The organism is Agrobacterium sp. 719_389, assembly GCF_900188475.1.
GTDB classification, from domain to species: domain Bacteria; phylum Pseudomonadota; class Alphaproteobacteria; order Rhizobiales; family Rhizobiaceae; genus Agrobacterium; species Agrobacterium radiobacter.
Genome location: NZ_FYEM01000010.1, coordinates 171,738 through 221,980 on the forward strand (window position 1 = coordinate 171,738; position 50,243 = coordinate 221,980).

General features: G+C 60.0%; 48 protein-coding genes, 1 tRNA gene and 1 pseudogene (1 of these 50 only partly in view). 29 read left to right on the forward strand and 21 right to left on the reverse strand.

Annotation, left to right across the window (positions count from 1 at the left end):
• Positions 1 to 852, reverse strand: the beginning of a protein-coding gene (locus CFB10_RS18925; RefSeq protein ID WP_020010070.1) for a TonB-dependent siderophore receptor. The gene continues 1,311 nt to the left of window position 1, outside the view; 852 of the gene's 2,163 nt are visible here — the first part of the coding sequence; it begins with the start codon at positions 850 to 852; its stop codon lies beyond the left edge, outside the window.
• 156 nt (positions 853 to 1,008) lie between these two features.
• On the opposite strand from CFB10_RS18925, the gene CFB10_RS18930 reads away from it, so the two are divergent.
• The 5 genes from CFB10_RS18930 to CFB10_RS18950 all read left to right on the forward strand — a co-directional run bounded on the left by CFB10_RS18930 (position 1,009) and on the right by CFB10_RS18950 (position 6,355).
• Positions 1,009 to 1,923, forward strand: coding sequence for a LysR family transcriptional regulator (locus CFB10_RS18930; RefSeq protein WP_004431656.1), 915 nt, complete (start codon positions 1,009 to 1,011; stop codon positions 1,921 to 1,923).
• Positions 1,924 to 2,149: 226 nt separating this feature from the next.
• Entirely contained in the window at positions 2,150 to 2,413 is a 264-nt protein-coding gene (locus CFB10_RS18935; protein WP_020010071.1) for a hypothetical protein, read from the forward strand.
• Positions 2,414 to 2,611: 198 nt separating this feature from the next.
• Positions 2,612 to 4,279, forward strand: a complete 1,668-nt coding sequence (locus tag CFB10_RS18940) for a phosphoethanolamine transferase (protein ID WP_020010072.1) — start codon at positions 2,612 to 2,614, stop codon at positions 4,277 to 4,279.
• Between the two features lie 65 nt (positions 4,280 to 4,344).
• Complete coding sequence (locus CFB10_RS18945; RefSeq protein ID WP_020010073.1) at positions 4,345 to 4,998, forward strand: response regulator transcription factor; 654 nt, start codon at positions 4,345 to 4,347, stop codon at positions 4,996 to 4,998.
• Positions 4,999 to 5,017: 19 nt separating this feature from the next.
• Positions 5,018 to 6,355, forward strand: a complete 1,338-nt coding sequence (locus tag CFB10_RS18950) for a HAMP domain-containing sensor histidine kinase (RefSeq protein WP_020010074.1) — start codon at positions 5,018 to 5,020, stop codon at positions 6,353 to 6,355.
• 67 nt (positions 6,356 to 6,422) lie between these two features.
• On the opposite strand, the gene CFB10_RS18955 is transcribed toward CFB10_RS18950, so the two are convergent.
• A complete protein-coding gene (locus tag CFB10_RS18955) occupies positions 6,423 to 7,727 on the reverse strand; it encodes an MFS transporter (protein ID WP_020010075.1) in 1,305 nt (434 codons plus the stop codon).
• Positions 7,728 to 8,020: 293 nt separating this feature from the next.
• On the opposite strand from CFB10_RS18955, the gene CFB10_RS18960 reads away from it, so the two are divergent.
• The 5 genes from CFB10_RS18960 (at position 8,021) to CFB10_RS18985 (ending at position 13,661) form a co-directional block, all read left to right on the forward strand.
• Positions 8,021 to 9,130 (forward strand): RHE_PE00001 family protein, encoded by a 1,110-nt coding sequence (locus CFB10_RS18960; protein WP_020010076.1) that lies wholly within the window; start codon positions 8,021 to 8,023, stop codon positions 9,128 to 9,130.
• Positions 9,131 to 9,379: 249 nt separating this feature from the next.
• Positions 9,380 to 9,610: a helix-turn-helix domain-containing protein gene (locus CFB10_RS18965; protein WP_020010077.1), complete on the forward strand. Its 231-nt coding sequence runs from the start codon at positions 9,380 to 9,382 to the stop codon at positions 9,608 to 9,610.
• Positions 9,611 to 9,843: 233 nt separating this feature from the next.
• Positions 9,844 to 11,088, forward strand: coding sequence for an adenylate/guanylate cyclase domain-containing protein (locus tag CFB10_RS18970; protein WP_020010078.1), 1,245 nt, complete (start codon positions 9,844 to 9,846; stop codon positions 11,086 to 11,088).
• A gap of 207 nt (positions 11,089 to 11,295) precedes the next feature.
• Entirely contained in the window at positions 11,296 to 12,288 is a 993-nt protein-coding gene (gene iolG, locus CFB10_RS18980) for an inositol 2-dehydrogenase (protein ID WP_026363582.1), read from the forward strand.
• Positions 12,289 to 12,764: 476 nt separating this feature from the next.
• Positions 12,765 to 13,661, forward strand: a complete 897-nt coding sequence (locus tag CFB10_RS18985) for a DMT family transporter (protein ID WP_020010080.1) — start codon at positions 12,765 to 12,767, stop codon at positions 13,659 to 13,661.
• Between the two features lie 22 nt (positions 13,662 to 13,683).
• On the opposite strand, the gene CFB10_RS18990 is transcribed toward CFB10_RS18985, so the two are convergent.
• A complete protein-coding gene (locus tag CFB10_RS18990; RefSeq protein WP_020010081.1) occupies positions 13,684 to 14,739 on the reverse strand; it encodes an ornithine cyclodeaminase in 1,056 nt (351 codons plus the stop codon).
• A 13-nt stretch (positions 14,740 to 14,752) separates the two neighbouring features.
• Positions 14,753 to 15,673: an arginase gene (rocF, locus tag CFB10_RS18995; RefSeq protein WP_020010082.1), complete on the reverse strand. Its 921-nt coding sequence runs from the start codon at positions 15,671 to 15,673 to the stop codon at positions 14,753 to 14,755.
• 128 nt (positions 15,674 to 15,801) lie between these two features.
• Between rocF and CFB10_RS19000 the strand changes: the two genes are divergently transcribed.
• Together CFB10_RS19000 and CFB10_RS19005 are read left to right on the forward strand one after the other, a co-directional pair.
• On the forward strand, positions 15,802 to 16,239 hold the full coding sequence (locus CFB10_RS19000) for an Lrp/AsnC family transcriptional regulator (protein WP_003508428.1): 438 nt from the start codon (positions 15,802 to 15,804) through the stop codon (positions 16,237 to 16,239).
• A 123-nt stretch (positions 16,240 to 16,362) separates the two neighbouring features.
• Positions 16,363 to 16,436 (forward strand) — tRNA-Gln (locus tag CFB10_RS19005).
• Between the two features lie 63 nt (positions 16,437 to 16,499).
• Here CFB10_RS19005 and CFB10_RS19010 read toward each other — a convergent pair.
• The 5 genes from CFB10_RS19010 to bioB are packed head-to-tail and all read right to left on the reverse strand — an operon-like array spanning position 16,500 to position 21,646.
• A complete protein-coding gene (locus CFB10_RS19010; RefSeq protein WP_020010083.1) occupies positions 16,500 to 17,486 on the reverse strand; it encodes a beta-ketoacyl-ACP synthase III in 987 nt (328 codons plus the stop codon).
• Between the two features lie 56 nt (positions 17,487 to 17,542).
• Positions 17,543 to 18,838 carry an adenosylmethionine--8-amino-7-oxononanoate transaminase gene (locus CFB10_RS19015; protein WP_020010084.1) on the reverse strand — a complete coding sequence of 432 codons (1,296 nt, stop codon included), beginning with the start codon at positions 18,836 to 18,838 and terminating at the stop codon, positions 17,543 to 17,545.
• The gene (gene bioD / locus CFB10_RS19020) at positions 18,835 to 19,473 is read right to left on the reverse strand and encodes a dethiobiotin synthase (protein ID WP_020010085.1); all 639 of its coding nucleotides are present in this window, start codon (positions 19,471 to 19,473) and stop codon (positions 18,835 to 18,837) included. Before bioD ends, CFB10_RS19015 begins: the two co-directional genes overlap by 4 nt.
• Entirely contained in the window at positions 19,470 to 20,615 is a 1,146-nt protein-coding gene (locus tag CFB10_RS19025; protein ID WP_026363583.1) for an 8-amino-7-oxononanoate synthase, read from the reverse strand. The genes bioD and CFB10_RS19025 overlap by 4 nt, the downstream gene beginning before the upstream one ends.
• Positions 20,612 to 21,646, reverse strand: coding sequence for a biotin synthase BioB (gene bioB / locus CFB10_RS19030; protein ID WP_020010087.1), 1,035 nt, complete (start codon positions 21,644 to 21,646; stop codon positions 20,612 to 20,614). Before bioB ends, CFB10_RS19025 begins: the two co-directional genes overlap by 4 nt.
• Positions 21,647 to 21,879: 233 nt before the next feature.
• Here bioB and CFB10_RS19035 point away from each other — a divergent pair, with 233 nt between their 5' ends.
• The 9 genes from CFB10_RS19035 to CFB10_RS19075 all read left to right on the forward strand — a co-directional run bounded on the left by CFB10_RS19035 (position 21,880) and on the right by CFB10_RS19075 (position 28,873).
• Positions 21,880 to 22,326, forward strand: a complete 447-nt coding sequence (locus CFB10_RS19035) for an acetyltransferase (protein ID WP_020010088.1) — start codon at positions 21,880 to 21,882, stop codon at positions 22,324 to 22,326.
• A 101-nt stretch (positions 22,327 to 22,427) separates the two neighbouring features.
• A complete protein-coding gene (locus tag CFB10_RS19040) occupies positions 22,428 to 23,327 on the forward strand; it encodes an AraC family transcriptional regulator (protein ID WP_020010089.1) in 900 nt (299 codons plus the stop codon).
• Between the two features lie 83 nt (positions 23,328 to 23,410).
• Positions 23,411 to 24,343, forward strand: coding sequence for a hypothetical protein (locus CFB10_RS19045; protein ID WP_020010090.1), 933 nt, complete (start codon positions 23,411 to 23,413; stop codon positions 24,341 to 24,343).
• Between the two features lie 165 nt (positions 24,344 to 24,508).
• A complete protein-coding gene (locus tag CFB10_RS19050; protein ID WP_020010091.1) occupies positions 24,509 to 24,892 on the forward strand; it encodes a hypothetical protein in 384 nt (127 codons plus the stop codon).
• An 87-nt stretch (positions 24,893 to 24,979) separates the two neighbouring features.
• The gene (locus CFB10_RS19055; protein WP_020010092.1) at positions 24,980 to 25,210 is read left to right on the forward strand and encodes a hypothetical protein; all 231 of its coding nucleotides are present in this window, start codon (positions 24,980 to 24,982) and stop codon (positions 25,208 to 25,210) included.
• A complete protein-coding gene (locus CFB10_RS19060) occupies positions 25,207 to 26,682 on the forward strand; it encodes a TolC family protein (RefSeq protein ID WP_020010093.1) in 1,476 nt (491 codons plus the stop codon). Before CFB10_RS19055 ends, CFB10_RS19060 begins: the two co-directional genes overlap by 4 nt.
• 14 nt (positions 26,683 to 26,696) lie before the next feature.
• Positions 26,697 to 28,046: a multicopper oxidase family protein gene (locus CFB10_RS19065; RefSeq protein WP_020010094.1), complete on the forward strand. Its 1,350-nt coding sequence runs from the start codon at positions 26,697 to 26,699 to the stop codon at positions 28,044 to 28,046.
• A gap of 42 nt (positions 28,047 to 28,088) precedes the next feature.
• Entirely contained in the window at positions 28,089 to 28,565 is a 477-nt protein-coding gene (locus CFB10_RS19070; RefSeq protein ID WP_020010095.1) for a plastocyanin/azurin family copper-binding protein, read from the forward strand.
• 23 nt (positions 28,566 to 28,588) lie between these two features.
• The gene (locus CFB10_RS19075; protein ID WP_020010096.1) at positions 28,589 to 28,873 is read left to right on the forward strand and encodes a copper-binding protein; all 285 of its coding nucleotides are present in this window, start codon (positions 28,589 to 28,591) and stop codon (positions 28,871 to 28,873) included.
• A gap of 88 nt (positions 28,874 to 28,961) precedes the next feature.
• Here CFB10_RS19075 and CFB10_RS19080 read toward each other — a convergent pair whose 3' ends face one another.
• The gene (locus tag CFB10_RS19080) at positions 28,962 to 29,798 is read right to left on the reverse strand and encodes a phosphatase PAP2 family protein (protein ID WP_020010097.1); all 837 of its coding nucleotides are present in this window, start codon (positions 29,796 to 29,798) and stop codon (positions 28,962 to 28,964) included.
• A 174-nt stretch (positions 29,799 to 29,972) separates the two neighbouring features.
• Here CFB10_RS19080 and CFB10_RS19085 point away from each other — a divergent pair, with 174 nt between their 5' ends.
• The 3 genes from CFB10_RS19085 (at position 29,973) to CFB10_RS19095 (ending at position 32,930) form a co-directional block, all read left to right on the forward strand.
• On the forward strand, positions 29,973 to 30,671 hold the full coding sequence (locus tag CFB10_RS19085; protein WP_020010098.1) for a response regulator: 699 nt from the start codon (positions 29,973 to 29,975) through the stop codon (positions 30,669 to 30,671).
• The gene (locus CFB10_RS19090; RefSeq protein WP_020010099.1) at positions 30,668 to 31,825 is read left to right on the forward strand and encodes an ATP-binding protein; all 1,158 of its coding nucleotides are present in this window, start codon (positions 30,668 to 30,670) and stop codon (positions 31,823 to 31,825) included. Before CFB10_RS19085 ends, CFB10_RS19090 begins: the two co-directional genes overlap by 4 nt.
• A 151-nt stretch (positions 31,826 to 31,976) precedes the next feature.
• Positions 31,977 to 32,930 (forward strand): DUF535 family protein, encoded by a 954-nt coding sequence (locus CFB10_RS19095; RefSeq protein ID WP_020010100.1) that lies wholly within the window; start codon positions 31,977 to 31,979, stop codon positions 32,928 to 32,930.
• 30 nt (positions 32,931 to 32,960) lie between these two features.
• Here the strand turns inward: CFB10_RS19095 and CFB10_RS19100 are convergent, their stop codons facing one another.
• The gene (locus tag CFB10_RS19100; RefSeq protein ID WP_026363585.1) at positions 32,961 to 34,481 is read right to left on the reverse strand and encodes an MFS transporter; all 1,521 of its coding nucleotides are present in this window, start codon (positions 34,479 to 34,481) and stop codon (positions 32,961 to 32,963) included.
• Positions 34,482 to 34,608: 127 nt separating this feature from the next.
• Here CFB10_RS19100 and CFB10_RS19105 point away from each other — a divergent pair, with 127 nt between their 5' ends.
• Positions 34,609 to 35,463, forward strand: a complete 855-nt coding sequence (locus CFB10_RS19105; protein WP_003522061.1) for a LysR family transcriptional regulator — start codon at positions 34,609 to 34,611, stop codon at positions 35,461 to 35,463.
• Between the two features lie 20 nt (positions 35,464 to 35,483).
• On the opposite strand, the gene CFB10_RS19110 is transcribed toward CFB10_RS19105, so the two are convergent.
• The gene (locus CFB10_RS19110; RefSeq protein WP_020010102.1) at positions 35,484 to 36,095 is read right to left on the reverse strand and encodes a 3'-5' exonuclease; all 612 of its coding nucleotides are present in this window, start codon (positions 36,093 to 36,095) and stop codon (positions 35,484 to 35,486) included.
• A 242-nt stretch (positions 36,096 to 36,337) separates the two neighbouring features.
• On the opposite strand from CFB10_RS19110, the gene CFB10_RS19115 reads away from it, so the two are divergent.
• Positions 36,338 to 37,120, forward strand: a complete 783-nt coding sequence (locus CFB10_RS19115; protein WP_020010103.1) for a pyrroline-5-carboxylate reductase — start codon at positions 36,338 to 36,340, stop codon at positions 37,118 to 37,120.
• A gap of 54 nt (positions 37,121 to 37,174) precedes the next feature.
• On the opposite strand, the gene CFB10_RS19120 is transcribed toward CFB10_RS19115, so the two are convergent.
• The 6 genes from CFB10_RS19120 to CFB10_RS19145 all read right to left on the reverse strand — a co-directional run bounded on the left by CFB10_RS19120 (position 37,175) and on the right by CFB10_RS19145 (position 43,532).
• Positions 37,175 to 38,773 (reverse strand): MFS transporter, encoded by a 1,599-nt coding sequence (locus tag CFB10_RS19120; protein WP_020010104.1) that lies wholly within the window; start codon positions 38,771 to 38,773, stop codon positions 37,175 to 37,177.
• Complete coding sequence (locus tag CFB10_RS19125; protein WP_020010105.1) at positions 38,770 to 39,210, reverse strand: DoxX family protein; 441 nt, start codon at positions 39,208 to 39,210, stop codon at positions 38,770 to 38,772. The genes CFB10_RS19120 and CFB10_RS19125 overlap by 4 nt, the downstream gene beginning before the upstream one ends.
• Before the next feature lie 208 nt (positions 39,211 to 39,418).
• Entirely contained in the window at positions 39,419 to 41,401 is a 1,983-nt protein-coding gene (locus CFB10_RS19130; RefSeq protein ID WP_020010106.1) for an amidohydrolase, read from the reverse strand.
• Positions 41,401 to 41,691, reverse strand: coding sequence for a XapX domain-containing protein (locus CFB10_RS19135; RefSeq protein ID WP_020010107.1), 291 nt, complete (start codon positions 41,689 to 41,691; stop codon positions 41,401 to 41,403). Before CFB10_RS19135 ends, CFB10_RS19130 begins: the two co-directional genes overlap by 1 nt.
• Positions 41,692 to 41,763: 72 nt before the next feature.
• On the reverse strand, positions 41,764 to 42,456 hold the full coding sequence (locus CFB10_RS19140; RefSeq protein ID WP_020010108.1) for a hydrolase: 693 nt from the start codon (positions 42,454 to 42,456) through the stop codon (positions 41,764 to 41,766).
• Positions 42,457 to 42,599: 143 nt separating this feature from the next.
• Positions 42,600 to 43,532, reverse strand: a complete 933-nt coding sequence (locus CFB10_RS19145; protein ID WP_020010109.1) for a ring-cleaving dioxygenase — start codon at positions 43,530 to 43,532, stop codon at positions 42,600 to 42,602.
• A gap of 119 nt (positions 43,533 to 43,651) precedes the next feature.
• Here CFB10_RS19145 and CFB10_RS19150 point away from each other — a divergent pair, with 119 nt between their 5' ends.
• Positions 43,652 to 44,551 (forward strand): LysR family transcriptional regulator, encoded by a 900-nt coding sequence (locus CFB10_RS19150; protein WP_003508348.1) that lies wholly within the window; start codon positions 43,652 to 43,654, stop codon positions 44,549 to 44,551.
• A 120-nt stretch (positions 44,552 to 44,671) separates the two neighbouring features.
• On the opposite strand, the gene CFB10_RS19155 is transcribed toward CFB10_RS19150, so the two are convergent.
• Genes CFB10_RS19155 through CFB10_RS19165 form a run of 3 tightly spaced genes read right to left on the reverse strand, consistent with a single transcriptional unit; the run spans position 44,672 to position 47,426 of the window.
• Positions 44,672 to 45,751: an alpha/beta hydrolase gene (locus CFB10_RS19155; protein WP_020010110.1), complete on the reverse strand. Its 1,080-nt coding sequence runs from the start codon at positions 45,749 to 45,751 to the stop codon at positions 44,672 to 44,674.
• A 26-nt stretch (positions 45,752 to 45,777) separates the two neighbouring features.
• On the reverse strand, positions 45,778 to 46,242 hold the full coding sequence (locus CFB10_RS19160) for a cyclophilin-like fold protein (protein ID WP_020010111.1): 465 nt from the start codon (positions 46,240 to 46,242) through the stop codon (positions 45,778 to 45,780).
• Positions 46,239 to 47,426 carry an MFS transporter gene (locus CFB10_RS19165; protein WP_020010112.1) on the reverse strand — a complete coding sequence of 396 codons (1,188 nt, stop codon included), beginning with the start codon at positions 47,424 to 47,426 and terminating at the stop codon, positions 46,239 to 46,241. The genes CFB10_RS19160 and CFB10_RS19165 overlap by 4 nt, the downstream gene beginning before the upstream one ends.
• 124 nt (positions 47,427 to 47,550) lie before the next feature.
• Between CFB10_RS19165 and CFB10_RS19170 the strand changes: the two genes are divergently transcribed.
• Together CFB10_RS19170 and CFB10_RS19175 are read left to right on the forward strand one after the other, a co-directional pair.
• A complete protein-coding gene (locus CFB10_RS19170) occupies positions 47,551 to 48,444 on the forward strand; it encodes a LysR family transcriptional regulator (RefSeq protein WP_026363586.1) in 894 nt (297 codons plus the stop codon).
• Positions 48,445 to 49,155: 711 nt separating this feature from the next.
• Positions 49,156 to 50,243, forward strand: a pseudogene (locus CFB10_RS19175) (ice nucleation-like protein); the annotation flags it as partial.

A 50,243-nucleotide genomic window follows, 5' to 3' on the forward strand; every position in this document is an offset into this window, starting at 1 on the left:
CGGCAGGCCAGACGGCGAACTCGGATTGTCGTGCTGATAGGAGGCGAGAACCGTCAGTTTCGTATCCTCGTCAGGCTGCCATGTCAGCGCCGGGGCGATGAAATAACGGTCATTCTGCAGATTGTCCGTCTGAAGATGGGCGTTGCGGGCAAGGCCGGTGAGGCGATAGGCAAAACTGTCGCTATCCGCGACCGGCCCACCAATATCGAACATCGACTGGTAATAATCGAAGCTGCCGATCTGCGCTCCGACTTCGCCGAAACGCTCGAAAGTCGGCCGCTTGCTGATGAGATTGATGAGACCGCCGGGATTACCCTGACCGTAAAGCACCGAGGCCGGCCCGCGAATGACCTCCACCCGCTCCAGACCGTAGACCTCATAAGACGGCGCACCGGCCGTGCGCATCAGCCGCAGACTGTTGAGGAACTGCAGCTGATTACCCTGAAAGCCGCGAATGCGCGGCGCATCGAAACGTGGATCCGCCCCAAACGGCTGCGCGACGACGCCAGGCACATAATTCAGCGCCTCGCTGAGATTACGGACATTCTGCGCATCCATCTGATCCCTGGTGATGACGGAAACCGATTGCGGCGTCTCGATCAGGGATCGCCCCGTCTTGGTGGCGCTGGCGCTGGTTTTTGCCACATAGCCCTTCACCGGCGCCTTGGGGTCCTGATTTTTCGCGCCGTCCACGGTGATGGTCTGCAGCACCGTCGTTCCGGCTTCCTGCGCAAGGGCAACGCCGGAGGTCACGAACGCCACATAGGCGATGGCAGCGCAACCGCCCGCCAGAATGGAAATGTGTTTAGATTTTCCCTGCACGCCAAGACCCTTCATCAACCGCGCCGCCATGAGACGGTTATTTTTCTGGAGAATTTAAGTCATCTTATTACGCAAGGAGCGGATTGTGATCCAATAAGTGAAACTGGATTTTTTCAGAACTACTGATTATGAAAATTCTTACGGATAATAGCTTGGAATTATTCAAATCCGTCAGGAAAGGCAGTGATGATGGGCAGGAAACCGGCAAACCGGGCGGACGCGTTCGAGCTGCGGCACCTGCGCTATTTCACCACGCTGGTGGATGAGCGCAATTTCGAGCGCGCCGCCGCCCGCCTCGGCATTGCCCAGCCGGGATTGAGCCAGCAGATCATGGCGCTCGAGCAGATCGTCGGCATGCCGTTGCTTGACCGGACACGGCGATCGGTGAAGCTCACCACACCCGGCCAGCTTCTTTATGAGGATGCCCGCAAAATTCTTGCCAATGCCGAGGCAACGCTTGCGGCGCTTAAACGCGTCGATCGCGGCGAGACGGGCCGCATCTCCATCGGTTATGTCGCTTCGGCCGCCTATTCCGGCCTGATGATCCAGTCCATCGCCAGTTTCCGCGCCTCTCATCCCGATGTGGAACTGCAACTGATCGAGATGGAGATGCGGCTGCAACTCGCCAAGATCGCCGACGGAAATCTGGATTTTGCTTTCATCCGCCCGCCTGCGCCCGTTCCGGAAGGTGTCACAACCCATGTGGTTCTGCGCGAACCGCTGGTGGCCGCACTTCCTGAAAACCATCCCCTGGCCTTTGCGCTGCAGGTCGATCTCAAGAACCTTGCCGACGAGACCTTCATCACACCGCGGCAGCCGCCGGATGTCGGCTTTCATTACAATACGATAGAAGCCTGCAACGAGGCCGGGTTCCAGCCGACGATAAGCCCGGAAGGCCGGGATTACACCACCATTACCAGCATGGTGGCGATCGGTCTCGGCGTGGCGCTGGTGCCGCGCTCGCTCGATTGTCTGCGGTTGCCGGGCGTGCGCTACGTGCCGCTTGCAGCAAGCGCCACGACGTCCGACCTCGCCATCGCCCACCGGAAAACGGAAGCCTCTCCCGCCGTCAGGGCATTCATTCTCCATACCCGAAATTGACGCGACAGCATCCGTGGACGAAAAAAACCGTCATCATCCGTTTACGCGGCATCGACGACAACAGGCCGGGCGATGCAACTACATGAGATTACGGAAAGAATGGCGCTCTTTTCGGCAAACCAGAAGCAAGGCCTAAATCCCGTACGGACATTTCCTGTTCCCGCTTATCCCCGCGGCCGCGGCGCACCGCATAATCGCGGCAGATTTCGATTTACGGGAGACAGCAATGGCTGAGACTTACGAACACCACGCCGCAGGCCTCGAATCCCCGGCATCCCATGCTTTCGAGGTTGTTCCTGATGATACAACCCCGCTTCCTTCCCCCACGCGCGCCATCTATGTGGGCAATGGTGGTCATCTCTGCCTGACCCTGCTTTCCGGCGCGACGGCGACCTTCCAGAACCTGCCCGCAGGCAGCCTGCTGCCGGTCAGGGCCACGCGCATATTTGCGACCCGCACCACCGCGACAGGCATTCTGGGGCTCAATTGAGCCGCTCCATCGCCAGCCGATCATCGATCTGAAACGCGGCCCCCCGCCAGACGCCCACCAAGGAGTGTGACACTTTCATGACAAGCTTTCAGGTTGATGTCAGCAAAATGAAGCATCCGCCATTGACCGGCCCATGCGGCAGCTTGAACAGCGGCGTTCCCGCCCCTTTTTCGTTGCCGCCGGCCTATTGGAAATCTGGTGGATCTGACAGTGGCTCTTTTTACCGCAAAAGCGACGGGAACAGTAACGTATCGTCCGGAGATCGGCAGCGTGCCGCTCAGCTTGCTGACGGCGGCCTATCTGCTGTTTTTCACGAACCGGACATTCTGGTCGAAGGTTCACACCTATCTTTCCGCCTATCCGGTTGCCATCGTCGCGCTTTATGTCGCCATGGCCGCCCTTCTCAGCGCGCTCATCATCATTTTTTCCGCCAAATATATCATCAAGCCGTTTTTGATCGTCCTGGTCTTCGCCGCGGCGGCCGCTTCCTGGTTCATGGATCGTTACGGCATCGTCATCGACAGCGACATGATCCGCAACGCCATGGAGACGACACAGGCGGAGGCAGGCAATCTCATCACGCCCGGCTTTCTCTGGCATATGGCGATTTACGGACTGGTGCCGTCCCTCGTCATCATCGCCGTCCGCATCAGACACCGGCAGATCCTCGACAAGCTTTTGTGGAACACGATCAGCATCCTGATCTGTCTTTCCATCGCCGGCATCATCAGCTTCGCCAATTCCAAGACCTTCACCACCGCCGTACGCCAGCACAAGGATATCGTCAAAAGCGTCAATCCCCTGTCGCCGATCATGTCGGCCATTCATTATTTCACACTGGCCGGCAAGGAAGTCGATATTCAGGTCAGCCCGGTCGGCAGGGATGCGAAAATTCTGCCTTCATTGGGCGGCGTCCGCAAACCCCGCATCACCGTCATCGTGGCGGGTGAGACGGCGCGGGCCGCGAACTTTTCCCTGAACGGTTATGGGCGCGATACCAATCCCGAACTCGCAAAACGCGGCGTGATCTATTTTCCGAACACGACCAGTTGCGGCACTGCGACAGCGATTTCCATTCCCTGCATGTTCTCGAAGTTTCCGCGTTCGCAATATAGTCACAACAAGGCGCTCGCCAATGAAAACGTCATGGATGTTCTCGTCCATGCCGGGGTCAGCGCGACATGGCTGGATAACAATACCGGCAGCAAGAACGTGGCCGACCGCATCCCTTATTTCGATCTGCCCTCGACCAATGACAGCCGCTTCTGCACTGGCGGGGAATGCCGCGACGACATCTTCTTCGACAAGCTCGACGCCTGGCTCAACAATGTCACCAAGGACAGCGTCATCGTGCTGCACCAGATGGGCAGCCATGGGCCGACCTATTATCTGCGCTATACCGATGAATTCCGCAAATTCACCCCGGATTGCCGCACGGCCGAGCTTGGCAACTGCTCCGATGCGGAAATCGCCAATTCCTACGACAACACGCTTCTTTATACAGACCATTTCCTTTCGACCGTGATCGACAAGCTGAAGGCCCGCTCCGACAGGCTGGCGACGGGCATGATCTACGCATCGGACCACGGCGAATCGCTTGGTGAAAACGGCGTCTATCTGCATGGCGCGCCCTATCTGCTGGCGCCCGACCAGCAGACCCATGTGCCGTTTCTGGTCTGGTACGATGACGACTTTGCGAAATCCATGGGGCTCAACAAAGCCTGCCTGGCAAAAACCGCCGCAGAGGGCGGGCGCTCGCACGACAATTATTTCCACAGCATCCTCGGCATGATGAACGTCTCCACATCGGTCTACGATCCCTCGCTTGATGTGTTCGGCGGCTGCACCCAGCGCCAGAACAGCTGAAACACCGTGCTTGACGCTTATCCGGAGAAAGAGATACGCAAGACGAAGCGATAGAGGGAGCTGTCTTGCGGGTTCTGCTTGTTGAAGATGATCATGTGCTGGGGGAAGCGCTGCGAGACCATGTCGCCGCAGCGGGTCATGCTGTCGACTGGTTCAAGACGCTGGGCGACGCCATGGCGGCGACGCTGACAATGGGTTACGGCCTCATCCTGCTCGACATGCGACTGCCGGATGGCGAAGGCATTACCCTTCTGCAAAGCCTGCGCCAGCGCGACGACGCGACACCTGTCATCATTCTGACGGCCCATGACCAGGTCTCCGACCGGATTGCCGGGCTGAATGCCGGGGCGGACGACTATCTCGTCAAGCCCTTCGATCTCAACGAGCTTTCGGCCCGCATGCTGGCGGTTTCGCGGCGTTACGAGGGGCGCTCGGCCCCCGTCATCCGCCTGCCAGGCATCGAGATCAACCAGGTGGCGCGCAATATCACGGTCGATGGAACGGCGCAGACGCTGAGCGCCCGGGAATGGGCCGTGCTCGAAAAACTCGTCGAGCATCCCGGTGCGGTCGTCTCGAAGGCGCAATTGCACGACACGCTTTACGAATTCGGTGCGGAAATTGAGAGCAACACGGTCGAGGTCTATATCAGCCGGCTGCGCAAGAAAATCGGCCATGACCGCGTCGAAACCGTGCGCGGCGTCGGCTACACCATCAGGTAAGAACGGCAGGCAGGCAGAAATGGCCAGACCGACCAGCATGACCCGTAAACTCGTCACAGCGCTGACGAGCGTTGTCGCCATATCCTGGCTTCTCGCCTGCGGACTGGGCGTCATGGTGATGCAGGACGAATTCGCCGAGATTTTCGACGCCGGCGTTGAGGAAACCGCAGAGAGGCTGCTGCCGCTGCTGGTGGACGACCTCAGGGAAAACAACACCGCGCCTGCCGCGCAAAAGCTCAATCAGACGTCGCAACGGGCGGAATATCTGACCTATCAGGTTCGCGACCGTGAAGGACAGGTGGTGCTGCATTCGCATGACAGTTCGACGGAGCCCTTCGAGGTCTCGCTCGAACCCGGTTTTTCCGAAACCGCGACCCAGCGCATCTTTACGATTGCGACACCGGACGGCAATTATTTCCTGCAGGTCGCCGATGCCTTCGCCAATCGCCGCGAGGCGATCCAAGAGGCGGGCACCGCGCTGCTGCTTCCCGTTCTCATCCTCATTCCCGCCAGCATTTTCGCCGTCATCGTCGTGGTGCGCAGGACGCTGCGACCGATACAGACCCTGCGCGACGACATCGGCAAAAAGGACGGCGGCAATCTCGCACCGCTGCCAACGCAGCCCTTTCCGGCCGAACTTCATCCCATCGCCCGTTCGGTCAATCTGCTGCTCGGGCGGCTGCGATCGGCAATCGAGGCGGAACGGGAATTCACCGCCAACAGCGCCCATGAATTGCGCACGCCGATTGCCGGCGCCTTGGCGCAGGCGCAGCGGCTCCATGCCGATATTCCGCCGGAACTCGCGCCGCGCGTGGAAAATATCGAGAAATCCCTGCAGCATCTCGGCCATCTCGCCGAAAAACTGCTTCAGATGTCACGGGCGGAAGCAAGGATCGGGGTTACCGACAAGGCGAACGATCTCATTCCCGTTCTCGAACTCGTCATCGACGATATGATGAGAACGGCAATCGGCTCATCCCGCATCCGTTTCACCAATCGCTGCGAGAGCGGCCTGTCCTGCAGGATAGGCGCGGATGCCTTCGGTATCATCATCCGCAACCTCCTCGAAAACGCGCTGATCCACAGCCCGCCGGAAAGCCCCGTGCAGGTCGTCGCCGAAACGGATGGCACGATCCGCGTCGTGAATTCCGGCCCGGCAATCGACGGTGCGCTCCTGCCCAAGCTGACGACGCGGTTTACCCGAGGCCAGACCACGGCTGACGGCACCGGGCTTGGCCTCGCCATCGTCAAAAGCCTGGTGGAGCAGACCGGCGGAGAACTGGTGCTCTCCTCTCCGGCGCCCGGCCGGCAGGACGGTTTTGAGGCCCGCATCGTTCTTCCGGTCGAAGCCGCCTGAATGCGGTGAAAACAAAAACCCCGCCGGGAAGGCGGGGCTTTTATCGGTTCGGATAGAACGGAAGGGCTCAATCCTCGTGGATATGGCTGTGATCGCGCGTATCGCGCATCTTCACATAAACCACCAGCGACAGCGCGATCATGATCGTCACATACCAGAAGAACCAGTTTTCGTGGCCGATCTGCTTGAATTTCAGGGCTACGAATTCCGCCGTTCCGCCGAATATGGTGTTTGCCAGCGCATAGGGCAGAGCCACGCCAAGCGCGCGGATATGGGCGGGGAACATTTCCGCCTTCACCACCGCATTGATGGAAGTGTAACCGGTAACGATCAGCAGGCCGACCAGCACGAGAGCGAAAGCCATGATCGGATCGGTCGTCGTCGAAAGCGTGCTGAAGATTGCGTAGGTGAACAGCGTGCCAAGAATGCCGAAGCCCACCATCAGCGGCTTGCGGCCGATCTTGTCCGAAAGCGCGCCGGCAATCGGTTGACACAGCATGAAGACGAAGAGTGCCGCCGTGGTGATTTCGGTGGCGCTTTCCTTGCTGAAACCTGACGTGTTGACGAGGAATTTCTGCAGATAGGTCGTGTAGGCATAAAAGGCGAGCGTGCCGCCTGAGGTCAGCGCCATCACCATCAGCGCTTCCCTCGGATAGTGCTTGAACAGCGCCCATCCGCTGGATTTCGGCTTGTCGGCCTCACCCGCCTTGGCGTTTTCGAAGGACTGCGTCTCGGCAAGGCCGCGACGGATATAGAATACCGCGATCGCCAGAATGCCGCCGATGAAGAAGGGAATGCGCCAGCCCCAGGAGCCCAGCTGTTCCGGTGTCAAGGCCCGCTGCAGCACCAGAAGCACCGCCAGCGCCAGAAGCTGACCGGAAATCAGCGTCACATACTGGAAGCTGGAGAAGAAACCGCGGTGGTTTTTTCCGGCCATTTCGCTGAGATAGGTTGCGCTGGCGCCATATTCGCCACCGACGCTGATACCCTGCAGAAGACGGGCGAAAACCAGAATGGCCGGTGCGGCAATGCCGATCGTCTCGTGGCCGGGCGTGATCGCGATCAAAAGCGAACCGAGACACATCAGCGTCACTGACAGCGTCAGGCCGGCCTTTCGGCCCTTGCGATCGGCATAGGTGCCCATGAACCACGCCCCGATGGGCCGCATCAGAAATCCGACAGCGAAAACGGCGGCCGCACTCAGGAGCTCGGCGGTCTGGTTTCCGGAAGGGAAAAACACCGGCGCGAAATAAAGGGTGAAGGCCGAATAGACGTACCAGTCGTACCATTCGACGAGGTTGCCCGCCGATCCGCCGATAATGGATTTCAAACGGGTTTTCTGATCCGGTGCCGTGGCAGGACCATTTGCCATAATATTCACGGGTAAACTCCAATTCATCTTCGTCTGGAGATGGAAGGGCGAACGGAAGGTGTGATAATTTGTCGCTCTCGGTGGGGGTATATACCCGTCATATTGCGGTGCGCAAGTTTATACCGCATTGCGATATTGCCGAGGAAACAGTCAGGGCTTCCAAGACCCTCGTGGCTGCCGACCTTTAACCACCGGTCTTCTCGTCGGGATTTTGGGTAGACACCGCGAAAGTAAAAAGCGCCGCGACTGTGATCCGCCTTGTAAGCCGCCCGCGCTCAAACTAAAAAATATCAATGATTTACGATATATCCGACGTCCAGATCGAAAAGCTCCTCATTGCCGCCGCCCGTGCCGGCGAGGCGCTGGCGCGGCTGGACGAGCGGATCGACCGGTCACCGATGAAACAAGGCTTCATCGAAAGGCAGGATTTCACCGACGCCATTTCCTCCATGTGGGTGGATGGCGAACTCGTCCATATGGAAGATCTGGTGCTGCACGACGCGCATATGGATGTACGCGCACCGACCCATGAAATGACGGCGGCGCACCGGATTCTCCGCTCAAGACGGTTGATCTTTTCCAATGCCGCCGGCTGGGCCTTTACCGCGCCGGGCCTTTCGAGGCTCCGCGGCAGGGCCGCGCTTGCCCAAGAGGCAGCGCCCCCCAAACAAACGCTTGATCACTCTCTTGATGAAGAAGCCGACGCGGAGGGAGAAACATTGCTGGATGGCGCTTTTTCCGAGCTGGACGCGCTTCTGGCGCGCAGCGCCGCAACGCTCGATGCGATTACCACCGGCAACGCGCTTCCGACGATGCACCGGGAGGAAAGCCATGCGATCATCAACGAACCCGACTGGGACGAGGATGAACGGCTGAAAGAATGGTGGGAGGTGCACGCGCGGACGGAGGATTTACCCGCAATTCTCCGCACCGCCATCCTGCTCGACGCCTGGAACATGATCGAGGTGCTGCAACGCAGCCCCTGGCTCGGCCGGCTTCTGGCCTCCGCCTTTCTGCGCGATGGCGCCGTGACGCCCGATCATCTGCCGGCCCTCAGCGCCGGTCTCCGCGCGATCCCACGGGAGCGCCGGCACGCCCGGAACCAGACGCAACGCCTTATCGCCCTTCTCGACAGCTTTTACGAAGCGGCGCAAGCCGGCATGAAGGAACATGACCGGCTGACCCATGCGCGAGAACGCATGATGCGCAAACTGGCCGGCCGGCGTTCCTCCTCACGTTTGCCGGAACTCGTGGAACTTGTCGTCTCCCGGCCGGTGGTATCAGCGGCGATGATCGTCAAGGAACTCGGCACCACGCCGCAGGGCGCGATCGGCCTCGCCAACCAGCTGGAATTGCGGGAAGTAACGGGTCGTGGCCGGTTTCGCGCCTGGGGCATGCTGTAGCGAAAACCGCCCTAACCCCGCGGAAACCCGAAAAAACGGCAGTTTTTCGGCGTTTTCCCGGCAAGACGTGCCGCAGCAATGCGGCGATCACGAATCTTAACAAAATTTAACTATTGCGTAGGTGGATGAAGCCGCTATGTTCCTCGCTGCGTTGCAACACCGATTTCTTCTCCGGCAACGCGGTCGCATTCGGCCCGGCAACTTTTCTTTGCCGCCCGCATTTAAGTGTCCACCATCAGGGAGATGCAAATGACAATTTCAGTCTCACAACCCGATTCTGATCACGAAACCGATACTCCTTTCGCCAAAAAGGTCCTCACCGCTCGCAATCTCGCCGGATATACGGTGGAACAGCTTGCCGTGACCTGCGGCCTGACCACCAGCGAAATACGCGCCCTGGAAGACGGCACGGATAGCGATCCGCTGCGCATCCGACGCGTTGCCGCCGCACTGCATATTCCCGTCGAAACCGTTATCTGATCCTTCCAGCGATCACCGAAAATCTCAGCGCCGCCGGGGGACAATGTTCGCTGGAACATCCGGGCGGCGCGCGTGGCCTGATGACGCCAATCCCTTCCGGAACATTTTCCGCACCCCTCTCTTAACATTTTCGTTATTCGGCACCACATGGGTGTTCACGAGCGACCATGTTCGGCCGAGTGCGACATGTGCCCCGCTTGTGCGAGAGCAGCAACAACCTCCGGAATCCTGCCATGACACTAAGTCTCGACACCGAAGAACGCGTTTCTTCAGCACTGGATGAATTGTGGCCAGCGGAAAAGACGGAAATTCTCGACTGGCTCATCACCGGCACCAAGGACGAACGCTTTATCGACGAGATATTCGTGGAACTCTGCAGCAGGCTGCGGGCGAGCGGAATTTCCGTGGCGCGGGGCGTGCTCGCTTTCCGCATTCGCCATCCGCAATGGCTTGGCGCGCGCATCCTGTGGAAAGCCGGCCTGTCCTCCGCCGAGATCGCCACCTATGGCTATGGGTCTGAAAATACGCCCGAATATCTCAACAGCCCCATCAACGACATTCATCAGGGCGCCACCGAAGTTCGCCACCGGCTGAACGGAGAGGAGATCGATGAACCCGGCTATACGATCTACGAAGATCTGCGGGCTGAAGGGCTGACGGATTATTGCGCCTGGCCGATCGAACACACCTTCGGCAAGCGCCATGTCGCCACATTTTCCAGTGACCGGCCCGGCGGTTTTTCCGACAGCGAAATCCTCGCCTTGAAAAACCTGCTTCCGGCGCTTGCGCTGGTCAGTGAAATACGCCTGAAAAACCGCATGACGCGCACCCTGCTGGAAACCTATGTGGGGCCGCATGCGGGCGAAAAGATCCTCAATGGCGCAACGACACGCGGCAGCGGCATGACGGTCGGCGCGGCGATCCTGATCTGCGACCTGCGCAACTTCACCCATATTTCCGACCTCTGGCCGCGCGATGACGTCATCGAGCTTCTGAACGGTTATTTCGACGCCATGTGCGATCCCATCGAGGAATTCGGCGGCGAAATCCTGAAATTCATGGGCGACGGGCTGCTGGCGATTTTCCCGCTCAGCGATCCCAAGGCCTGCGAAAACCTGCTGAAAGCCATCGCCAGCGCCCAGAAAAGCCTCGTTGCGCTTAATGAAATCAATCGTCGGAAGGGCCACGATCCCCTGGGTTACGGCATCGGCGTGCATGTCGGTGATGTCATGTATGGCAATATCGGTTCGAAAACCCGCCTCGATTTCACCGTCATCGGCCCCGCCGTCAATATTGCCTCGCGGCTGGAAACGCTGACCAAGGAGACCGGGCGCAACGTGCTTTTCTCCGAAGAATTCGTCCGCATGGCAGGACATCAGGAAAAGCTCGAAAATCTCGGCCCATGGCTGCTGCGTGGCCTCGAAACCCCGGTCGAGGTTTACGCACTTCCGCCAGAGGCGAACATGATCTCCGACTGAACGGGTCGCCTTCACCCACCTTGCTCCACCCCGCACGGCGCCTTTTCAGCGATGCCGTTTCCGCTGTTCCGTCCCCTCTCAAAACGCTTGACACATCTGCGATGTCGATCTAGCAAAATAGAACATATATTCCATATCGAAACATTGCTTGCATTCATATTCTGTCTTTCCGGGAGTGAGAGACGGGTGTGAGAAACCGGAGGAAAGATGGTTACGAAATTGGCACTGCTCGGCGCTGGACGGATCGGCAAGGTCCACGCCAAGGCGATCACCACCGACAGCCGTGCGCAGCTGGTCGCCGTTGTGGACGCCATGGCCGGTGCTGCGGAAGCAATCGCCCGCGAAGCGCAGTGCAAGGTCAGCACGATTGATGAGGTTCTGGCCGACAAGACGATCGATGCCGTCATCATCTGCACGCCGACCAACACCCATGCCGACCTGATCGAGCGTTTCGCCCGGGCCGGCAAGGCGATCTTCTGCGAAAAGCCCGTCGATCTCGATGTTGCCCGCGCGGAAGCCTGCGCGAAGGTGGTTGAGGAAACCGGTGCGAAGGTGATGCTCGGTTTCAACCGCCGTTTCGACCCGCATTTCCAGGCCGTGCACAAGGCCATTGAAGATGGCCGCATCGGCAAGGTGGAAATGGTGACCATCACCAGCCGCGACCCCGGCCCGCCGCCGGCCGAATATATCAAGGTCTCCGGCGGTATCTTCCGCGACATGACCATTCATGATTTCGATATGGCCCGCTTCCTGCTCGGCGAGGAAGTGGAAAGCGTGTTTGCAACCGGTTCGGTTCTCGTCAATCCGGAGATCGGTGCGCTGGGTGATTTTGACAGCGCCAGCATCATCCTGACGACGAAAAGCGGCAGGCAGGCGGTCATTTCGAACTCTCGCCGCGCGACCTATGGTTACGACCAGCGCATCGAAGTGCACGGCTCGCTCGGTTCGGCAGCAGCCGAAAACCAGCGCCCGGTTTCCATCGAAATCGCCAATGCGGAAGGTTACACCCGCCCGCCGCTGCATGATTTCTTCATGACGCGTTATACGGCCGCCTATGCCGCGGAAATCACCGCTTTCATTGACAGCATCGAAAACAATGTCGCGCCCTCGCCTTCCATCAAGGACGGGCTGGTCGCGCTGAAGCTGGCCGACGCTGCGCTGAAATCCACCGCCTCGAAGGCGGCCGTAAAGATCGGCTGAAGAGAAAACCGAGGCGCTGTGCGCCTTGCTGAACCCGCTGTCCGCCGCGCAATTGTTGACGGCGGACAGCCGTGCCTGTGCGAAGGCCCTCGGCAGCAGGCCACATCATCCAGGCTCCACGCCGATCTGCATCGCGCCGCACCTCGCAGATCTGACAACAGGCCGGCGCACCCACCCTCCTCATTCCTGTGCTCGTCACGGGAAGCCAGCCGATGCGCGTCGACGCCGCGGGACGCATCCCTTTCGGTCAATGACTTAGGCTGGCTGAAATCCCTGTGGCAAGCGCGCCGATGAGGGGAGAGCACCGCAAAGCACGTTCCGGCAATCAACCTTGGAGAAGGCAGCTTCCGGACTTGCATGGCAGCTATTCGGAAAATAAGGTTGTCTGACAAGGTGCCGTCATAACATATGGCTGTTACCCACCTCATTCACCCCGAATACTCTTTTGCCGGCGGCGGTCGGATAGCGGTTTTTTCATGCCATCACCCAGGACCGGCTTTGTTTATGCGCTTGTCGCTTTCACGATCTTTGCGGCGCAGGATGGCATTTCGAAGCATCTGGGCAGCGCTTATCCGCCGGTTTTTATCGCCATGCTGCGATACTGGGCCTTTGCCGTCTTCGTTCTTTTGATGGCCGCAAGGTCGGCGGGCGGCATCAGGGGCGCCGTCATGGCCAACCGTCCCTGGCTGCAGATCGGCCGCGGCGTGCTTCTCGCCGTGCAGATCGTCATTTCGATCTTCTCCTTCGCCGTCGTCGGGCTGGCGCACAGCCATTCCATCCTTGCCTCCGCACCGCTGATCGTTGCGGCGCTGTCCATGCCTTTGCTGGGAGAACATGTGGGCTGGCGGCGCTGGAGCGCCATTTTTGTCGGCTTCATCGGCGTTCTCGTCATCCTCAAGCCAGAGGGCGACGGTTTCGACAACCGGCTGATGATCACCTTCGCGGCGACCTTCATGCTGGCGCTTTACAGCGTCCTGACCCGCCTCGGCAGCAAAAGCGATTCGGCGATGACAAGCTTCTTCTACACCGGCGTGGCCGGTGCGGCGGCCCTGACGCTGGTCGGTCCGTTTTATTGGGTCAGCATCGCGCCGCAGGATTGGGGATGGATGCTGGCGCTCTGCATTACCGGCATGAGCGGCCACTATTGCCTGATAAAGGCCTTCGAACTGGCGGATGCCGCCTCCGTGCAGCCCTTTTCCTATTACCAGCTGGTGCTCGTCTCCATCATCGGCGTCACCGTCTATGGCGAGGTCTTGACATCAAACATGGTCATCGGTGCGACAATCGTTATTGCCGCCGGCCTCTTCACCATCTGGCGGGAACATGTGGTTGCCCGCAAGAACCGCCAGATGGTGAAGAAGGAACCGAATTAGGCCTGCCGGCGCTGGAGATGCTCTAGACGAGAGCCGCTTCGCAACGCAGAAGCATCCCAAACAGATCACGCGGCTCATCCGGATCGGCCAGCAGATCAAGCTCCGTATAAAGCCCGGTGGATGGCAGTTTCGAGCGCACATAACGCAGCGCCGAAAAATCTTCCGTCGCGAAGCCGACGCTGTCGAACAGCGTGATCTGCCTGTCGTTCCCCCGCCCCTGCTTTTCCCCGGTAGTGACCTGCCAGAGCTCGGTAACGGGATAGTCCGCCGGCAATTGCTGGATTTCGCCTTCGATGCGCGTCTGCGGCGGATATTCGACGAAAATATCCGATCGCAACAGAATATCCCGGTGCAACTCCGTCTTACCGGGGCAATCGCCGCCAACGGCGTTGATGTGAATGCCGGGCCCGACCATGTTGTCGGTCAGGATCGTCGCATATTGTTTGTCGGCGGTGACTGTCGTGATGATGTCAGCCCCTTCGACCGCTTCCTGCGCGCTTTCGCAGATCTTGATGGCAAAACCCTGCCCGGCAAGATTGCGGGCGCATTTTTCACTGGCGGACCGATCGATATCGAAAAGGCGCAGCGTATCGACGCCGAGAATGGCCTTGAAGGCGCGCGCCTGGAATTCGCTCTGCGCGCCATTGCCGATGATGGCCATGGAGCGGGAATTTTTGCGGGCGAGATATTTCGCCGCAACGGCTGATGTTGCGGCGGTGCGCAGCGCCGTCAGGATCGTCATCTCGGTCAGGAGCAGCGGATAACCATTGCCGACATCGGAAAGCACGCCGAAAGCCGTCACTGTCTGGCGGCCTTCCTTCATGTTTTTCGGATGGCCATTGACATATTTGAAGCCGTAAAGCGTGCCATCGCTGGTCGGCATCAACTCGATAACACCTTCCTTCGAATGCGAGGCGATGCGCGGCGTCTTGTCGAAGCTTTCCCAACGGCGAAAATCCTCTTCCACCACATCGGCAAGCTCGCGCAGGAACGTATCGATGCCTACGCGCAGCACGAGTTTCATCATGTGATCGACGCTGACGAAGGGCACGATATTGAGGTTCGGTATCACGGTCATCACATCACCCCTTTCAACCGGCCCGCGTCGGGCGGTCCATAACCCGCTTGCCCAGCAGGCTGGCGGCAAGATCGACCATCAGGGTCGCGGTTCTGCCGCGCTCGTCGAGAAACGGGTTGAGCTCCACGAGATCAAGACTGCAGACCAGCCCGCTATCATGCAGCATTTCCATGACGAGATGCGCCTCGCGGAACGTCGCGCCACCCGGAACCGTGGTGCCGACGGCCGGCGCGATGGAGGGCTCAAGAAAATCGACATCGAGACTGACATGCAAAAGACCGTTTGCCGCCTGAACCCGCGCCAAAAATTGACGCAGGAGAACGGCAACGCCGTGTTCGTCTATCGAACGCATGTCGTGAACGGTGATGCCGCTCTCTTCCAGTGCGGCCCTTTCGGCCGGATCAACGCTGCGGATGCCGATCATGCCGATATTGTCTTCAGGAACCGCATGGGAAAGCGGCGGGAAATAACCCTCAAACCCCTTTCGCCCGCTGAAATAGGCAACCGGCGTGCCGTGCAGATTGCCGCTGCGCGTCGTCTCCAGCGTATGGTAATCGGTATGGGCATCAAGCCAGAGCACAAAAAACGGCCGGCCGGTCTCGGCCACCCGGCGCGCCATGCCGGCGACCGTCCCCGCAGAAATCGCATGGTCGCCGCCGAGGAAGATCGGCACGGCGCCGGCGCTTTCACGATAGGCAGCCTCTGTCAGCGCCTCCGTCCAGGCCACGGTTTCAGCCAGATGATGCACCGCCGGGTTGGGATGGCAAAATTCTCGCAACGGCGCGGGCGTCACATTGCCGGTATCGACGACCCGATGCCCCAGTTCTTCGAGAGCGTGTGCCAGCCCTGCGACGCGATAGGCGCTGGGGCCCATCTCGCATCCCAATTGCCCGGCCCCGATCTGCAGCGGCGCACCGATCAGCCTGATATCCATTCCCGTCCTCGCTTTCCTGCCAATAGCCCAGTTCAACACAGTGACCCGGCGAAATGAACATCAAATATTGGCAATATTATCGAAATAAGCTATCGATCTGCTAAAATTAATTTATCAAACTGGTCATCATGGATAATCTCGACGAACGGCTCATCACCCTTTTGCGGCATAATGGCAGGCGCAGCATTTCTGATCTCGCAATCGAGACGGAAACCTCGCGCGCGACGGTGCGCTCGCGCATCGAAAGAATGGAGAACGACGGCACCATCATCGGTTACACCGTCATTCTACGCGCCGACGCGGTGGAGGCGGCGATCCGCGGCATCATGATGATCGAGATTGAAGGCCATGTGACTGATCGTGTCATCCGCACCCTTGGCGGTTTTCCGGAAATATCCGAAATCCACAGCACCAACGGCCGCTGGGACCTGATCGTGGAACTCAACGCCGCCACACTCAGCGATTTCGACGCGGTGCTCCGCCGCATCCGCCTGGTGCCCGGCATTACCGGCAGCGAGACCAGCCTCCTGCTCTCCACCCCGCGCTCCACCCGCGCACGGCTCTGACCCCTGAGACGAAACGCAAAACAGGGATAAAACGCATTTTTCGATTTTTTCGACTTGCGCCTCGCAATAAATCATCTATATGACGACCCACCAAAGCGAACGCGGCAACGTGCTTCAGGCTTTTGGGGAATAGTTCAATGGTAGAACGACGGACTCTGACTCCGTTAATCTTGGTTCGAATCCAGGTTCCCCAGCCAAATTTCTCCAAATAAAATCAGCTTCTTGAGTTTGGAATGGTACGCGCTATCGCGATGCCCCGTTCAAACGCGATAAACGGCCGCTCCACCAGACATGCCCGCGCCAGCCGCTGTTAAAAGCAGGGTTTCGCCTTCCGTGAAAGGCCTTTCGGCATTGGCGACGGACAGCGAAAGCGGAATGGTTGCGGCGGAGGAATTGCCGAAGCTTTCTATCGTGCGAACCGTCTTTTGCCTGTTAATGCCGAGATTGCCGCAGACGGCGTCAAACATGCGGGCATTGGCCTGATGGGGTACGAAACGGTCGATGTCGGCTGCCGTCATTCCGGCCTCGTTCAGCACCCTTTTCGAGGTCTCTGTCATCAGCATCACGGCGCGGGAGAAGACCTCGCGGCCATCGCGCATTGTCATTAGCACCTCTTCGGCGGATGTATCGGCAGAGAACGGCTGGCTACTGCCTCCCGCCGCTATCTGGATCAGATCATAACCGCCGCCATCCGCAACAAGATCGGCTGACAAAAGCCCGCGCTGCGCCTCTCTGCAGGGCTTGAGTACAACGGCGCCGGCGGCATCAGCGAACAGGACCGCGCTTGCCCTTTCCACCGGATTGATACGGCGGCTCAATATATTGGCGGCAACGACGAGCACGGCGCGGCCGTGGGTGCGGACAAAGCCATCGGCAAGGGTGAGCGCATAAAGAAAGCCGGAACAGGCCCCAGCGAGATCGATCGCGCCGGATCGGACGAGGCCCAGCCGGTGTGCGAGCAGCGGTGCCGAGGGTGGCAGAAGATGATCCGGTGTAGAAGTTGCAAGCAGCGTCAGCGCGATCTCGGCGGAGCCAATTTCCGCATCTTCCAGCGCCATGCGGCTGGCTCTTGCGGCAAGGCCGCTCAACGTGTCACCCTCATGCGCCCAATAACGCGTGCGGATGCCGGTGCGCCTCTCGATCCAGCCGGCCTCCAGCCCGAGGCTGGCCTCTATCTCGGCATTATCGACACATCTTGACGGAACGGCATGACCAAAACCGGCCATGCGGGAAGAACGGGTCTGCATTGTCAGGGCTTTCGGAGACGGTTCTGGAACAGGCTGAACATGGCCGTACGCTGTTTTCACGCGATGCCGGCCGCACGCGATTTTAACGATGCGGTTTCGGTGACGATCCCGGCCACCTCGTCGATGGCGTCAAAGGCGCTGGTCAGATCTTCCCCCGTCGAACAATAGGGCGGCATCAGATAAAGCACATTGCCGAGCGGGCGGATGACGAACCCGCGCTCCCGGAACAATTGCCGCATGCGCGGCCCCGCCTCGGCGAGATAACCACCGGCAGGCACCACGAGGTCAAGCGCCGCGATGGTCCCCATTTGCCGGATGCCGGTGAAACGCCGGTCATCCGCAAATCGCCGGAGATTGTCGCGCAGCATCTGTTGCAATTGCCCGATACGCTGAAGCACGGGCTCATCCCGCCAGACCTGAAGATTGGCGACAGCGGCTGCACAGGCAATCGGATTGGCCGTATAGGAACTGGAATGGAAAAAGGTCTTGCGGCGATCCGTTGAAAAATGCGCATCGAAGATTTCCGCCCTGCACAGCGTTGCCGCGAGCGGCAGCGAGCCGCCCGTAAGCCCTTTGGATGTGCACAGTATATCCGGCGAAATACCCGCCTGTTCGCAGGCGAACAGAGTTCCGGTTCTACCCCAGCCCGTCATCACTTCGTCTGCGATGACGAGGCATCCATGGCGCTCAGCGATCTGTTTCAGCCCGGCCAGTATATCCGCGCCGTACGTCTTCATGCCGCCGGCTCCGAGCACCAGCGGCTCGATCAGCAGAGCGGCGATACGGCCCGAACGGCAGAAACTCTCGAACATGTCCAATGTCTGCTGTTCGCCGCCCGCTTGCGGAAAAGCCAGCCGGTCGACGCCGAAGAGCAACGGTTCGTACGCGGCATTGAACACGCCGCGCTCACCTGTTGACATGGCGCCGATCGTATCGCCGTGATAACCATGCTCCATCACCACGATACGGTCGCGCTTTTCTCCGCGATTGTGGAAATATCCCAGCGCCATTTTCAGCGCCACCTCAACCGCAGTCGAGCCGCTATCGGAATAAAACACATGGCTTAGCCCGGCGGGCGCAAGCTCGATCAGCCCGCGCGCCAACGTTTCGGCGGGTTCATGGGAAAACTCGGCGAAAATGACCTGGTCGAAGGCTTCTGTCGCGGCGCGGATGGCGGCCATGATCGCGGGATGCCGGTGCCCGTGGGTGATGACCCACCAGGAGGAAATGCCGTCGAACAGGCGATTGCCGTCCTCATCGACGAGAAATGCGCCTTCCGCCGATACGACGCGCTTCATCGGCGGTTCCAGCCCATGCTGGGTGAAAGGATGCCAGACAGGGGAACGGCTCATGCCGGCGCCTCCAGAAAATCAGCGAGATTGAAGTGTCGGGCAAATGCCTGATGCAGCGCCTCTGATGTCATCTCCGGCAGGCGCGGCAGACGGCCAAGCGGGCGAACAGCGCCGACATTGGCGATGACGCGCTCATTTTCCCGGTTCTCGTCGCCGATGAAGACCACGCCCTGCACCGGAATGGCGCGCCGCCGCAACGCCTCGAGCGAGAGCAGCGTGTGGTTGATGGTGCCGAGCGCGGTCCTGGCGCACAGCACAAGCGGAATTTGCCAGCGGGCGAAAATATCGGCGAACAGCAATGTGTCTGTCAGCGGCACCAGAAGCCCGCCCGCCCCCTCGATGACAAGAGGTCCATCCGTTTGCGGCGGCGGCAGCAGCGCGGGATCGATCGTTACATTCTCAAGGCGGGCCGACAGATGTGGCGAAGCCGGCATTTTCAGGCGATAGGCCTCCGGCAGGATGCGTGCGCGCGGCACGCCACCCAGCCGTTCCACCGTCTCGCTGTCTGTTTCTTCGTCCAGCCCGGACTGCACGGGTTTCCAATAATATGCCTGCAGCGCGTGGGTCAGCGCTGCGGAAAAAACCGTCTTGCCGATACCCGTGTCGGTGCCTGAAATGACGAAACGAGGGCTCATTTCCGCTCCTCCGCCAGCGAAAGGGCGAGCAGCCCCATCATATCGGCGATCTGGCTTTCATCCACGTTGAGCGTGATGGCGATGCGCAGGCGCGCCGTGCCCTCCGGCACCGTCGGCGGGCGGATCGCCCGCACATCGAAACCACCCTCCCGCAGATGCGCGGCGATACGCAGCGAACGGGCATTGTCGCCGATCATCACCGGTAATATCTGCGAGCCGCTGGGTGCAACGCCGAGCCGGGAGCGAAGCTCTTCGCCGGCAAAGTTTACCAGCTCCGCCAGCCGCAAGCGCCGCCACGGCTCATCGGCGATGATGCGCAGGGCTTCCCGCACCGCCGCCGCCATCAGCGGCGAAGGCGCGGTCGAATAGATGAAACCGCGGGCGCGGTTGACGAGGTAATCGGCAAGAACCACTGGCAGGCTCAAAAGCGCGCCGGAAAGGCCGAGCGCCTTGCCGCAGGTATGCAACGCCACCACATTGCCACGGCCTTCCAGCTCCGCGGCAAGGCCGCACCCGCCGGGGCCGAATACGCCGGTCGCATGCGCCTCGTCGACGACAAGGAAGCCTTCGTGTTTCCCGGCAAGATCAGCCAGGGCCGCAAGCGGGGCACGGTCCCCATCCATGGAATAAAGGCTTTCGACGGCGATCCACGGACGACCCCGGCCACCCTCCCGCCGCCAGCGGATTATTTCCCGTTCGAATGCCTCGACCTGATTATGCGGCACGGCGATTACCTTCGCCTTGCCGGCCGCAATGCCGTCATGGACGCTGGCATGGATCAGGGCGTCGTGAAGGACGAGGTCTTCCCGCAGCGGCAATGTGGAGAACAGCGCGACATTGGCGGTAAAACCGCTGCCGAAATAGATTGCTTTTTCAGCCCCGAAAAACGCTGCCGCTTCCGCTTCCAGCGCCTCATGTTCACGGTGGTTGCCGCGCAGCAGCCGCGATCCGCCGGCGCCTGCCGGCACGCCCCTTCCGATGGCATCGGCAAATGCCGCCTTCAACCGGGGTGAATCCGCAAGGCCAAGATAGTCGTTGGAGGTGAAATCGATCCCCTCCTGGGGAGCAAGCGCGCGCAGCCGCGATTTGCGCTGCAGGCCGGCGAGCTTTGCCTCATAGGGAGAGAGCGCCGCGAGATTCACCGGCACCCGCCCGCCTCCCCAGACTGCAATTCCGTGGACTGCAGTTCCATCGGCTTCAGACCCAGCCGGCGGAAAAGCGCCGTGTCGTGGTCTTCACCCGGATTATCCGCCGTCAGCAGGGTTTCGCCGATGAAGATGGAATTGGCGCCGGCCAGGAAACAGAGCGCCTGTGTCTCATCGCTCATCTCCGTGCGCCCGGCCGAAAGCCGCACATGCGAACGCGGCATCAAGATACGCGCCAGCGCGATGGTGCGGACGAAATCGATGGGATCGACGGGGTCGGCATTGGCGAGCTTCGAGCCGGGGATCGGGATCAGCATGTTGATCGGCACGCTTTCCGGTGGAACCGGCAGGTTGGCGAGCGTCACCAGCATCGAGATCCGGTCTTCCACCGTTTCCCCCATGCCGAGAATACCGCCGGCGCAGACCTTGATGCCGGCATCGCGGACATTGGCAAGTGTTTCCAGCCGGTCCTCGAAGGTGCGGGTGGTGATGATCTGCGAATAGAACCGCTCTGAGGTGTCGACGTTGTGGTTGTAGTAGTCGAGACCTGCATCGGCCAGCTGTTCTGACTGTTCCGGCGTCAGCATGCCAAGCGTCATGCAGGTTTCCATGCCGAGCGCCTTCACGCCCTCGACCATCGCCACCACCGCCTCCATGTCGCGCTCCTTGGGATTGCGCCAGGCAGCCCCCATGCAATAACGGGTCGCTCCGCCTTCCTTCGCCTTGCGCGCCTCGGCCAGCACCCGCTCCACCTCCATCAGTTTGGAGGCCTTGAGACCGGTGGGGTTGCGCGCGGACTGGCTGCAATAGCCGCAATCCTCCGGGCAGCCGCCGGTCTTGATGGATAAAAGCCGGCTCATCTGGATGGCATTGGGATCAAAATGACAGCGATGCACCTGCTGGGCGCGGAACAGGAGATCATTAAAAGGCAAATTATAGATAATTTTAGCCTCCTCAAGCGACAAGCCATTGCTAAAACCCGGAATCGGAGCTGGATTTCTGTCGATTTGCGTAGCGATCTGGTCCATCTGTCGATCTTCCCCTCAAAATAAATAGATAGAAGTTCTTTTTATCTATTTTTTTCGAGCCGCTTTTTGCAAGCACTTTTTTCGAGAAAATTTTCCAACGGGAGAGATGGGCGGCAGATGCGGGATCAGAATCGCCGGGTTCTAACGCTGGAATTCAGTGAATACGCAGATGCTTACGGAAAAGATCGGGCCGGCCCATGGCGTGAAAACTCCGCGCTTGCTAAGGGTGAGGCATGATCACACTTCGTCCCTCCGAGAGCCGCGACGCTTCCCGCATCCTCGATATATGGAGCAAAGCCGTCGACGCCACCCACCAGTTCCTCCTGCCGGCGGATCGCGCCGCGATCGGGGAGGAAGTCGAAGCTTTCCTGCCACAGGCGCCGCTGACGCTGGCAGTCGATGATTCTGACCATGCGCTCGGCTTCATGTTTCTGCATGAAGGGCATATGGAGGCGCTTTTCATCGATCCGGACCATCATGGCCAGGGCATCGGCAAGGCACTGGTCCAGAGGGCGCTTGCGCTTCATCCCGCGCTGACCACTGACGTCAACGAACAGAACACCGAGGCCATGGGTTTTTATCGCCGGCTGGGATTCGAGCCTACCGGACGCTCCGACCTTGACGGACAGGGACGACCCTACCCGCTCGTTCATCTTCGATTTCGCGCAACGGAAAAATAGGCCGCCGGGATCGTCGGGGGGAGGATCGAGCCACGAACACCATAGTCCGCTTCGCAACCGACGATTTTCTGCCCGAACACCGCTTCGACCAATGGCGCGAAGTGCGCGGCAAAAGCCTGTTTGGCGTGACGATCGAGCTTGCGCGGGACCTTCGCCACAGCTTCAGGGGTTCGTTTCAGGCGCACGCCGTCGCCGGCGCCGTCGTAACCGAGATGCGCGCTTCCTCTTACCGGGTGAACCGCACCGAAGCCGATATCGCCCGCATTGCCGGCGACAGCCTCTGCATCGGCCTGCAGGTCAAGGGTTCGGGGTTTCTGCATGCCGGCAGGGATCAGGTTCACGCCGTCGGCGGCGGCGATATCACCATCAACTATTCCGACTTGCCCTATGATGCGATACCGGGAAACGAGGCGGATTTTCACTATAAGATGTTGAAGATCCCCGTGGACTACGAGGTCATGCTCGGCCAGGCCACCGATGACCTGTTTGCGACGCGTTATGCCGAAAACAATAGTTTCTCCCTGCCCTTCCGGGCCCTTTTTAACGCGCTGAACACCGACCCCGGCAGGCTCATCGATCCCACCCGCGATGTCACACATATCGCCCGGCTTGCCATGACGGCGCGCGGGCGGCTTTCGCCCGCCATGCCGGAGGTGCGCGCCGCGCTCAGGACCGGGCTCTGTTATGCCGCCCAGGACATCATGATGCGCAAAAAATCCCGGCAGAACCTCACCCCTGCCGCGGTCGCGAAGGAACTGGGCATTTCGCTTCGGCAATTGCATGTGGTTTTCGAGGGCGCCGAACTGTCGTTTTCCCGCACGCTCTCCTCCATGCGGATCGAGGAAGCGCGGCGGTTGCTGCTGGCGTTCCCGGCTCTGCCGGTCACGGAGATCGCCTATGGCTGCGGCTTCGACAGCCTTGCAACATTTTACCGTGTGTTCGCCGGCGCCTATGGCATGACGCCCGGTGACGCCCGCGCTGCGGATATGCCGCCGGCGTAAAATTTCACCTCTGCGCGCAATGAGAAGACGCGCCATTTCAGCTCCTGTAAGGCCGCTAGACCATCCCATTCCGGAGCGCGGCCATGACCAGTTTTTTCGACTTTGCGATTTCCCGACTGCCGGCCGTCGTCGCCGATGGCCGCGGTCCGGCACCCTGCGAAATAGAGGCGATGCTGCAGAAAGAGCCCTTCGCGGCCGCGCTGCGGCTGCTATCGGGCAGCTTCATCGCCCTCTACGAAGGCTCGCCCGAGATGACCGCGCTCTTCGCAACACGCCAGAACCGGCTTCTTTGCCATGCGCTTCTGGCGCTCTATTTTCAGAAATGCGGGGACTGTGAAACGGCGACGGGAGAAGCTGCCCTGACACGGGAAGATTTCGGCCATCTGGCGCTCCGGCACGGGCTTGCCAGCCATAACGTTGCCTATGCCTTCTTCAAGGAGGCGCTGAAACGCGGAATGACACGCCCGGTCGACCAATCCGGCAACGGGCCGGGCATTGGGGTGGCGCCTTCAGCCCCGGCGCTGGCGATGCTCACCCAATGGTACGACGTGCATTTTCAGGCGCTGGATCTGCTCGATGAAGGCTTCAGGGCATCACGCTTCATCAGGCGATCGGAAGCCCTGCTTCCCCATATCCACCCCCGTGTATCACAGACGTTTCTGTCACATCCGGAGGTGCGCTGCCCCGGCCCGCTTTCCATCATTTTCAACTGGTTCGATGCGGGCGGCCTGCTGATGGACCGCCTTGTCGCGGGCGTCGACTGGGAAAGACCGCCCGAACAGGGCAGGCGTCTGACCGATGTGGAAACAGTGACACAGCTCGCGACCTCCCTCTCCCTGTCGCGTATCCATGTCGGCCGCAAGCTCGCCGCGGCCGAACTGATCGGCGGCATCGGCTGGAGCGGCCGGCGCGGCCGTTCCGCGCTCTGGATTTCGCAGGGTTTTTACGAGGAATATGCCCGCATGCAGGCCCGCAAGCTTCTCATTCTCGATGATGCCTTCATCGACTTCGCGTGAGCTGCGGGCAAACTGCACGCTTTGCCATTCGACTGGAAGGTTTGGCTCCGCGTCAAGCGCGACATAAAGGCTTTCGTCGATGGTTATGAGGGATATCCATTGACAAATCACAGGACTGCAGCTTTTCTATCCAGCATGCGTGAGATGTTGCGAGCATCGAAATTGATGGCCCTGTTGTTCAGACTGGTGATGATCCTGTCACTGGCGGGCTATAGCGTTTCCACTGTCAATGCCGCAATGCATCCTGCCGAAGCCGGTGGAATGCAGCACGATCAGTCCGCCATGATGGATCACGGCGCGATGATGGACCATGGCGGTTCAGCCATGATGTCCGATAATCATGATCACAACGATATGACCGCCGAGCATGATAGCGGCGCCCAAAAAACCGCAAAGCCCCAATGCTGCGGCGATTTCTGTCTCGGCATGGCGGTCCTGATCAGCCACGACACCACTGGTAGACCCGTCGTCAACAGCATCCGCTCCTTCCTTGACGACAGCAAGGCGCTGGGCCAGACCCCGCTGCTTCACCGTCCCCCGAATATCTGAACAGGCAAAGCCCGCCTTTGGGCAATGACCGTGCGTGAGCGGCTTTAGCGCCGTCGCGCCGTTGCATCTCCTGTTCGGAAAATATCCATGAACCCGATTTATATTGTGGTTGCAGCGCCCCTGCTTCTGGGCGGCTGCACAGCCACATCCCTGATGAACGACGCCGCTTCCTATGACGATGCGGCAAACCCGACGCTTGGCGCGGGCCCCATTCGCTATCAAACCCCGGTTGCGGGTTACACGCACCGCGCGCCGGCGGACCCGAAGCCCTGGCGTAACCAGAACGATGCGCAGGCTCCGAAAGGAGATGCATCATGACGTTACGCACGTTCAAGCTCGGTGCTAAACTCGCGGCCACCCTTTGCCTGCCGTTCCTTCTCGGCGGCTGCGTCACAGCCGCCCAATATGCGTCGCGCGACGCCGGTTTCACCAATGTTTCGGCCAGAACATCCGAGGCGACGGGAAAGCAGGCGGTCTGGGTGCAGAACCGCACCGAGGCGCAGGCGACGCAGGCCCGCGTCAAATCGCTGATGGCCGCTGGCAAAAGTCTCGATGTCGAGACGGCGGTGCAGGTTGCGCTCCTGAACAACAAGGGCCTTCAGGCGGCCTATGCCGATCTCGGCGAATCCGCCGCCACCGCATGGCAATCGACCATGCTGGTCAATCCGCGGATCGGCATCGGGCTGACGGGGATCGGCACCCCGGGGCTCAGGGCCTACAAGGCGATCGAAGGTGTCGTCGTCACCAATATTCTGGCGCTCGCCACCCTCAAAAAAAATGTCGAGATCGCCGATACCGGTTTCCGCAAGGCGCAGCTTGGCGCCGCGCTGAAGACGCTGCAACTCGCGTCAGATACCCGCCGCGCCTGGATTACCGCCGTGGCGGCATGGGAAAATGTCGGCCAGCTGGCGCAGGCGCAGACCGCGGCGGATGCCGCCTCGGAACTTGCCGTCAAGCTTGGAGAAGCGGGTTCGCTCAACAAGGAAGGTCAGGCTCGCGAGCAGGTCTTTTATGCCGAACTGACCGGTCAGATCGCCAAGGCGCGACTTGAGGCCCGTCTTGCCAAGGAGGAACTGACGCGGCTGATGGGGTTGTGGGGCGCCGACATCGAATACACCATTCCCAACCGCCTGGCCCCGCTTCCGAAAGCGCTTGCCAAACGGGACATGATCGAGGCCGAGGCGCTGCAGCGCCGCGTTGACCTGCAGATGGCCAGGCTCGATCTGGAGGCGACCGCCCGGTCGTTCAAGCTCACCGAGGCCACCCGATACGTGACCGATCTCGAAATCCGGTCGGGCTTCGAGACCGAACGCGAGCTGGAGGATGGCGAAAAACACAAACAGACAACCGGCAACGCCGAGCTGGAATTCGTCATTCCTATCTTCGATTCCGGTCAGGCGCGCATGCGGGAATCCGAACTCGCCTATATGCGCGCGGCAAACCTGCTCGCGGAAAAGGCGGTCAATGTCCGCTCGGAAGCCCGCTCGGCCTATCAGGCCTATCGCTCAAATTACGACATCGCCCGACACTACCGCAACAGCGTGGTGCCGCTGCGCACCAAGATCGAGGAGCAGTCGCTGCTGACCTATAACGGCATGATCACCAACACTTTCGAACTGCTCGCCGACAGCCGGGAGAAGGTCAATTCGAGCCTTCTGGCCATCAATGCCAAGCGCGACTTCTGGCTCGCGGAGGCCGGCCTCGCTCCCGCCATCTACGGGGGAGGTACGGGTGCTGCGGCAGGCGCGGAGACCGAGGTTGCCGCCGCTGGCGGCGGTGGCGGACATTGAGAAAGGAAATCACGATGTTCAATAGAAGAAACTTTCTGGGTGTCGGCGCCGCCATGGTCTCCTCGGCGGCCTGGGCGAAAACATCAAACAGCAGCCTGCCGGAAGCAGCCGTGATGGAAACGGCTGCGACCCAGGCCCCGGTCAAGCCCACCACCGGCCCCGATTACAACCCCGTGGTCACCTTGAACGGCTGGACCCTGCCCTTCCGGATGAACAACGGCGTCAAGGAATTCCACCTTGTCGCCGAGCCGGTGGAGCGCGAGATGGCGGAGGGCATGACCGCCCGCCTCTGGGGCTATAACGGCCAGTCGCCCGGCCCGACCATCGAGGCCGTCGAAGGCGACCGGGTGCGTATTTTCGTCACCAACAAGCTGCCGGAACATACGACGATCCACTGGCACGGCATGATCCTGCCATCCGGCATGGACGGTGTGGGCGGCCTGTCGCAGCCGCATATCCCCGTTGGCAAGACCTTCGTCTACGAGTTCGATCTCGTGAAATCGGGCACCTTCATGTACCACCCGCATTCGGACGAGATGGTGCAGATGGCGATGGGCATGATGGGCTTTTTCGTGATCCACCCGAAGGACCCGGCATTCATGCCCGTGGACCGCGACTTCGTGTTCCTCATCAATGCCTTCGACATCGACCCCGGCTCCTATGTGCCGAAGATCATGACCATGACCGACTTCAATCTGTGGTCATGGAACAGCCGGGTGTTTCCGGGCATCGACCCGCTGGTGGTTTCCAAGGACGACCGCGTGCGTGTGCGTGTCGGCAATCTGACCATGACAAACCACCCGATCCATATGCACGGTTACGATTTCGAGGTGACCTGCACGGATGGCGGCTGGGTGCGGCCCGAGGCGCGGTGGCCGGAGGTGAGCATCGACATCCCCGTGGGTGCGATGCGCGCCTATGAATTCGACGCCAAATATGTCGGCGACTGGGCGATCCATTGCCACAAGTCGCACCACACGATGAACGCGATGGGGCATGATGTCCCGACCTTCATCGGCGTCGACAAGAAGACGGTCACCGAAAAGATCCGCAAGGTCCGGCCGGAATATATGCCCATGGGCACCGCCGGCATGGCCGATATGGGCGCGATGGAAATGGAGATCCCGGAGAATACCGTACCGATGATGACGGGTTGGGGTCCGCACGGCCCCATCGAAATGGGCGGCATGTTCTCCGTGGTGAAGGTTCGCGAAGGCATCTCCGCGGGCGATTACGCCGATCCCGGCTGGTACGAAAACCCGCCCGGAACCCAGGCCTGGGAATGGACCGGCGAGTTGCCGGATACGCAGAAAAACACCGACCCCAAAACGCAGATCACACCGCAGCCGATGAAACACGGCTGATTGCACAGACCAACAACCCATCAAAATCAAGGAAGATACAGAATGACCAAATTGAAACTTGCACTGCTTTTCGCCGCTCTCGCCACGCCAGCCCTTGCATCGGGCACCCACGGCGGCGGCCATGCAGCGATGGCGATCGGCGAACCCGGCGACAAGGCCAAGGTGACCCAGACCATTCAGGTGACGATGAAGGAAACGCCCGACGGCAAAATGCTGTTCACGCCCGCCAAGTTCGAATTCAAGAAGGGCAAGACGGTTCGTTTCGCCGTGAAGAATGTCGGCGAACTGGACCATGAATTCATTCTCGACGAACAGAAGGCCAATCTGGAGCACAAGGCCGCCATGGAGAAGGCTCCGGAGATGGAACACGACAATCCGAACGCCATCAGCCTCGCGCCCGGCGAAAGCGGCGAAATCGTCTGGAAATTCACCAATGACGGCATGTTCGAATTCGCCTGCCTGAAACCCGGACATTACGAGGCCGGCATGCGCGGCGATCTCAAAGTTTCTGCAAAATAATCCAGCAACAAAGGAATCTGACCATGAAGACCATCGTTAAAATCACCGTCGCAGCAGCGCTCCTGCTCGCCGCTCCCCTCAGTGCATTCGCAGAGGAATTCACCAAGGGAACGGTCAAGAAGGTTGATGCCGCGGCCAAAAAAGTCACCATTATCCATGAAGAACTGAAGAACCTCGACATGCCGGCCATGACGATGGTGTTCCGCGTCAAGGACGATGCGATCCTCGCCAAGCTCAAGGAAGGCGCCAATATCGAGTTCATCGCCGAACGCGCCGACGGCAAGCTTGTGGTCGCACAGGTGAAATAAGGCCTTAGCAGCCGGTCCAAAAGAAACAGAAAGGGCAGCGGTTTTCCACTGCCCTTTCTGGTATTGGGGTCAGGACGTCCTGCGGACCCTAGTGTTCGGCAAATGGCCTTGATCCTGCGGCGGGCCGCGACCCGCCGACCTTGCGCGCGAAGGCCGCGTCTATCGCCTGCCGATTGTTCATGAACGGCCGCTGGAGCAGAAGGAACACAGCGAGCATCAAGGGCCATGCAATCAGGACATCGGAGAGGAAGTGAGCGCCCATCGCCACCCTGTTCAGAGAGACAATCACGATAAACGGCGCCAATATTGCGGCGCCGATCAGGCGAAATTTCTCTGGCAGGAGGATGATGAAGGCCAGGAGGGCGACTGCGGACGCGCTTTCACCGGAAGGAAAAGAACAGTTTCGGGCGCAGCCGCCATTGAGGGAAAGAACCGGTGTAAAAACCAGCTCTCCCCCGAACTCCGCGAGATGTCTTGGCCTTGCCCTGCCGAACAGGTTTTTCAGGGCATGCACCGCGGCGCCTGGTCCAAGAGCAAAAAATACCATAATAAACAGCAACTTATGTGGCGGAAAAAGTCGTACCAGGCCGCCCGAGAATGGCATGGCGAAAAGCATGCCCGCAAGTCCTGATAACAAGACCGCCGGAAGCATGCGGTTCAGATCGCGGACGGCAATCAGGAACTCGTCGTCGCCGAGGGTGAAACCGTCCGCCCAGAATTGCCGGCTCACTTCAAGATCGATATCCGGCCTGATCGTAAAGACGATCATCATCGCAAAGGCGACCAGAAGGGCCTGCAAAGAGGGGCTGCCGGCGGCGCTCGCCAATGCCTGACGGACGGCAAAGACTGCGTTTGCGCGAAATTTGGACCGCCGGGTCCAATTCCGCTTCTTTTGGTGAGTTTTACTGGCGAGAGACTGGTGCATGACCAGTTCTCTTCCGCAGAAATGTCAAGGCATTGCGGAGAAAGACGCAAGACTGCAAGGAAAGCGGTGCGCATTGGCTTTATTAAAGGATGGAGGCCCTTGCCCGACGTTTCGCATCCGCTTAGCGTCCAGCCGCCACCACAGCCTATATATAAATAAATTTGCAGGTTCAGCATGGACAAAGGGCTTATTCTGATCGTCGAAGACGACCCTGATATCATTCAGATTCTGGACGCCTATCTCATTCGCGAAGGATACAGAACCGTCAGAGCCAGCGATGGAGAAACGGCGCTGACCCATTTCTCCATGTTGAGGCCGGATCTGGTTCTCCTCGATATCCGCCTGCCGAAATTCGATGGCATCGAGGTGTTGAACCGCATCCGGCGGGAACGGGAGACGCCCGTCATCATGGTCACCTCTCTTGCGGAGGATATGGACAAGCTGACCGGCCTTCGCCTCGGCGCTGACGATTACATCGTCAAACCCTTCAATCCACATGAATTGATCGCCCGGGTGAATGCCGTGCTGAAACGCACGCGACAGCCGGGCTCCGGCGGGGTTTTGCGTTTCGGGGCCATAGAAGTGGACACCGAAGCTTATGTCGCGGCCGTCTGCCATGGTGGGGAGCGGGCCGTTCTGCCCCTGACGCTGAGCGAGTTCCGGATCCTCGCCCATATGACGCGTCGTCCCACCCACGCCTTTCAGCGCGCCGATATTCTCGACGCCTGCCTGCCGGAAAGCGATGCGCTGGCGCGCACCATCGACACACATATCGCCAATCTGCGCAAGAAACTGACGGATCACGGTGCCTGCGGTTATCTGGTCTCGGTGCGCAGCGTCGGTTATCGGCTGGCCGGGGAGCAGAAACCATGAAGCCCTGGCGACTCCGCCTGCGCACGATGACGGCGATCACGATCACCACGATGCTCATCTTTGCCGTTGCTTTGGTCTATTTCGGCGTTTCCTGGTATGCGGACAACATTGAGGAGCGCATCATCGCCCAGCTGTCGCCCGATGCCGCCAAGGCCTTCTCGGATATCGACCTGGGCATGATGCCGGATCAGCGCCAACTTCAAGCCCTTGTCGAGGTTTTGCCGGGCCTGGAGGATCAGGCAGATAACGAGCTCATCAAATCGGTGTTCGTCTTCGGATTGATCGGTGTCTTCCTGTGCAGCTTGCTTGGTTATTTCATATCCCGGCGCATTGCCGCACCTCTCGGCGAACTTGCTGATGCCGCGCGGCGCATGGCGACCGGCAACTTCAGCGGCGGCGCAAAAATCAAGGCGAGCCCCATCGCCGAAGTCGCATTTCTGGTCGACAGCTTCGAGACCCTGACGCGGGAACTTCAGATGATGGAACGCCGGCTGAAGTTCAACACGATGGCGGTGGCCCACGAGCTGCGCACCCCTCTCACGATCCTGCGGGGCCGTTTGCACGGCATCGCGGATGATGTCTTTCCCCTCGACAAGCAAGCCATTCGCCACCTCATCGTCCATGTGGAGGGGCTGGCGCGTCTTGTTGACGATTTGCGCACGCTTTCGCTGGCGGAAACCAACAGCCTCGTCAAAGACACCGAGCCACTTGATCTCGCCGCCGAATGCGCGGCGGTGGCGGAAGCGGCGCGGCCACTGATGGATGAGGTCGGCATTGATCTCGATATGTCGCTGGAGCCCGCTCCCGTTTGCGGCGACCGACAACGCCTTCGGCAGCTTCTGTTGATCCTGATGGATAATGTGCGCCGCTACGCGGCGAGCGGCGGGTTTCTACGCTGTTCGACCGGGCTTCAGGACGGGCGCGCCTTTTTCGCGATCGAGGATAAGGGGCCGGGCTTTCCCGCTGGCGTCGAGGCGCACGGCATCGAACTTTTCTGGCGGATGGAACCGTCACGCGCGCGCAAAACCGGTGGCACAGGTCTCGGCCTGTCGATTGCCCGCGCAATCGCACAGGCGCATGACAGCGATCTGCAGATTAAGGCGCGTCCGGACGGCGGAACTATCGTGACGGTTGTCTTTGGGAAAACCTCCTGAAATCTCCCGGCCAACCGTCTCTTTGCGGTTGCTTGTTTTTGCGCTGAGGCAACAAACCGGTCTTCACGTAGGGCAGGCCGTTTCTCGACAGAATCTTGACAATTCCAGCGCATGCCCCGGCTGAACGCCATGTTCTGCCGGAAGCCCATTTATGTCGCGCATTCAAGATGCTGCCGTTCTGGCAGAGAAACTCCCGGTCACGGATGATGTGGCCCAGACGGTTTCGGAAACACCCCGTTTTTTGTTGTTCTGGAGAATTATGACCTTTGCCCGGCGCGCCTACTGGAAGCGGGCGGTCCTTTTCTGGCTGCGTTTTGCGGCCAATCCATTGGTCACCTTTCGGTGGTGGCGGTTTCTGGCGGATTTTTCAGCAGAGCGAAAATTGCCGCTCCCGCATGACGACCTTCTCCAGAAACCCCTGTCGAAACTCCTCATCAATAAAGTTTCCCGGAAGAGACGGCTGGTTTTTCTCATGGATAATTTCGCAATTGCGGACCGGCATTTTTCCAGGAGCGTCATGGCCGGGCTGTGGGCGGGAAAAACCATTGATATGGGCACGGTTCGCGGCCGGAACGATGAATATCGATGCATACTGGCCCTCGCGGATTGCTGCGGCGGCCGGCACGAGGGTGCTTTTTCCGTCAGACTCATTCGCAGCCATGACAACACCATTCTCTGGACAGCAACATTCACTTTCGTTGAAGGGCGCGAGACACAGAACCACACGATTGTCGTTGGCGGCATGCAGGGTCCGCGCGCCGCGAAAGAGCAAATGGTGTCGATGACGCGCGACCTCTCGGGGCTTCGTCCGAAGGAGGCTGCACTCATGGTTCTGCAAGGCCTCGCCGCCGAGGGTGCACATGACTATTTCGCTGTCGCCCATTCCAGGCACCCCATCCGTTACCGGCGCGCCCGGCGGCAAAAAATGATGGTTTCGGACATCGATGCATTCTGGCGGGAACGCTCTGGCGAGCCGGATGAAATATTCGGTTTCAAAGTACCTTTCTCCAGCCTTGAGGGTGGAGATAAACGCAGCCATATGAAGCTCACTTTTTTCAACCTCGGCAAACGTCTCGCCGAGGCCAGAATAAACGAAAGCGCCTGAGGCTCGTCCCAGGTTGCCTCGGACTTCGCGCTAACCATGAGCAGGTTTTTGCGCCGGACCGAAGATCATGAAACTGATGGCGGCAAGGAACCAGACGCTGATGCCGGCATAAAGCATGACCAGACCAAAACCGTCCGCAAGCGCCTGATGGACGAGCTCTTGCGAAACACCCTGCGCAGAAGTGCCGGCGGTGCCCGCCGCGATCTTTTCCGCAAGCGACTGCAACGCCCCGATATCCGCAGCTGATGGCAGGTTTGCCCGGAGCGAAGCCCGGACGCCCTCGACCAGAATGAAACCCATGATCGGGATATTGATGGCGAGCGAGATCATGCGCGCACTCATGTCGATACCTGAAGCCATGCCGGAACGGGCGGGGGAAACCGCCCCCGTGGTGGTGTTGGTAACAGGCGTATTGGTCAGTCCTAGCCCGATACCGGCAAGGATGCAGCCGGGCAGCATGGTGAGCCAGCTCGCATTTTCGATGCCGCTTCCCAATTTCATCAGCATGAAACCGAGGCCGATGGTGAATAGCCCGGCCGGAATGACAAGGCGCGGCTGGTAGCGCAACGACAGGCGCTCCGCCAAAGGCGGCACCACCAGCGCCGGCAGCGTATAGGCAAGCAGGCCGAGGCCGGCGGTGACGCTGTCATAACCGAGGCCCGCCTGAAACCAGATCGGCAAATAGATCATGAACGGCCAGAAGCTGATATTCATCGCCGCCGAACCGATGATCGCCCCGGAAAATGGCCGGATGCGGAAGACGGAGAAGTCGAACATCGGCCGCGCGTTACGCTTTTCAGCGATCACGAAGGCGATGAAGCTCGCGACAGAAATGCCGAGGATCAGAAGCGCCGCCGGGCTCGCAAAACCGAGCTCGGGTCCCTGGGTGATGAAAAAGGCGAGGCAAAAAACGGCAACCGAAAGCGTGACCATGCCGGCAAGATCGAGACGCGCCGCTTCCGGATCGCGTGATTCTCCCACACCGCCGGCGGCAAGCAGCCATGTCCCCACGCCAAGCACGGTGTGAACGAGGAACACCCATTCCCAGCTCCACAGCGCAACGATGGCGCCGCCGATGATCGGGCCGAAACCCAGTCCCACGCCCGAGACGATGCCCCACCAGCCGAACGCCATGCCGCGTTCACGGGCCGTGCGGAACTGATGCGACAGGATGGCGATCTGGCACACCAGCATCGCGCCGCCGCTCAGTCCCTGCAGGAAACGCGCGCCGATCAGCACCGAGACGTTTTCCGTCATTCCGCAGGCGAGAGAGGACAGTGAGAAAGCGAAGATGCTGGCGATGAAGACACGTTTGCGGCCGAAGCGATCGGCCAGCGCCCCCGTCGCCATCAGCACCATCGTCACGCCGATGGTATAGGCATTCATGATCCACTGAAGCTGCCGGAAATCCGCGTGCAGCACCTGTTCCAGTGTTGGCAGGATCGCCGGAACGCTGGAAATTTCCAGTCCGAACATCAGGGCGGAGAGACAGACGGCAGCGAGCGCCATGGCGCTTCTGCTGCCCGCTGGGACGGTAACGGCAAGGGTCATTCCTCAGCCTTTCAAGGGTCGGTTCACCACTGCGAGAACCGATCTGTGGAGGCACGCTAGACAAAGCTTGACCATTACTGAATTGGATGATTGGCTATTTCAGAGACAACAAATCGGAATAATCGATATGAGCACGCTGGATGTGGAGGCCGTCGAGGCCTTCGTCACCATCGCCGATATGCAGAGCTTCACCCGCGCTGCCGAAGCGCTCGGCACCACCCAGGGCGCCATCAGCGTCAAGCTCAAACGGCTGGAGGACAGGCTCGGCCAGCGGCTGCTCGAACGCACACCGCGCTCCGTGCGGCTATCCGCACAGGGTGCGGTATTTCTGGCGCCCGCCCGCGAGTTTCTCGCCGCGCATGATCGGGCGCTGGCGGGTCTTTCCTCGCCGCGCCGCCGCTTCGGCCTTGGCATTGCCGCCCACGTGGCGGGACCGGAGGTTCCGACCCTGCTTGCACGTCTCAACGACCACGACCCCGGGCTTACGATTGAAGTACGCATGGATCATTCCAGATCCCTGCTTGACGCCTTCGACCGTGGGGAGATCGATGCGGCGATCATCCGGCGCGAAGACGATAGGCGCGACGGCGAGGTGCTCGGACCGGAACATTTCGGCTGGTATGCAACCCCGCAATTCGAACACCGTCAGGGTGAACCGCTGCGGCTGGCGGCGCTCTCACCCGCCTGCGGTGTGCGTGACATCGCCACCCGCGCCCTGGATGCGGCTGCGATTGCGTGGACGGAAGTGTTTCTTGGCGGCACATCGTCGATGGTGACCGCAGCCGTCTCGGCCGGGCTTGCGGTTTCCGCCTTCTCCTCCCGTCTTGCACCACCCGGCACGGTGGAGGTCAGCCAGCGTTTTGGCCTGCCGCCCCTGCCCTCCACGGAAATCATCATGTTCTCGACCCTGACAGACAGCAGATCCCGGGAGGCGCTGCGCACGCTCGCCGCAGCCTTTCGCGAGCATCGGCCGGGATCGTGACGCAAGCCGCCTGACATCGGCTAGGCGCCGAACACTTCCGGCGGCAGCTTTCCGCCCTTCAGGAGATGTTGCAGTGTATAGGAAACCGAAAGCGCGTCATCGAGCGCATCGTGTCCCTGCAGTGGCGGATGCTCGACGCCGTAATAATCGGCCAGCCTGTTGCTTGGCGTTTGTGCCAGATCCTCCACCGGCATTCCCGCTGCAAGCAGAAGTTTGACGGCATTGTCGAAACGGCCGGCGGGCATGGGCGGCTGGATGCCGGCGACATAACAGCTGATCGCCACCATGTTCAGCTCGTCCTTGCCCCATGACCAGCATCGGGCGCCTTGCGTGAAACTGTCGAAGCTTGAAAGGGCCTCCTGCAAGGGAACGCCTTCCGCTTCGATGATCTCCTCGGTGATACCCGTCAGCCGGGTGAAGAAAGGATCGATCGCGTATCTTCCGCCATGGCGGTCGATCGGAGATATATAGGCTTTATAGGTCCCCAGAAGCGGAAAATCGCCCTCCAGCCCGAGCTTGACGGCGCCGATCTGCGCGATGACCGGATCCGGGTCATGGGCCGCGCACCAGAACCTGCGCTGGGACCCATCGAGGCAGAGGAACTCGCAGTCGAATATGATCGCCTTTTTCATCCCCTGCACTCCCGTCCACATGTCAACCGCGGCAAGGTCGCTCGGCCCAACGTCGCGACCACGCGCAAACCATAGCATTCTTAACGGCGCGCGCCATCATGTGCGGGTGTGCCGGGAAGGCGCCGCCTCGCTTGCAAATTAATGCCGCCTGCTTGTCGACAATTCCCGGCGGAAAATTTAGCATCGAACGAAAATGACACGGCCGATGTCTCTCTCGGTCCAATCGCCGCAGCGGAGACCTCATGTCCCTTCCCCAGAAAATCGGATTTATCGGAACCGGCGCCATTACCGATGCAATGGTACGGGGCCTGCTGGCCAGGCCTACCGCCTTGCAGCATGTCATGGTGTCCCAGCGCAGCGCGGATATCTCGGCCAGACTTGCAGTCGATTTTCCGCAGGTGATCATCTCCAGCGACAATCAGGCGATCGTCAATGGCTGCGATACCGTGATGCTGGCTATCCGTCCGCAGATCGCCGAAGAGGTCATCCGGCCACTGCAGTTCCGCGATGGGCAGAAGGTCATCAGCGTCGTGGCGGCAACCAGCCGCGAGTCGCTTCTTGACTGGATCGGCACGGATGTGCGTCTCACCCAGGCGATCCCGCTGCCCTTCGTCGCCCGGCGCAAGGGTGTCACCGCCATTTATCCCGCCGATACGGACACTGCCGCAATCTTCAACGTGCTCGGCAATGCGGTGGAATGCGAGACCAAGGCGGAATACGACCTTCTGGCCGCGGCCAGCGCTCTGATGGCCACCTATTTCGGCATCATGCAGACAACGACCGAATGGCTGGCCGAGAACGGGCTGCCGGAAGAAAAGGCGCGCGCTTATCTTGCCCCCCTCTTCGCCGGCCTCTCCGAGGTGGCGGTGCTTGCGGGAAGCAAGGCGGATTTCACCGAGATCAGCCGCGAGTTCGCGACAAAAGGCGGCCTCAACGAGCAGGTGCTGCTGGACTTCGACGGCAAGGGCGGCTCAGGGGCGCTGAAGGACGCATTGAGCCGCGTGCTGGAGCGGATTACGCAATAGTCAGACGGTTTCAACGGCAACAACAAAAAAGGGGCCTTTCGGCCCCTTTCCGTCTTATGCCTTCCCCGGACGGTTGATTGTGAGGAAGTGCCGCACGACAGGCTTTTCCAGTCCGGAATGGTAAGCCAGCACCTTGCCCTGCAAATCCGCGTCGGCATGGGAAACCCGCTTGTGCTGGCGCAGATGTTCAGCCCAGGATTCCACCATGAACCATTCGACAATCTTCTGCGGATCGGCGGAGTCTTCCGTCACACCCCAGCCATAGGCGCCATCGCGGCGACGTTCCTGGGAAAGCTCGTCCAGTGCATGCAGGAAAGCGGAGCGGTGATGCTTTTCGACATTATATTCGATCAGGATCAGAACCGGGCCGCGATCATGGGCCACCGGCTCGGCAACGAGCGGTTCGGGCCAATGGTTGGACGGCACCATATCCGCATCACCCGCGGGCAGTTTCAGGCGGTGCATGACGAGGCCCGCAACCAGCAATCCCGCAGCGCCGATCAGCAACGCACCCGGCACGCCTGTGGCTTCACCAACAGCACCCCAGCCTAGGCTGCCGGCCGTCATCGCGCCATTGAAGACGGTGAGGTAGACGGCAAGGCCACGGCCACGCACCCAGTTCGGCAGAACTGCCTGGGCGGCCCCATTCAGCGTGGTCAACGCCGTGATCCATGCGCCACCGAGGAAGAGCAGGATGATGATGGCAAGCCATTTCGGCGGTGCGAAGGACAGTCCGGCCATGACGAGCGCAGTGGTGAGAGCCGCACCCAGCAGCAGGGCATCGGCATCGAAACGTTCGCGCAGCTTTGGCATGACCAGCGCGCCGCCGATGGCGCCGGCGCCGACGGCGCCGAGCAGGATACCGTAGAAGCTCGCATCTCCACCGAGCAATTGCCGGGCGACCAGAGGCAGCAGCGCCCAGACGGCACTGGCGAAGGCAAAGAAAATCGCCGCCCGCAGCAGGACGACATGCAGCGGCTTGCTGGCGCGGGTATAACGAAGGCCCGCCCGGAATGCGCCGAAGAAACCTTCCGCAAGTGCATCATTGGCGTTCTTTGCCCGTGGCCACCACAGAAGGGCGGCGATAACCACGAAATAGCTGGCGACATCGGCGCCATAGGTAAAGGCCGCCCCGAAGGCCGCGAGCAGAATGCCGCCGGCAGCCGGACCGATGGAACGGGCGATGTTGATGCCGAGCGAGTTCAGCGCCACGGCGCTCTTGATATCCTCACGTTTCACCAGCTCCGGCACGATGGCCTGCCAGGTCGGGCCCATCAGCGCGGCGCCGATGCCGCCGAGGAAAGTGAGACCGATCAGCGCGCTGACGGACAACAGGCCGGTTTGGGCCAGAACCATGAGGGTAACGCTGACGGAGGCCAGCAGCAGCTGCACCGCGATCAGGAATTTGCGGCGGTCGAGAATATCGGTCAGCACGCCGGCCGGGATTGCCAGCAGAAAGATCGGCAGCGTCCCTGCCGCCTGAACCATGGCGACGGCCGCCGGCGAGGCCGAAAGATCGGTCATCAGCCATGAACTGGCGACATCACGCATGAAACTGCCGGTATTGCCGAGCACCGTCGCGGCCCAGAGGACGGCGAAAACCGGTTGCGCAAGGGGAGCAAAGCTGCTCGCCGAAGATTTTGCGGCACTCATTTGCCTGTTCCTTTCGTGAGATCGATTGCGGCGACGATGATGAAGGCGCCGGCAAGGCCAAGATGCTCGAAGAAGGCGTTGGTGGCCATCATGCGGTCCATGCCGGGCGCCATTTCCCAGAAGCGCAGAGCGATGAAGGTGGCCAGAAGCGTGAAGCCTGCAAGTGAGAGAGCACCGGCCCAGCGCAGGAAGCCCGACACCACCAATGCGGAGGCGGTAAGCTCGAACAGGATGACGACGACGGCGAATGCGGCCGCCGGCTGAAGGCCAAAATGGTTCATCTCGGCAATCGCGCCGGGGAAGTCGAAGATCTTGGTCAGCGGCCCCTGAATATAGGCCGAGCAAAGCGCCAGAAGCGCAAGGGTCTTTGTGGTGGGGGCGGCAACGACATTTGCGAGGAAGCCGCGAAGGCGAAGGGTTGAAGATGGCTCGGTCATTTTTTGCTCCTGCGATCTGGCCGGTCGGTTCGAGCGGCGCTGCGTTCATGTGATGGAGCGATATTGGCGCAAAGGATTACTGCCAACAATTGCATCAATAGTTTCTATATAATTGCGAATTTTGTAATATTCTTTTTATCGCCGGATCTTTCGCAGACAACGGGCAGCGGGAATCCACTGCCCGTTGGATTTCTCTTGCCAATCAGCCTCAGACCGCCCAGCAGGAGCAGCCGAGAGCGCCGAAAAAGCCCTTCAGATCGGCAATCGGCAGTTTCGACGTCCAGGCGCCGGCATGGTCGTGGCCATGCACACCGCAATCGCTGGCACAGCCGCAGGACGAGATCGCAGCCCGTCTGAGCGAGTTCTTTCCAGCACCCTGCGGCTCACCCCAAGCGGCATAACCGCCGAAGGTTCGCACAGGCGACCAGTCGGGCATCGCCGGCGGAATATTGCTTTCATCAAGTGTCCTGAAGTCGCCGGCGCCATAGACGATCTTGCCGCCGACCATGGTCAGTTCGGATGTAAGGAAGGAGATTTCATCCTCCGCGCAGGAGAAATAATCCTTGTCCGGCACCACGAGATCGGCGAACTGGCCTTTTTCGATGCGGCCCTTCTTGCCTTCCTCGTTGGAGAACCAGGTGACTTTTTCGGTCCACATGCGCAGCGCCGTCTCGCGGTCGAGGCAGTTGGCGCGCGGATAAAGCTGCATGCCGCCCACCGTTTTGCCCGTCACCATCCAGAACAGCGACACCCACGGATTATAGGAGGCGACGCGTGTTGCATCCGTACCGGCCGAAACGTTCACGCCCTTTTCCAGCATTCGCGCAATCGGCGGTGTGGCCTCCGCCACGCCCTGGCCATACCGTTCGACGAAATATTCGCCCTGATAGGCCATGCGATGCTGGGTTGCGATGCCGCCGCCAAGCGCGGCGATGCGGTCGATCGAGCGGTCGGAGATGGTTTCGGCATGATCGAAGAACCAGTTCAACCCTTCGAGCGGGATATCCCGGTTGACCTTTTCGAAGACATCCAGCGCCCGCGAAATCGTCTCGTCATAGGTGGCGTGCAGACGCCAGGGCCAGCGGTTTTCCGCCAGAATCCGGACGACGTCTTCGAGCTCGCCTTCCATTTCCGGCGGCATGTCCGGCCGTGGCTGGCGGAAATCCTCGAAATCGGCAGCGGAAAAGACGAGCATTTCGCCTGCGCCATTGTGCCGGAAATAGTCGTTACCCTGCTTATATTTGACCGATGACGTCCAGTTGAGGAAGTCCTCCTTCTCCTGCTTCGGCTTCTGGGTGAAGAGATTGTAGGCCAGCCGAACCGTCATCTGGTTCTCATCCGACAGCTTCTGGATCACTTCGTAATCATCGGGGTAATTCTGGAAGCCGCCGCCGGCGTCGATCACGCCGGTCACACCCAGCCTGTTCAGCTCGCGCATGAAGTGGCGGGTGGAATTGACCTGATAATCGAGAGGCAGCTTCGGCCCCTTGGCGAGCGTCGAATAGAGGATGCCGGCATTCGGCTTGGCGAGCAGCAGACCGGTCGGATTGCCGTTCGCATCGCGGGTGATCTCGCCGCCGGGCGGGTTCGGCGTATCCTTGGTGTAACCAACGGCGCGAAGCGCTGCGCCGTTCAGCAGCGCCCGGTCGTAGAGATGCAGCAGGAAGACCGGCGTATCCGGCGCCACCGCATTGATTTCCTCGATGGTCGGCAGGCGCTTTTCAACGAATTGATGCTCGGTGAAACCGCCCACGACCCGCACCCATTGCGGGGCAGGCGTGATCGCCACCTGACGCTTCAGCATGTCCATGGCATCGGCAAGCGAGCGCACACCGTCCCAGCGTAGCTCCATGTTGAAGTTCAGGCCGCCGCGCACGACGTGGGTATGATTGTCGATCAGGCCGGGCAGAACCCGCTTGCCCTTCAGGTCGACGATCTTCGTATCCGGCCCGGCAAGCGCCATGACCTCGGCATCGCTTCCCACTTCCAGGAACAGGCCATCCTTGATGGCCACTGCTGTTGCATTCGGATTGCCGCGATCGAGCGTCGTGACGCGGCCATTGTGAAGGATCGTATCTGGATGCATGGAAGAACCTCCGGTCTTGATGAGATCAGCGGCCTTAGCCGGTGAAAACAGATTCGGAAAGGCAAGGCTCGAAGCCGCGCCAAGAAAGGTGCGTCGTGTCGGCATCAGCCTCTCTCCCGGTTGATAGGCTGTTTGACCTCGGCAAGGCCAGTTGTTTCAGCGCCACCCTTCGGCATATGGCCGAACATATGCGGCTTGATCTGGTTGATCCACGAAACGGCGGCCGGTTCCTTGCCTACGATCGTCTTCGCGAAAGGGATGATCTGCTCTCCAACCAATATGCCGAGCAGACCGACGAGAGCGATGACGGGTGGTGCGGGAGAACGCACATTGAGCAGGCTGTAAACGATGCCGACCAGCAGACCGGCGCCAAGGGACAGAAGATAGACTTTCATCGAAACCTCCTCGATGGGTAAAAGCCGCACCGGACTGGATGGCGATCCTGCCGGCGCGGCGTGGTTGAAAGCTTATTTCTTGGCCGGGTTGGGGCCGATGCGCTTGCCGTGCTTGACGCGTTCTTCACCGCCATGGACATGGGTGACGGCATAATCGATGCCCATACCGTAGGCGCCGGAATGTTCCTTCACCAGTGTGGTGACGGCGTCATAGGTTTCCTTGCGTGCCCAGTCGCGCTGCCATTCGAGCAGCACCTGCTGCCAGGTCACGGGAATGATGCCGGCCTGCACCATGCGGTCCATGGCATATTTATGCGCATCGACAGAGGTGCCGCCGGAGGCGTCCGCCACCATGTAGATCTCGTAATCCGCGACATCATGGAGCGCCGAGAGTGCGAAGGTGGTGTTGCAGACTTCCGTCCACAGGCCGGAGACGACGATCTTCCTGCGGCCACCAGCGGCGTTCTTCGCCAGCGCATCGCGGACATTCTGGTCGTCCCAGGAATTCATCGAGGTACGCTCGAGAATGTCGTTTTCCGGGAAGACCGCAAGCAGTTCCGGGAACGTGTTGCCAGAGAAGCTTTCCGTTTCGACCGTGGTGATGGTCGTCGGAATGTTGAAAATCTTTGCCGCCTTGGCGAGGCCGACGACATTGTTCTTCAGGGTCTGGCGGTCGATCGACTGCACACCGAAAGCCATTTGCGGCTGCTGGTCGATGAAGATGAGCTGGCTATTGGCGGGGGTAAGGACTTCGAGCTTGGACATTTTCAGTTCTCCGTTCAGGTGGTGATTGCCGATCTGCGGCGGTGGAAACTAGGAAGGCTTCGCCGGCCGGCTGCCCGGCAGGGGCAGCCGTCTTGAAAAGCGTAATATCTATTTGGTCAGTGGATGCGGATCAGAGACCCGCTCTATGCCGCAAGGGGAGCGAGGTTCGCCTCAATCTGGTTGCGGAAAGGTTCATAGCGGCTCGGCAGCTTGAGCGCTTCGCCCAGATGCGCGGTATCCTCGTCGCGGTCGAAACCGGGCTCATTGGTGGCGATCTCGAACAGGATGCCGCCCGGAGTGCGGAAATAGATCGCCCAGAAATAATCGCGATCGATGACGGGGGTGACCTGATAGCCCGTATCCATCAGCGCCTTACGCACGTCCAGCTGCTTTTGACGGTTTTCGACGGCGAAAGCGATATGGTGGACCGAACCTGCCCCCGGACGGGCAAAGGGCGTCTTCGGCAGGGCCGCAAGATCGATCGTGTCGGCACCGTTGCCGCCGGGAATGACGAAGCGCGTCACATTGCCTTCAGCATCAGCGCGTTCATAACCCATGAAACGAAGAAGTTCCTCAGTCGCGGCCGTGTCGTTCAGATTGAAGCGCGCGCCGGTGAAGCCCCGTATGGCGCTGTCTTCGGAAATACCCTCGGCCAGCCAGGGGGCGCGGGCATCATTGTCCGTTTCGATCAGCGCAAGTCCATCGCCATCGGGACCGGTGAAGCGCAGGCGCCCGGCGCCGAAGACCGTGTCGGCCTGAAGGCCGGCGGCGCCCTTGGCAAGCAGGCGCTCTTTCCAGAAGCCCAGCGAACCCTTCGGGATGGAAAACTGTGTCTCGCCCACCTCACCGACGCCGGGACGGCCGGCCATCATGTTGGCGAAGGGAAAATAGGTCATGACCGTGCCGGGCGTGCCATTTTCGTCGCCGTAATAAAGGTGATAGACGCTGGGTTCGTCAAAGTTGACGGTTTTCTTCACCCGGCGCAGGCCGAGCGTATCGGTGAAGAAGCTGTTGTTCTGCCGCGCATCCGACGCCATTGAGGTGATGTGGTGCAGGCCCTTGATATCCTTGATCATCGTCGGCGCCTTTCGTTGTTGGTGTGTCCGTTTCGATGGACAAAGATGTAACCCGCTTGATTGCATCGCGGAATTGCAATATTTCTCTCGAATGAATTGCGATTTTTGAAATAATAGAGATGAACGACCATAAAGCTCTGAAAACCTTTCTGATGGCGGCCGAAAAGCGCAACTTCGCGCAAGTCGCCCGTGAACTGGGCATGACGGCGGCTGCCGTCACCCGTGCGATTGCCGCGCTTGAAGACGATCTCGGTGTGCAATTGTTTGTCCGCACCACCCGACAGGTTTCCTTGACGACGGACGGCGCCATCTTCGCCGCACAGATCCAGCCGGCGGTCGAGGCGCTTGAGAACGCCCGGCGCGATGTCCGCAACGCCCATAAGGCCGATGAGGGGCGCCTGAGGATCAGCGCGCCGACATGGCTTGGCAAGACGGTGCTGCCGCCGATCCTGTCGGGTTTCCGGGAACTCTATCCAAAAATGTGCTTCGAGATTTCCCTGTCGGACGGCCTGATCAATATCGTGGATGACGACTACGATCTGGCGATCCGCATATCGTCCGCCCCGTCAGACAAATTCACCATCTGGCGCAAGATCAGGGCCGTGCCGCGAATATTGGTGGCGGCACCGGGCAGCCGGTTTACGCAGATGGAACATCCAAGCGAACTGACCCCTGACGATTGCCTTGCCTATAGCGGTGAAAGCCGGCGGGAGAACTGGGTCCTGTCAGACGGCGGATCGAGCATCGCCATCTCGGCCGGCCGCGCATTCAGCGCCAATAGCGGCGAAGTTCTTGCCGATATGGCGGCAGATGGCGCGGGCGTGGCCATGCTGCCGGGATTTAATATCGCCGAGCATATCCATAGCGGCCGGCTCGTTCATGTCCTGCCCGGCTGGGCGCCGCCCGAACTCTGGCTGACGCTCTATTATCCGCCCTATCAGACGCTGCCGCCCCGTATCGCGACCTTCTCGAAATTCTTCGAGGAACAATTGCCGGCGCATATGGTGATGCTGGACTAGAGCCGGCGACCTTGACCCCGCCGACGCGCACGAGCGCGTCGGCCTGATGCGTGGCTTAGCGTGGCGGCAGCAAGAAATGGCAATAGCCGGGGCTGCCGCAACGTTCTGATGGTCGGGCCTCTAGGCCAGATGCTGGCTGAAGAAGGCGGCGATCCGGTCGAACGGGATTTTGTCGGCGCGGTCATACAGGTCCGTATGGTTGGCGTCCGGAATGATCACGAGTTCCTTAGGTTCGGCAGCGGCAGCGAAAGCTGTCTCGCTGAAATATCGGGAATGCGCTTTCTCGCCATGGATGAACATCACCGGGCGCGGCGATATTTCGGCGATATAGGTCAGGATCGGCATGTTCATGAACGACAGGGGTGTCGTCTGCGTCCAGGAATTACCCGAATTGACAGCACGCGCATGATAGCCGCGCGGCGTCCGGTAGTAATCGTGATAGTCGATCAGGAACTGCGCTTCGCCACCCTTGAGATCGTTATAAGGCGGCTGATAGGCGGGGCTTCCCTTTTCCGCATCCTGCCAGCGCTGCCGGCTCATCTGCTCCAGCGCCTGTGTGCGCTGTTCGAGGGTGACGCTGTCGTTGTAACCTTTGGACATGGCCCGCGTCATGTCATACATGGTGCTGGCCACGACCGCCTTCACGCGCTTGTCCGCCGCGACAGCGTTCAGCGCCATGCCGCCCCAGCCGCAGATACCGATGACGCCGATACGCTCGCGATCCACATAGGATTGCAGCCCGATGTAATCCACCGCGGCGCTGAAGTCCTCGGTATTGATATCCGGCGAGGCGACGTTCCGGGGCTCGCCGCCGCTTTCTCCGGTATAGGAGGGATCGAACGCCAGCGCGGCAAATCCGCGCTCCGCCATCGTCTGCGCATAAAGACCGGACGACTGTTCTTTTACCGCACCGAAGGGGCCGCTGATCACAAGGGCGGCCAAAGGCGCACTTTCGCGGTTCTTTGGCAGGTAGAGGTCACCTGCCAGGGTAATGCCGTAGCGGTTCTTGAACGAGACCTTCTGGTGATCGACATTGTCGCTCTTCGGGAAGACCTTGTCCCATGAAGAGGTTTGGGCGAAAGCCTGCGTCGCGCTCGCCATCGGCACCATGCCCATTGCGGCGACGGCGATGCCCGTTGCCTTCATCAGGTTGCGCCTGCCGGTATTGCAGGTTTCATCAGTTTCGACTGGCTTGCTCATGCTGGGAACTCCTGTTGTGGTTCGGTTCATTGGACGCGTTCGATGCGCAGCGGAAATTCCCCGGGGATATGAAGCGCTTCAAAGCCTTTATCGAAGCGTCCCAGCCGGATGAGGCCGGGATGCCTGTAGTCGGCATAGAACATCGCGAGATTGCCCCAGGGCATGTAATAACAGAGGTCGTAAGGTCGCTCGTTTTCGAACGGACCGTGGCCTTCGACCGTCAGCTTTCGAGGGAGATAGGCGATCTTCTCGTTGGAGCCGAAGTCAGCGATCCTGACGTCGAGCGGCAGCATGGACGCGAAATCGCGGGCTGACGGATTGTCGTAGAGCGTCGCTATCATCGTGTTTTCTGCGAAAATCAGCTTGATCTTCAAATCGGTCCTCTCCTGATTGTTAGGCCCGCTTTTGCTGAAAGCTCGCCCCGGCAGGATGAAGGCGGCGGCCATCGCCAGCAGGATGCGTCGGGCGAAAACCGCCGGGCGACCATTCACGATCGCCTCCGCGCCAGCCGCCAGGCGACAAAAGAGGCAAGCGAAGAACCGCAGAGCAACAATGCGCTCAGCGTGAAGGCCGACCACCAGCCGAAACTGTCGAATAAAATGCCGCCGACCGAGGCCCCCGCCGTGATCGCCAGTTGAATGACGGCAACCTGCAGCCCGCCGCCGGCCTCGGCATCATCAGGCAGAATGCGGCTCAGCCAGGTGCCCCAGCCAACGGGTGCGGCGGTTCCAACGAAACCCCAGCCGACAAGTGCGGCTGCGACAGGAAGTTTCGCGTCGCCAAAGGCGACCATGAAGAGCGCGATACCGGCCATCAACAGGGGAATGATCGCAAGAATGCTGAAGAGACGGTGTTGCAGCAGCCGGCCGACGACCCAGGTTCCGACCGCCCCCGCCAATCCCATGATCAGCAGCAGCAGCGACAGCATCGTGATTTCGACCCGCGTGACCTGCTCGAGAAAGGGCCGCAGATAGGTAAAAAGTGCGAACTGACCCATGAACAACAGCAGGATCGCGATCATGCCCGCCGTGACGGCTGGACGTCCAAGCAGCCTGAAGACATTCGCGGATACACGGGCGCGGCGCGGCGGAAGTTCCGGCAGGACGATCCATTGCCACAGGAGCGCAAGCAGGCCGATAGGCACGACCAGAAAGAAGGCGCCGCGCCAGCCGATATAGGCGCCCAGCAGGCTGCCAAGTGGGGCGGAAACCGTTGCCGCAACCGCGTTGCCGGCATTCAGCAGTGCAAGTGCTTTCGGCACCTGATCATGGGAGACGAGACGCATCACGATCGCGGTGGACATCGACCAGAAGCCGCCGATCGAAATTCCGAGCAATGCCCGGCCAAGCATCAAGAGCGGGAAAGACGGTGCAAGGGTGACCACGATGCCGGACACCATCAAGAGCGCCGTGAGGCCGAGCACGACAACGCGCCGGTCCAGCCGCCGGGTCAGGCCGGTAATCAACAGGCTGGTGATAACCGCAAAGATGCCGGAGATGGAGATCGCCTGCCCCGTATTACCTTCTGAAACGCCGAGATCGGCGGCGATCGGCGTCAGCAGACTGACGGGCATGAATTCCGAAGCGATCAACACGAAGGCGCAGAGCGTCATGCAAAACACGGCGCTCCATGCCGCACGTCTGCTGCCCATCTTTTCGTCATAGGTGAGAGTCATTCGCCAGATCCCACTAAAATCCCGGTTTCTTTCGATGGCGGGAAGATATTGCCGGGCGACTTTGCGGACAATCCGTGCTAATTCGCATGGACTTATCGAAATTCAATATTAATCAGAGGTTTTGATGCAGCGAGAGGATATGAAGGATCTCCTCTGGTTCATGGAGGTTGCCAAAGAGCGGAGCTTTACGAAGGCTGCGGCGACGCTCGGAACATCGCAATCGACATTGAGCTATACAATCAAGCAGCTTGAAGCCCGGCTGGGCGTGCGCCTGCTGACGCGGACAACACGCAGCGTGGCCACGACGGAAGCCGGCGAACGCCTGCTTTTATCTATCGCTCCGCGATTTCAGGGGATCGAGGCGGATCTGGCGGATCTCGTCGCCTTTCGCGAAAAGCCCTCAGGCACCTTGCGCCTCACCCTGTCCGATCACGCCCTGCAAACAACCGTCTGGCCGAAACTGGGCCGCGTTCTGTCCAACTACCCCGACATTCGTGTCGAGCTCTATAGCGACAATGGCATGCGCAATATTGTCGAGGAACGCTTCGACGCCGGCGTGCGACTGGGCGAGAGCGTCGACAGGGACATGATCGCCGTCCGGATCGGCCCGGACTGGCGTCTGAGAGCCGTGGCTTCGCCAGACTATTTCGTCAGACACGGCATCCCTGTCATACCCCAGGATCTGGTCGGCCATGTCTGCATCAATACGCGTCAGGCAACCTGGGGTGGATTTTACGCCTGGGAATTTGAAAAGGACGGGCGGGAGCTGCGGGTCAGGGTTGACGGACAACTAAGCTTCAATTCCTCGATCTCCCAGATCGACGCTGCGATGAAAGGCTACGGGATCGCGTACGTTCCGGAAGACCTCGTCGAGGCGCACATCGCTGAAGGGAGATTGCAGGCGGTTCTGGACAATTGGAGCGAGCCCTTCACCGGCTACCACCTCTATTATCCGAGCAGGCGCCAGATGTCTCCGGCGATGAAGGTGATCATCGACGCCCTGCGCCATCATGCCTGATACGGAGGATTGACCTCCTATCGGGACAAGCGCCCTGAACCCAAACCGGCCCGTCATTCGTGGCGGATCATCGCGGCCCGCGTCTGTCCGTCTAAAGCATTGCCATATCCACGAAACGTGGAAATCACAGCTTCTTCTCCCTAAAAACAAACTTCACGGCGCCCGATATAAAGGAGACAAAGCAAATTATTGACTGCGGCTGACGCCCGTTACATCAGCGAATCAGCTTGCGACAAGAATTGCCGTTCCGTTTTGAGCGACAATAAACATTAAACCCTTGCGCTCCCGCCCGCCCAAACGGGCGCTACTTATACGAGCGCGGACACATCTGTTTTCCCGTAGTGAAAACCGACCGACTGGGTAATTGGATTCGTAATTTTATACTCGATAAAGCTCTAAGATACGAAAACATCAAGAATAAAATGTGCCCCTCCAAATATTAACTAGGCTTTAAATGTTCGCCTGATATGACACGCACGTCGCGAAGATGTTAAGCGGCGGAAATTATTAAGCGGCATTCGCACAAGCTAGCGTGGAAAATCCGGGCCCCCTTCTCCGGCTCGAATTGCATGATGCCTTTCCAGCGCAGGTTCACATGAGCCATGTTCTCCACAATTTCGCTTTATTTGCGGATGTCGGACCGCTGTCATCATGGGCAGTGTCTGGCGGCAGATAGGCGTGACCAGTCGCCATTCGGTAAAGGACACGTTCATGACTTCTATTCTTTCCTCACTGTCTGCTGTGCAGATATCCAAGCTTTCCACGGCCACAATCGCCAGCCTAACCTCTGAAGACGTGAATGCCCTTGACAGCACCAAGATCAAGGCCCTCTCGTCGTCTCAGATCGCTTCTTTGAGCACAGATAACCTTGCTCTTTTCAGCTCTGAAGACCTTCGGGCCATCTCCGTGAGCGCCTTTAAGGGACTGACCCTGACCCAGATCGCAAAACTGAGCTCCGCTCAGATCGGCGGTCTGTCGGCGTCTCAGGTTACGGCGCTTTACACCAGCCAGATCGACGCCCTCTCAACCGACCAGATCAAGGCTCTTAACTCGGCTCAGGTCGCCGGTCTCAGCTCCGCACAGGTTGCAACCCTGAACAGCAGCGAACTGGCTCTGTTCTCGACCGACGAAATCAAGGCCATCAGCGCCAATGCCATCGCCGGTCTTTCCGCCGCAGCGCTCGCTGCTCTCAGCACCGAAAACGCCGCCGCACTGACAAAATCCCAGATCGCCGCCCTGTCTTCGACGCAGCTGAACGCCCTGTCTTCCGACAGCCTTGCCACCTTCTCCGCCGATGAAGTCAAGGCCATCAGCACCAAGCTCCTCGCCGGCCTCGACGTCACCAAGCTGAGCACTGGCAACATCGCCGCCCTGAGCAGAACCCAGATTTCGGCACTGTCCTCGGCACAGTTCGCAGCTCTCTCGACCGACCAGATCAAGGCCCTCAACTCCGATCAGGTCGCCGGCCTCAGTTCCGCGCAGGTCGCCACCCTGAGCAGCAGCGAGCTGGCACTGTTCTCGACCGACGAGATCAAGGCCATCAGCGCCAATGCCGTCGCCGGTCTTACACTGGCTGGTCTCGGCACCGAAAATGCCGCCGCTCTGACAAAGACGCAGATCGCCGGTCTGTCTTCGACACAACTGAACGCCCTGTCCTCCGACAGCCTTGACACCTTCTCCGCCGATGAAATCAAGGCCATCAGCACCAAGGCACTCGCGGGCATCGACGTCACCAAGCTGAGCACTGGCAACATCGCCGCCCTGAGCAGAACGCAGGCCGCAGCGCTTTCCTCGGCGCA

Coding starts and splice junctions, on each gene's coding strand:
- CFB10_RS19145 (WP_020010109.1), bottom strand. CDS start 43,532: ATGATCAAGGATATCAAGGGCCTGCACCACATCACCTCAATGGCGTCG.
- CFB10_RS19155 (WP_020010110.1), bottom strand. CDS start 45,751: ATGAGCAAGCCAGTCGAAACTGATGAAACCTGCAATACCGGCAGGCGC.
- CFB10_RS18960 (WP_020010076.1), top strand. CDS start 8,021: ATGATTTACGATATATCCGACGTCCAGATCGAAAAGCTCCTCATTGCC.
- CFB10_RS19130 (WP_020010106.1), bottom strand. CDS start 41,401: ATGCCGACACGACGCACCTTTCTTGGCGCGGCTTCGAGCCTTGCCTTT.
- CFB10_RS19165 (WP_020010112.1), bottom strand. CDS start 47,426: ATGACTCTCACCTATGACGAAAAGATGGGCAGCAGACGTGCGGCATGG.
- rocF (WP_020010082.1), bottom strand. CDS start 15,673: ATGGATATCAGGCTGATCGGTGCGCCGCTGCAGATCGGGGCCGGGCAA.
- CFB10_RS19140 (WP_020010108.1), bottom strand. CDS start 42,456: ATGTCCAAGCTCGAAGTCCTTACCCCCGCCAATAGCCAGCTCATCTTC.
- CFB10_RS19150 (WP_003508348.1), top strand. CDS start 43,652: ATGAACGACCATAAAGCTCTGAAAACCTTTCTGATGGCGGCCGAAAAG.
- CFB10_RS19100 (WP_026363585.1), bottom strand. CDS start 34,481: ATGACCCTTGCCGTTACCGTCCCAGCGGGCAGCAGAAGCGCCATGGCG.
- CFB10_RS19010 (WP_020010083.1), bottom strand. CDS start 17,486: ATGCAGACCCGTTCTTCCCGCATGGCCGGTTTTGGTCATGCCGTTCCG.
- CFB10_RS19090 (WP_020010099.1), top strand. CDS start 30,668: ATGAAGCCCTGGCGACTCCGCCTGCGCACGATGACGGCGATCACGATC.
- CFB10_RS19075 (WP_020010096.1), top strand. CDS start 28,589: ATGAAGACCATCGTTAAAATCACCGTCGCAGCAGCGCTCCTGCTCGCC.
- CFB10_RS19170 (WP_026363586.1), top strand. CDS start 47,551: ATGCAGCGAGAGGATATGAAGGATCTCCTCTGGTTCATGGAGGTTGCC.
- CFB10_RS19050 (WP_020010091.1), top strand. CDS start 24,509: ATGGCCCTGTTGTTCAGACTGGTGATGATCCTGTCACTGGCGGGCTAT.
- CFB10_RS19120 (WP_020010104.1), bottom strand. CDS start 38,773: ATGAGTGCCGCAAAATCTTCGGCGAGCAGCTTTGCTCCCCTTGCGCAA.
- CFB10_RS18935 (WP_020010071.1), top strand. CDS start 2,150: ATGGCTGAGACTTACGAACACCACGCCGCAGGCCTCGAATCCCCGGCA.
- CFB10_RS18955 (WP_020010075.1), bottom strand. CDS start 7,727: ATGGCAAATGGTCCTGCCACGGCACCGGATCAGAAAACCCGTTTGAAA.
- CFB10_RS19045 (WP_020010090.1), top strand. CDS start 23,411: ATGACCAGTTTTTTCGACTTTGCGATTTCCCGACTGCCGGCCGTCGTC.
- CFB10_RS18990 (WP_020010081.1), bottom strand. CDS start 14,739: ATGACCGTGATACCGAACCTCAATATCGTGCCCTTCGTCAGCGTCGAT.
- CFB10_RS19110 (WP_020010102.1), bottom strand. CDS start 36,095: ATGAAAAAGGCGATCATATTCGACTGCGAGTTCCTCTGCCTCGATGGG.
- CFB10_RS19055 (WP_020010092.1), top strand. CDS start 24,980: ATGAACCCGATTTATATTGTGGTTGCAGCGCCCCTGCTTCTGGGCGGC.
- CFB10_RS19125 (WP_020010105.1), bottom strand. CDS start 39,210: ATGACCGAGCCATCTTCAACCCTTCGCCTTCGCGGCTTCCTCGCAAAT.
- CFB10_RS19065 (WP_020010094.1), top strand. CDS start 26,697: ATGTTCAATAGAAGAAACTTTCTGGGTGTCGGCGCCGCCATGGTCTCC.
- CFB10_RS19000 (WP_003508428.1), top strand. CDS start 15,802: ATGGATAATCTCGACGAACGGCTCATCACCCTTTTGCGGCATAATGGC.
- CFB10_RS19080 (WP_020010097.1), bottom strand. CDS start 29,798: ATGCACCAGTCTCTCGCCAGTAAAACTCACCAAAAGAAGCGGAATTGG.
- CFB10_RS19085 (WP_020010098.1), top strand. CDS start 29,973: ATGGACAAAGGGCTTATTCTGATCGTCGAAGACGACCCTGATATCATT.
- CFB10_RS19115 (WP_020010103.1), top strand. CDS start 36,338: ATGTCCCTTCCCCAGAAAATCGGATTTATCGGAACCGGCGCCATTACC.
- bioD (WP_020010085.1), bottom strand. CDS start 19,473: ATGAGCCCTCGTTTCGTCATTTCAGGCACCGACACGGGTATCGGCAAG.
- CFB10_RS19060 (WP_020010093.1), top strand. CDS start 25,207: ATGACGTTACGCACGTTCAAGCTCGGTGCTAAACTCGCGGCCACCCTT.
- CFB10_RS19035 (WP_020010088.1), top strand. CDS start 21,880: ATGATCACACTTCGTCCCTCCGAGAGCCGCGACGCTTCCCGCATCCTC.
- CFB10_RS19095 (WP_020010100.1), top strand. CDS start 31,977: ATGTCGCGCATTCAAGATGCTGCCGTTCTGGCAGAGAAACTCCCGGTC.
- CFB10_RS18950 (WP_020010074.1), top strand. CDS start 5,018: ATGGCCAGACCGACCAGCATGACCCGTAAACTCGTCACAGCGCTGACG.
- CFB10_RS19105 (WP_003522061.1), top strand. CDS start 34,609: ATGAGCACGCTGGATGTGGAGGCCGTCGAGGCCTTCGTCACCATCGCC.
- CFB10_RS18930 (WP_004431656.1), top strand. CDS start 1,009: ATGATGGGCAGGAAACCGGCAAACCGGGCGGACGCGTTCGAGCTGCGG.
- iolG (WP_026363582.1), top strand. CDS start 11,296: ATGGTTACGAAATTGGCACTGCTCGGCGCTGGACGGATCGGCAAGGTC.
- CFB10_RS19070 (WP_020010095.1), top strand. CDS start 28,089: ATGACCAAATTGAAACTTGCACTGCTTTTCGCCGCTCTCGCCACGCCA.
- CFB10_RS18985 (WP_020010080.1), top strand. CDS start 12,765: ATGCCATCACCCAGGACCGGCTTTGTTTATGCGCTTGTCGCTTTCACG.
- CFB10_RS18965 (WP_020010077.1), top strand. CDS start 9,380: ATGACAATTTCAGTCTCACAACCCGATTCTGATCACGAAACCGATACT.
- bioB (WP_020010087.1), bottom strand. CDS start 21,646: ATGGACCAGATCGCTACGCAAATCGACAGAAATCCAGCTCCGATTCCG.
- CFB10_RS18970 (WP_020010078.1), top strand. CDS start 9,844: ATGACACTAAGTCTCGACACCGAAGAACGCGTTTCTTCAGCACTGGAT.
- CFB10_RS19135 (WP_020010107.1), bottom strand. CDS start 41,691: ATGAAAGTCTATCTTCTGTCCCTTGGCGCCGGTCTGCTGGTCGGCATC.
- CFB10_RS19015 (WP_020010084.1), bottom strand. CDS start 18,838: ATGAGCCGTTCCCCTGTCTGGCATCCTTTCACCCAGCATGGGCTGGAA.